Here is a 56,216-nt window from a genome sequence, read left to right on the forward strand (position 1 = left end):
TCACTCACCAGAAAGGTGCACCTGCTTCTGCAGCGGATATGGCGTCGACACCCAAATCCTTGCAGGTCAGGGGCACCTTTTCTCATGATCTAGAACGCAGCTACCGCCTCGGCTGAATACTTGAGGCCAGCAGCGCCGTTCATCACAACGTTCCGTGGAGCGGTGGCCGGGACTGCACAATACTATGCATCACAAATCGACTATGCAACCAAAAAAGCTACGGGGTAGGCATCGACTAACACTGCTGGAATAACCCGTGGAGCCACGGATGCGAGTTCACGCGGACCAAATAGAAAAAGATAATGGCAGCATAGGGAGGACTCACAGGGAATGAAATACGCATCCTTCACCCTCGGCGGCTTTGCAAACCATCGTCATCGCCATTTCGCTCATCGTGAAGACAAGCGATAATCCGGAAGTAAGCTTATTGGGCGGCATCTTCACTTCCGTAGGAATCGCGATAGGCACGGTAGCGATCGTGCTCTATCAGATTAACCGCCTCATCGAGCGGGATCGGGACCGCCGCGGCGCTGGACCTCGATCATGATCCGTGCAGCGGCCACCGGCTCCGCTACCAGACCTGCGGGAAGTCCTTCTAGGAGCCATCCATCGGAGGGGAACGATGCCTCGGCGTCATCCTCATCGACAGCTACGACGCCTCCGCGCTCAACATCAACGATCAGCATCGCGGCCCCAAGTCATCGTGCCTGCGCCACTAGGGACCGAATTCTCCATATTTATCGATAATGTCGCGATCATAGCTTTTAATGGGCGCGTGCGTCTTAGCGCCTCTTCATGTGCGTCCTCATAAGAGTTGCCGGTCATCGAGATCAACCGGAGGCCGACCTAGTCAGGCTGTGCGCCACGGCCCAGCCGGTGCCGCACGAATTCTCTGAACTAGAAACCACGCGGTCTGCAGAGGGCAAACACGAGAACAGTTCTCAACAAAGCGGCCCACACCGGAGAGGCGCAGACCGCTCGGCTTGACCGTGTAGGATCCGCTGAAATCAGCGACGACTCGAATTCTGGTTCTCCCGAATGACCAGAACAAGGGTGGCCACCGAGGTCGGTAACAGAATGAGCAGCCCTCCATTGAGCAGTAACTGGCCCGGGGCAGTGGAATTGGTGCCAGTGGATATCCAGACGGCGATGGAAGCGACCGTCATGGCCAAGCCGACGATATTGAGTGCTAAGAGCGCAAATTTTAGCTTCCGGTTTTGTCGCACATAAGACTCTCTGCTGATGGACGATGTAGCCGAATGGTATCTCGTTCGCGTAAGCGAAGACGTCAGCGTCCGTTCGGGCATGGTTATGACAGGGCGCCTGGCTGAGCGCCGGGAAGGGAAGCGGCGCGGTCGGCGATGCCGGAGAAGGCGAGCATGCCGAGGTTGATGGTGGTAGCGCGGCGAGCTCGTTTGTCGAGCTGAGCGAGCTTGTCTTCGGCGCCAGCCAGGCTGACGCGAAGTCCTTCGATCTCGCCGAGCCAGCCTTCGCGTTCAGCCTCGGCGATGCGGGCTTCGAGGTTGTCGCGGATCTCGGCGATGCGGTCGCGTTGCTCGGGTGGGCCAGTGGAGTGGGCAGCGTAGGCAACTGTGCTCATGTATGCATGGGGTCCCGAAGGCGCGTCCGCAGGTGCCGGTGGCAACCTTCCTCATCTCGGGCGGATCACGTCCTCCTGGCGCGGCGTGAGGTAGATCTGCGTAGTCATGAGCTGTGCGTGACCGAGGACGAACTGGACATCGGTCAGTGGCAGCATCGGGTCTTCGGCCATCTGGTAGGCCGCGGTGTGACGGAGCGCGTGCAAGGTCGCCGACGTGCCGGCTCGCTCGTTGACGCGCTCGAACATGCGGTGCGCCGCGTGGTAGGTCAGTGGCCGCAGCGGCTGGCGCAGCGTCCACCACAGCGGCTGCCGCCGCCCCTTCGGGATCAGCTCCTGCATCTCCACCTGGTAAAGCCGCAGCCAGACGAACGCGTCGGTCGAGGTGGGCAGTTCCTGAACCAGACGGGTGCCCTTACGGACGACGGAGATCAGCTGCCGTCCGGGATCGGCGCCGCCCTGGGCGGTCGAAAGCAGCTCAGAGGCGCGGGCGCCAGTCGAGACGTAGAAGGCGACCAGCGCCCGGTCCCGATGCGAAGGGAGCCTGGCGAAGACCTCGTCGAACTCCTTGTCAGAGATGCTGCGCGGGATCCGGGTCGGCACTCGCGGCCGATACAACCCCGTCCGCTCGTTCCGGAAAGGCTCCATCGGGTTGTGGTGGGCGTTCGCCCGGTTGCCCCGCCTCGACCAATCCAACGGGAACGGGTTGACGATCGGCCCGCTCCCAGTATCACGATGCAGGTCATAGAACCGGCGCAGCACCGTCTCGCTGTGAGCGCGCACGGACTCCGCGTACGGCTTCCCGCTCGAAGCGGGCGCAGCTGCGCCCGATGATCATCCCGGAGACCGAGGCCCCGCCGGAGGCTGGTCTTGCACCACAGGGTTGTTCCCGCCACAATTCCGAAATGCTGTCGAGAGTGCCCGCATCGTACAAGGTTGTTCTAGGCGTATGTGGGCTGCTGGGAGTGCTATATCTCGCGAGGTGGCTGAGCGGCGCTGACGCGTATGTACGTGGACCGTTCTTCTGGCTCCTTCTAGGGGTCAAGGTGATTGCGATTGTCCTGGCGGTGAGAGCAGCGCTGGAGGGGATTCGACGATCACGGCGGGGCGAGTATCCAGCGCCTATCCCAGGGGAGCCTGTTGATGGTCCTCGGCAACGTCAGCGTCAGGGCGCGGTGGGGGTGGGCTTCGTGACGATTCCGCTTCTCTCCTCCATCGTCTACGAGTTCGCGGCGACCGAGGGCGATGATCCTTATACCGCCGGTCCGCTTGACCTGGCTGCTTACGCCACCACCGGAGTCATGTTCGTGCTGATGATCACGATGGTCATCTGGTCGGCGATCGTGAGTATGCGCGCCATGCGGGTCCCTCCCTGCGGCCCGAGTGGCGGGCGCGGGCGAGAACGGCCCACCGCCTTGATCTCTACAAGACTCCACCAGCGAGCCAAGCATCCGACAACAGTGGCGCAGCGCGTTCGGCGTCGGTGAACCCGAGAGCGTCCCGTCAGGTCGCGACCAGTTGAGAAGCACCGCGGACTCCCCGTTGTACGCGGCCCTCCTTGGTGTGCATGTCAGTGCCGCCCCTCGCAGCCGTTGATCGGGCTGGCGCGGACCTCCACCAGTCCCACTGTCGCGGCCGACATCACAGGCGGGCGCCAGCAGGAACCGCACCTATATATGGAGCGCGCCACATACGCCCGGGCGACAGACACAGCTCGTCTCCGTTCCGGACTCAGCCGAGGCGCTCCCAACACAGCCAAGAACAGGGCATATGACATGAATACGGATATTTCCGGGCGATACCTGAAGATCACCTGTGAAGACCTGGCCATGTTAGACGGAGCAGGACTGAATCTGGTTCCTGTGATCTAAGACACAATCAAGCGACTACTCTATGTAACATCGCTCTAACGGAACTTTCGTCCCATCCGCCACATCCCCTGCATACCCTGCGAAAACATCTCTTTCAGATAACAACACGGAAAGGCCTCTGACAGGTAACGGCACGGTCACACGGGAAACGGCGCCTACCAGATGCCCCAAACCGGGTTCCACCTGCGGAGATCACCACGCTATGTTCCTTGCTATCCCTTTACTGACGCATGGGACGCATGTTGCGACCCACGACAGAGCAAGGAGCAGTTCCCTTGAAGCGCATCCTCATCCCCGCCGGTGGCGCCCTTATGGCCACCGGCCTTCTGGCCGCCGGCCTCGCCGGTACGGCGCAGGCCGACACTGACATCGCCAAGGACCCGATGGCGACGAGTGCGGCCAACGCCAAGGCGATCGTCGACTACTGGGCGGAGAGCAACGGTGCTGCCCTCAAGGCCGCTACCGAGTCCAACGTCTGGGACAAGGCTGACGTCGCCAAGCTGCAGAGCAAGGGCGGTTACAGCTCGGACACCAAGCCGGGTTCGACCGCTCCGATCGGCGAAGAGAAGAAGACCACCGCCAAGGTTCAGAACGTGAACCTGCCGAAGACCATCGGCAAGGTGTTCTTCGTCAACAGCAAGGGCGAGAAGAAGTGGTGCTCCGCCACTTCGATCCAGTCCAAGTACCGCAACCTGGTCGCCACTGCCGGCCACTGCGTGTACGACACCGCCACGAACTCGGACGTCATGTCCAAGTGGGTCTTCGTCCCCGGCTACTACCAGGGCAGGGCTCCTTGGGGCATCTACGTGGGTAAGCAGGCCTTCACCCACTACGACTTCGACGTCTACGAGGACTACGACCGCGACTACGCGTTCGTGACCGTTTACAACGGTGTCTCCATCTCCGCGAGCCGTGTGAACAGCAAGCAGGTCCTCAAGTCGGAGTACGACGCCTACGAGGGCAAGAAGGAAGTCAAGAGCACCGAGCTCAAGGACATCCCTGGCGGCAAGACCGCCGAGCAGCAGTACCTGGAGGGGCTGGACAAGTACGGCCCCAACGGTGGCTTCCGCGCCGAGAACGTGACCACGAAGGAAGCGGCCGGCGGCAACTTCAAGGACTCGGTTGCGACCACGGACGAGGTCGAGGTCACCGAGCTGCAGTGGACCAACGCTCCCAAGCCGAGCGAGGACCCCAAGCAGTGGAAGAACGGTGACCAGGGCGCGACCAAGCTGACCCCGCTCACCGAGGCCGAGTACAAGAAGCTGCTCGACGAGAAGGCCGCTGGCAAGGTCAAGGGCAAGGTCTTCAAGGACGACCGAGGCGACTACTGGCTCAAGCAGTTCTACCTGATCCAGTGGTACAAGGTCACCAAGTCGACCAAGTACTTCCACGACTCCTTCTTCATCTTCACGGGTGGGGACATCACGGTTAAGGACGCTGGCCGCCTGGGCGACAACGTCGGCGGGCAGGGCTTCGCCTGGAACCAGCCCACCGGCAAGTACGTCCGCGTGTTCGGCTACCCGGCCGCGCCGCACCCTGACGGCAACAAGGCCTACACCGGCGTCACGCCGAAGTGGTGCTACGGCAAGACTTCGGGCAAGCTGGTCGGCTCCGCTGCCAAGAAGATCGAGGAGCACGTCGCCCTCAAGTGCGCCATGACCGAGGGCGCCGACGGTGGCCCGTGGCTGTACAAGTACAGCAACGCCAAGCGTCTCGGCTACGTGAACGGTGTCATCAGCACCTTCAACGACCAGGACGGCAACGGCCGCGTGGACTACATCTCCTCGCCGTACTTCGACGGTGAGACCAACATCGTCTACAAGGCCGCCGCGACCGTGTGGTCCGGCAAGGTTGTGTGAAGTTGACGCAGAGCGAACGGCGATGAACCGTTCGTAAACCGTCGCAAGCGAAGGGCTCGGCATCCGCCGAGCCCTTCCGCGTTCAGACCCCGAAAGTGAAGGCGTTTGGACGCATGGCGCGCCCATACGGTGCCATCAATCTAATGTGATCTGCATCACATCACCGAGCGGAGGAGGATCAACGCGACACCTTCGCCCCGCTGGCCACACTGACAACTTCCTTATGTTGATCAGGGCAAACGGCCACACGGAGAGCTTCTCTCAACTCCTGCGCATCAGCCACTTAAACATCACAGAACGATCACGCCCGGCTTGTCGCATCTTTTCCTCTCAAAGCGACTACCCGAGTTCAAGATCGGCACTGTATGTTCCTGGCTATCCCTTTACTGACGCATGGGACGCAAGAGGCGTTCCACGACAGCGCAAGGAGTTACCTTGAAGCGCATCCTCCTCCCCGCCGGTGGCGCCATTCTGGCCACCGGTCTGCTGGCTGCTGGTCTGGCCGGCACGGCTTCCGCGTCCGGCGAGATCATCGACACTCCGCTGACGCCGAACGACAAGGTCTCCCAGACCGTCGACTTCTGGTTCAAGGCGAACGGCGCTGCCCTGCGGGCCGCGTCGTACTACCGCTTCGACTACAAGGAAGTCGACAAGCTCAAGACCGCGGGTGGCTATACCGCGGACACCAAGCCGGGCTCCACCGCCCCCATTGGTGAAGAGAAGAAGACCACCGCCAAGGTTCAGAACGTGAACCTGCCGAAGACCATCGGCAAGGTGTTCTTCGAGGGCGTCGACGGCAAGCTGTACTGGTGCTCCGCCACCTCCATCCAGGCGAAGTACCGCAACCTGGTTGCCACCGCCGGTCACTGCGTCTTCCAGACGAAGCAGAACGGCGCGGTCCTCGACAAGTGGGTCTTCGTCCCCGGTTACTACCAGGGCAGGGCTCCTTGGGGCATCTACGTGGGCAAGCAGGCCTTCGCCCACTACGACTTCGCCAACTACGAGGACTACGACCGCGACTACGCGTTCGTCACGGTCTACAACGGCATCAACCTCAACTTCAGCAAGGTTGAGGGCAAGCAGGTCCTCAAGTCGGAGTACGACGCCTACGAGGGCAAGAAGGAAGTCAAGAGCACCGAGCTCAAGGACATCCCCGGTGGCAAGACCGCCGAGCAGCAGTACAAGGAGGGGCTGGACAAGTACGGCCCCAACGGCGGCTTCCGCGCCGAGGACGTGACCTCGAAGGAGCCGGCTGGCGGCAACTTCGAGGACTCCGTTCCCACCGTGGACGAGGTCGAGGTCACCGAGCTGCAGTGGACCAACGCTCCTGCGGTGGTCGACCCCAAGGACGCCACGACGTGGAAGAACGGTGACAAGGGTGCCACCAACGACACCCCGCTCACCGAGGCCGAGTACAAGAAGCTGCTCGACGAGAAGGCCGCCGGCAAGGTCAAGGGCAAGGTCTTCAAGGACGACATGGGCGACTACTGGCTCCGCCAGTACTACGTGATCCAGTGGTACAAGGTCTCCAAGTCGACCAAGTACTTCCACGACTCGTTCTTCATCTACACGGGTGGGGACCTGACCGTCAAGGACGCTGGTCGCCTCGGCGACAACGTCGGCGGCCAGGGCTTCGCGTGGAACCAGCCGACCGGCAAGTACGTCCGTACCTTCGGGTACCCGGGTGGCGAGCACCCCGACGGCAGCAAGCCCTTCACGGGTGTCACGCCGAAGTGGTGCTACGGCAAGACGTCGTCCAAGGTCAACGTCTACGCGCCTCTCAAGGCTGAGGAGCTCGTTGCCCTGAAGTGCGCCGTCACCCCGGGCTACAACGGCTCGCCGTGGCTGCTCAAGTACAGCAACGCCAAGCGTCTTGGCTACGTCAACGGTGTCACCACCGCTGTGTTCGGCGACAGCGACAAGAACAACCGCAACGACACCATCTACTCGTCGTACTTCGACGGCGAGACGGCCATGGTGTACAACGCTGCCGCCAACCTGTGGTCCGGCAAGATGTCCTAATTCTGGGACATCCCTGGAGCTGGGGGTCCAAACCTCAGACCAACCGCTTTACCCGAAGGGCTCGGCTTCTGCCGGGCCCTTCGGCCTGTTTGGTGAGAAATCTGAGAAGAACCCTTACCAGAGTGACTAATGGGTCGATAGGGTCTTTACATCTTTCTTGACAACTGCCCGTGGAGCCTCCCTTGAAGCGCCTGCTCATCCCCCTCGCCGTCGCCGGCTTGAGCGCCGCCATCCTTGTCCAACCCGCCAGCGCCGACCCCAACTGGGCCTCTGACAGCCTCATGCCCAAGCCCGCAGACGCATATGGCGTCGCCAATTTCTGGCTCGACGCCAACGGCGCGGCTCTGCGTAAGGCGACCCAATACCACTGGGACGCCAAAAACGTGTCCAAGCTGGTCGCCACCCAAAGCCAGGGAGCCCCTGACGGCAAGCCAGGCTTGACCACCCCGACAGGGTCCACCGCCAAGCCGATCGCCAGCAAGAACGTCAACCTCCCCAAGACCATCGGCAAGGTCTTCTTCATCGACCGGGCCGGCCGCTACCGCTGGTGCTCGGCCACGTCGATCCAGTCCCGCCACCGCAACCTGGTCGCCACCGCCGGCCACTGCGTGTACGAGAGCGGCAAGGACGTCTACAGCAAGTGGATCTTCGTGCCGGGTTACTACAAGGGCAGGGCTCCCTGGGGCGTCTACGTCGGCGCGTACGCCTTCACCGCCTACGACCTCGACACCTACGACGACTACGACGGCGACTTCGCCTTCGTTGCCGTCCACAACGGCTTCTCCCTCGTCGATAAGGTGGCCGAGAAGCAGGTCCTGAAGTCGGAGTTCGACAGCTTCGAGGGCAAGAAGGACGTCAAGTCCACAGAACTGAAGGACATCCCTGGCGGCAAGACCGCTGAGCAGCAGTACAAGGAGGGGCTGGACAAGTACGGCCCCAACGGCGGCTTCCGCGCCGAGGACGTGACCTCCAAGGAACCGGCCGGCGGCAACTTCGTGGACTCAGTTCCGACGACGGATGAGGTCGAGGTCACTGAGTTGCAGTGGAGCAACGCTCCCAAGGCGAACGAGGACCCGAAGCTGTGGAAGAACGGTGACCAGGGCGCGACCAAGCTGACCCCGCTCACCGAGGCCGAGTACAAGAAGCTGCTCGACGAGAAGGCCATCGGCAAGGTCAAGGGCAAGGTCCTCAAGGACGACCGAGGCGACTACTGGCTCAAGCAGTTCTACCTGATCCAGTGGTACAAGGTCACCAAGTCGACCAAGTACTTCCACGACTCCTTCTTCATCTACCCCGGCGCTGGCAAGGCCAAGGACATGGGCCGTCTTGGCGACAACGTCGGCGGGCAGGGACTGGCGTGGAACCAGCCGAGGGGCCAGCGAGTGATGGCCTTCGGCTACCCGGCCGACCCACACCCCGACGGCGACAAGCCGTACAGCGGTCTGACCCCCAAGTGGTGCGCGGGCAAGACCGCCCAGAAGTTGTACCAGGCCAACACGTTCAAGGTCGAAGAGCACCAGGTGCTCAAGTGCTCCATGACCGGCGGCGCCGACGGCGGCCCCTGGCTGCTGAAGTACGACAATAACAAGCGCACGGGCTACGTCAACGGCATCACGAGCATGTTCCACGACCAGGACGGCAACGACCGGGTGGACTTCATCAGCTCCACCTACTTCAACGGCGAAGTGGCCGATGTCTACAACAAGGCCAACTACGCGGAGACAAAGGGGATCGTCGGTCCTAAGGGCGAGCTGCTTCAGTAGTCAGCTCACAAATCCTCGGGACGCAGCACGTTGAGCCTGCTGACCTCTTGAAGCCGGGCGAGGCCCCGGTCGTTGGTCAGCAGGCTCGCGCCGTGTTCCAGCGCCGAAGCCGCAATGTGGGTCTACACGTGAGTTCTGGTGCCGGTTGCGCGTGAGTTTGGGTGCCATTGTGTAGCCGGATGGTGACGGTTCAGCGAGTTTTGGTGCCACTCGGGCGTGGCGGTGGGACGCTCGATGCGCTTGGCGTCGCAAGGGGGCGCTGATGGCGCGCATGACCAAGGTGGAGAAGTACGCGGCGATCAGGCGGGACTCCCGGATGGAGGGCTTGTCGCAGCGGGCCTTGGCGCGCAAGTACGCGGTTTCCCGCCGAACGGTGGCGGAGGCGTTGACATCCGCATGGCCGACACCGCGCAAGGCGATGACGCCGCGAAGGTCGCGGCTGGATCCGTTCAAGCCGGTGATCGACCAGATGCTGTGGCTGGACCTGAGCGCGCCCCGCAAGCAGCGGCACACGGTCCGGCGGATCTTCGACCGGTTGGTGGCCGAGCAGGATATGGAGGGGATCTCCTATTCGACGGTGTGCAACTACGTCGCGGTGCGTCGCCCGCAGATTCGGGCCGAGGCCGGGCACGGACCGCCGGAGGTACCCATCGATCAGATCCACAAGCCTGGCGAAGAGGCCGAGGTCGACTTCGGGGAGGTGTGGGTTGATCTGTCCGGGCGCAGGACCAAGTGCTACATGTTCGTGTTCCGGCTGTCGTACTCGGGCAAGGCCGTGCATCACGTGACCCTGTCGTGTGGCCAGGAAGCCTTCTTCGAGGGGCATGTGCACGCGTTCACGGTGCTGGGCGGGATCCCGACCGGCAAGGTCCGCTACGACAACCTGACCTCGGCGGTGGCCAGGTTCTCGGCTTCACCCGCGCCCGGGTGGAGAACGAGCGGTGGGTGGCCTTCAGGTCACACATGAGCCCGGAGACTTTCTATTGCCGCCCTGGCCTGGCGGGCGCCCATGAGAAGGGCGGGGTAGAGGGCGAGGTCGGACGGTTCCGCCGCAATCGCCTGGTCCCCGTCCCGCAGGTCGCTTCGATCGCGGAGCTGAACGCGTCCATCGACCGGTGGGACGAGCAGGACGACCTGCGCAGGATCGGCTCCCGCGCCCACACCGTCGGCGAGTACTTCGCCATCGAACGGCCGCTGCTGCAGCCGTTGCCGGCCGAGCCGTTCGAGACCGGCCGTGTCTTCCATCCCCGGGTGGACCGCAGGTCGCAGATCTGCGTGCGCACCAACCGCTACTCGGTGCCGGTCCGGCTGATCGGCCGCCAAGTTCGTGTGCTGCTGCACTCCAACGAGCTCATCGTGTTCACCGACAAGATCGAGGTGGCCCGCCACGAGCGGCTGATCGCCAAGAACGGCTCCCGGCTGGAGCTGGACCACTATCTGGAGGTGCTGGTCCGCAAGCCCGGCGCCTTACCCGGGGCGACCGCTCTGGAGTAGGCCCGTCAGGCTGGCCGGTTCACCCCGGTGCACGACGCCTGGTGGTCTGCGGTCCGCAAAGCGCATGGGGACGCCCACGGCACCCGGGCGCTGATCGAGGTGCTGATGCTGCACCGCAGCATGGCCCACGAACACGTGGTCGCCGGGATCGCCGCCGCGCTCCAGGTCGGCGCGTTGACCAGCGATGTGGTGGCGGTCGAGGCGCGCAAGGCCGCCCAAGCAGCCCCGCAACCCACCGCGGCTACCCGGACTGACGCGCTGCCCGTCGGCCATCCAGCCGCGCTGCCCGCCGACATCGTGTCGCTGACCGAGCACCGCCTGGCCTCGCTCCCGGTTGATAGGCGCCCACCGCCGTCGTTGGCTGCCTATGACCAACTGCTGCCTCGCCGCCGCTGCGCCAACCAGGGAGATGGAGATACCTCATGAGTACGCAACAGCAGCTCACTCATCAGCGGGGTCTGACCGAGCCGGCCGCCGAGGCCGCCGTCGACCAGGCGTGCCGGATGCTGCGGCTGCCCACTATCCGCGGCCAGTTCGTCGCCACCGCCGACGCCGCCGAACGCGAGCAGCTCACCTATCGCGGGTTCCTGGCCGAGCTGCTGATGGCCGAGTGCGAGGATCGGCAGCGCCGACGCTCGGAGCGGCGCATCAAGGCGGCTGCCTTCCCCTGCGCGAAATGGCTGTCCGACTTCGATTTCTCCGCCAATCCCAACGTCCCTTCTGCCCTGATCCACACCTTGGCCAAGTGCGAGTGGGTCCGCAACGGCCAGCCGCTCTGCCTGATCGGCGACTCCGGGACCGGCAAGTCACACCTGCTCATCGCGCTCGGCACCGAAGCCGCGATGGCCGAATACCGGGTCAAATACGTGCTGGCCGCCAAGCTCGTCAACGAGCTGGTCGAAGCGGCCGACGAGCTGATCCTCAACAAGACCATCGCCCGCTATGGCCGTTTCGATCTTTTGTGCATCGACCTATGCCGAGACCGCGACTATGCCGAGGCGGCCCTGCGGAAGCCTGTTGAGCAGGACGTCCACCGCCTGAGACTCGGCATAGCCGCCTATTGAGCGGAGGCTCGTTCGTGGGAGCAATTTGGCTCTCCCGAAGGAGGCGAGTGCGATGGCGGGCACGAGGAGGAAGCCCGGCCTGCTAGGGCCGCAGGTCGAGGGCTACCGAGTATGGCTGGAGCAGCGTGGTTACACGGCGGAGACAATCCGGAACATGCTCACGGACCTGGGCCGGGTCGGGCGTTGGCTGGAAGATACGGGCCTGACGGTCGGCCAGCTCGACGAGGAGTGGATGGCGCAGTTCCGTTCCGCACGACATGAGGCCGGCCAGCGGAGAATCCCGGGACCGCGAGCGATGGCGCCGCTGCTGACCTATCTACGCGAAATCGGGATCACCACGGCGGAGCAGCCACCGGCCACGCCGCTGGAGACGCTGCTGCAGCAGTATCGCGCCTGGATGATCCGGGACCGAGGGCTGGCCGCGGCCACGGTGCTGCGCTACTCGAACACCGCCCGCCGCTTCCTGGGAGAACAGGCGACGATCGGAGACGCCTTCACCCCCGCGGCGCTGACGGGCACCGACGTCAACGCCTTCCTGTTACGGGAGTGCGATCGCGTCTCGGCAGGGTCGGCCAAGGGGCGCGTGGCGGAGCTGCGCTCCCTGCTGCGCTTCCTCTATCTGCAGGGCATCACCGCCTCGCGGCTGGGGAGCGCGGTGCCTGCGATCGGCGGGTGGCGCTTGGCGAGCGTGCCGCCCACCATGACGGCGGCTGACGTCCAGAGCATCCTGGACGGCTGTGACAGGAGCACTCCCGTCGGCATCCGCGACTACGCGATCATGATCCTGGTCGCCCGGCTCGGCCTGCGCTCCATCGAGGTGACCCGACTGGAGTTACACGATGTCGACTGGCGCGCCGGAGAACTCATCATCCGCGGGAAGGCCGGGCGCCAGGACCGGCTCCCGTTACCGGTGGAGGTGGGCGAGGCGCTGGTCGCCTACCTGTCGAGCGGACGCATCCCCCAAGGAGAGCGGCGGCTGTTCTTGACCTGCCGTGCTCCCCGTCGGCCGATCCGCGCGGATCTGGTAGGGGATGTGGTGGAGCGGGCCTGCCACAGAGTCAGCCTGCCAGCGGTGGGACCGCACCGGCTCCGCCACGCCGTGGCCGGTGAACTTCTGCGCCGAGGCGCCGGGTTGAGCGCGATCAGCCAGATTCTGCGCCATCAGGACCTGGCCACCACCGCCCTCTACGCCAAGGTCGACCTCGCCTCGCTGCGCCAGGTCGCCCAGCCATGGCCGGCGGGCATCCGATGACCGCGCTGCAGCAGGCCCTCGCCGACTACCTGCGCCTGCGTCGTTCGCTCGGGCACGAGATGGCCGAAGCAGCCTGGCTGCTACCCGGGTTCGTCGCCTACCTCGACAGCCAGAACGCCCAGACCGTCACGATCCGCGCAGCGCTGGCCTGGGCGCAGCAGGCCGGCGACGGCGGCCGGATGACCACGATCGGGCCACGACGAATGACCGCCGCCCGGGGCTTTGCCCGCTACCTGGCCGGCATCGACCCCGCCACGGAGGTGCCACCGCTGGGCCTGCTGCCGCACCGGCAGCGCTGGCGCCCCCCGTTCGTCTACTCACCCGGCGACATCGCGAAGGTGATGGGTCAGGCCCGCGACTCGCTCCGGCCTGCGCTGCGGGCGGCGACCTACGAGACCTTGCTCGGGCTGCTGGCCGCCAGCGGGCTTCGGATCGGCGAGGCCATCAAGCTCGACCGCGCCGACATCGACTGGCACGAGGGCATCCTGCTCATCCGCGAGTCCAAGTTCGGCAAGTCCCGCCTGGTTCCCCTGCATCCCAGCACCATGCAGGCTCTCGGCCGCTACTCCCAGGTACGCGACGACCTCCAGCCCCGGCCCATCGATCCGAGCTTCTTCATCTCCGGCACCCGCAAGCGCTTGATCTATGCCGTGGCTTCCGAGACCTTCCGGCACCTCATCACCGAGGCCAGGGTCGGCGCCGACGCTCCCTGGCCTCCCCGACTGCACGACCTGCGCCACACTTTCGCGGTCCGCACCCTGCTCGGCTGGTATCGCACGCAAGAGGACGTCCAAGCCAAGATCCCAGCCCTGTCGACCTATCTGGGACACCGCGAACCGCGCTCCACCTACTGGTATCTGTCGGCCGCCCCCGAACTGCTCGCCCTCGCGGCCGCCCGTCAAGAAGCAGCTCACCGGGAGGCTCGGCCATGACACTGACCGCCGCAACCCTGCAAGCATTCTTCACCGACAGGCTTGTCAAGCAGAGGCAGGCCAGCCCGCGCACCGTCGCCGCCTACCGCGACGCCCTGCGCCTGCTGATGGTCTTCGCCCAGGAGCAGACCGGCAAGACGCCCTCCCAACTCGACTGGGACGACCTCGACGCCACCATGATCTCCGCGTTCCTGAACCACCTCGAAGCCGAGCGGCACAACAGCATCCGGACCCGGAACGTCCGGCTGACCGCGATCCGCTCGCTGTTCTCCTTCGCAGCCCTGCACCACCCCGAGCATGCCCTGCTCATTCAACGTGTCCTGGCCATCCCGCCCAAACGGTTCGACAAGCGACTCGTGACCTTCCTGACCCCACCGGAGACCGACGCGCTCCTGGCGGCGCCGGATCCGTCCCGTTGGGAAGGACGGCGCGACCGCGTCCTGATGCTCCTGGCCATCCAGACCGGCCTGCGCGTCTCCGAACTCACCGGCCTCAACTGCGGCGACGTCACCCTCGGCACCGGCGCGAACGTCCGCTGCGAAGGCAAAGGACGCAAACACCGCGCCGTCCCACTCACCGGCCCCGTCCGGGACCTCCTACGGACCTGGCTCACCGAACGAGACGGACGCCCCAGCGATCCGCTCTTCCCCACTCGCGCGGGACGACGACTCAGCCGAGATGCCATCGCACTGCGCATCAGCACCCACGCCGCAACGGCCGCATCACACTGCCCGTCGCTGCAGCGCAAACGGCTCCATCCGCATGTCCTGCGCCACACCTGCGCCATGTCGTTGCTCCAAGCGGGCGTCGACACCTCCGTGATCGCCCTCTGGCTCGGCCACGCCGGCGTCCGCTCCACCGACGCCTACCTGCACGCCGACATGAGCATCAAGGAAAAGGCCCTCGCGCTCACCACACCCCAGGAGGCGCCGCCAGGCCGTTACCACCCCACCGACCAGGTCCTCACGTTCCTCGAAAGCCTGTGACTATGCCGAGTCCCAGACGGCAGACGCCCTGCTCAACAGGCTTCCGCAGGGCCGTCCTCGGCATAGTCGCGGTCTCGGCATAGATCGATCTATGCGGATATCCGCATAGATCGACGAACTGGGCTACCTCGAGCTCGACAAACGCGGCGCCGACCTGCTCTTCCAGGTCCTGACCGACAGGGAGGAGACCGCGAGCGTCGCGATCGCCTCCAACGAGCCCCAGATGGGTGGACCAAAACGTTCACCGATCCGCGCCTGTGCGCCGCCATCGTCGACCGGCTCACCTACAACGCCACCATCATCGAAACCGGCACCGACTCCTACCGGCTGGCGCACTCTCGCGCTCAACAAGGCATCCCAGCCTGAGCTGGTTCATCACCCGCACTCCGAAGACCTGCGCTCGGTCATGCCGAAGTAGGTTCAGGCCTGCGTCTACGGTTAGTGATCGTGCAACAGGCGCTCAACTTCCGTGATCAGGTTTTCATCAACTTCCGTCACTATCCGTTCAACGACCAGAGCGCTCACGGCTACCGGTGGATCGATCTCAAGCGATTCGAGCTGCTCTCGCCCTCTTGTGACGACACGTTGCTCCTGGACGCCTTGATCAAGCATGACCAGTTTCGAGATGACTACGCCGGTGGCGGCGTCGACCCGTTGGGCACTCGACACGGTCCCTACTGGCTGAGCAATATCACCACCGACGCCTACGAACCGGTGGACGAAACGACCGCGATCGATGTCCTGAGAAGCTGGGCCAGCCAGTATGGAGGTCTGCCCAAACAGTTGGAAGAGGTCTTGAACCACGAGGTCTATGCGCTCATCCGGGCGGCCACGAGCCGATATCGCCTCAAAGGGCTTGGCCGGTCTGAGTTCCACGACTGGGGTGGCGTCCACACCGAATTCCATGAACTCATCGTCGTGGACCGGGCTAGCAGAAACCTGACTCTGATCATCGCAGCTGACGACTGACAGCACCACAGTCGAGAACCCACTGACGCAAGCGCCACCTGCCGGCAGCGGGAATGGTACCAAAACTCGTTCGCCGACAGCCCCCCGAAGATCGTCAACTGGCACCGAAACTCATGCGAACTTGGCGCTCGAACTCATTCGCCAAACCACCGCAATGAGCATGTCCGTACGCTGCCTCTCCTTGCCCTTGGCCCGTGCGGACGCGTTGAGCATGGAGTAGGCGACGGCCGTGCGTGGCGTGAACCCGAGGACGAAGAGCCGGCTGATCAGGGCCGCGAGGTTATCGGCCCGGCGCTTGCGCTGGACACGGTCCTGTGCCTTGGCCACCCCGGTTGTGAGCTCCCGAGGGTGATGACCGAAATCCCGGGCGTGTAGCCCAAAAGCCTGCGCGGGTCGAAGGTGCCGCGCTCGATGTCCGCCACGACGCGGGTGTCGAGCACGATGGCTCGATTGCCTGTCACCGCTCTTGGACGACTTCGTCGATGTCGGCGGCGAACTCTTCGTCCGGCCCGAACTCCTCGAGCCATTGCAGGAGGAGGTGTCCGGTCGGCGCATCCGGAATCACCGGTCTCGGGACAGGCGTCAGCACGGCAACGGGACGCCCACCGCGCGTGATGGTGATCTGCTCGCCCGTTTCCACACGGTCGATCAACCGAGACAGACTTTTGCCGGCTTCCGCGATTTCCACCGTCGCGGAGGGAACCGGCTCTGCTGGAAGTGGGCTCATGACCTCAGCATGCGCCGAGGCTCCGGATACTTTCCGGAGGTCACCGAAAGTATCCGGAGTTCCAACAGGGTTCGCCTATGCCGACGTCAGCTCCCGGGTGCGCTCGTGCAGCACCTTCACCACCCGCTCGTTCTTGTAAGGCTGCAGCCGCCTGCGCAGATCCTCCGCATACGACCGCGACCGCACCGACTGCAACTCCCCCGCCATCGCCATAGCCTTGCCGGCGGTGGAGCACGCCTCCTCAAGCTCCCCACACTGCACCAGCCCCGCCGCCAGCAGGGACAGGTTGAACATCCGCCCCCGCACGTAGCGGGAGTCCATGTCGAGCGAGCGACGCGCGTACCGCACCGCCCGCTCCCCCTCCCCCAGGTCGCGGAAGCAGTGCGCGAACTTGGCGGACAGGTACGCCTCGTCGAAGTAGCTCAGCCACCGGGGTTCTTCGGTGGGCTTGCGGGCGTCGAAGGCGCGTTCGGCCGCGTGGAGCGAGGCGCCGCAGGAGCGGGCGTCGCCGCGGCCGGCGTGGGCGTGGGCCTCCAGGACGTAGGCGGAGGCCAGCAGGGTGTTCACGCCCGCGCCACGGGCCGCGAGCTGGGCCGCCCGGGCCAGGTCCAAGGCGTGCGCCGGTTGGCCCACGTAGATGGCCTGGTGGGCCATGCCGGCCAGGATCTCGCCGCCGAGGGTGTGGTCGTCGGCGCCTCTGGCCAAGCGCAGGGCCTGGATGAGGTAACGCTGGGCCAGGCCGTGCTGCTCCATGTCGTACGCCATCCAGCCGGCCAGCCGGGTCAGCTCAGCGGCCGCGGCGGCCAGCTGGCGGCCGGTCGCGTCGCTGTACGAGCCCTCCTTAAGTAGGGGGGAGACGGCGCCGTCGAGGTATTTGACCACGGACGCGCGGACGTGGCCGCTACCGAAACGGTTGTCGAGCTCACCGAAAGATCGGGTGACCTCGTGGATGGCGGCGATCTCGGCGCGGCCCACGCGCCGCGTACCCGTCCCGCCCAGGCGTCCCTCTAACGGGGACGTCAGCCAGCGCATGGCTCCAATGGAGCCTGCTCCTAAAGCGAACGTCGAGTCGATCAGAAACCTCCGTCTCTCAACATCGGCCCGCCACAGCGCGGTCACAGTCGAGACCCCCTCCTGCCACGTGTGCATGAACTCTTGCCCGAGATCGAGGGGTGTAATGATGGCCGGCATTCCGAGGTCCTCCGAGGTGACCTGCCTGCCGAGCCGGAGCGCGAACAGCTCCGTAAGCAGGCAGGGCACCGGATCTCTCGGGCGCTGGCCACCGATCCAGCGCAATACCGAGCTGTGGTCATACTTCAGACCGGGGGTTCCGCGTGCGGCGCCCAGATCGTTGAGGCGCCTGGCCAGTCCCTTGTGAGAAAAGCCCGCCTCCGCGATGAGCTGCTGCAGCAGTCGATTCGGCTCGCGTACCATCGCTCTCCTTGTCGCAGGAGCCGCCGCCCACATCATTACAGCGAGCTACAGTTATAGCACCTTGCGTAAAGGATTTATGGCAGTTCCCAATGGATGTCCCCGCTCGTTTCGCTTGCGCCGCCGGCTCCGCGTGTGCTGCGGGTCGCCGGCGGCGCCTCGGTCTCGGCGAGGACCTCACTTACCCAAGGGAACGGCAAGCAATCGTCAAGCGGTCTTGAGCTGCTTAGATGCGGGCGACGCCGTCGGCGCGGGCCTGGGCGGCGACCGCGGCGGTGACGGCGGGGGCGACGCGCTCGTCGAAGGGGCTCGGGATGACGTACGCGGGCGTGACGTCGTCGCCGACGACGCCGGCCAGGGCGCCGGCCGCGGCCACCTTCATGTTCTCGGTGATGGTGGAGGCCCGCACGTCCAGCGCGCCCCTGAACACGCCGGGGAAGGCCAGCACGTTGTTGATCTGGTTGGGAAAGTCGGAGCGGCCGGTGGCGACGACCGCGGCGTGCTTGGCGGCCGCCTCGGGGTGGACCTCCGGGGTCGGGTTGGACAGCGCGAACACGATCGCGTCCTTGGCCATCGACGCGATGGCCGCCTCGGACACGGTGGATCCGGACAGGCCCACGAACACGTCCGCGCCCGCCAGGGCCTCCTCCGTAGAGCCGGTGTGGCCGGACCTGTTGGTGTCGCGGGCCAGCGCCTCCTTGAACGGGTTGAGGCCCTCTCTGCCCTCGTAGATCATGCCCTTGGAGTCGGAGACCGCGATGTCGCCGATGCCGGCCTCCAGGAGGATGCGGGTGACCGCGACGCCGGAGGCGCCGGCGCCGGCCACGACCGCGCGCAGGTCGCCGAGGGGGCGGCCGGTCAGGCGGGCGGCGTTCTGGAGGGCGGCGAGCACCACGATGGCGGTGCCGTGCTGGTCGTCGTGGAAGACGGGGATGTCGAGCAGGTCGCGCAGGCGGGCCTCGATCTCGAAGCAGCGGGGTGCGCTGATGTCCTCGAGGTTGATGCCGCCGAACGACGGCGCCAGCCGAACGACGGTCTCCACGAGGGCGTCCACGTCGGTGCAGTCGAGGCAGAGGGGGACGGCGTCGACGTTCGCGAACTCCTTGAACAGCAGCGCCTTGCCCTCCATGACCGGCATGGCGGCCGAAGGACCTATGTCGCCCAGGCCGAGCACGGCGGTGCCGTCGGAGACGACGGCGACCACCCTGGAGACCCAGGTGTAGTCGTGGACCAGCGAGGGCGTCTCGGCGATGGCGGTGCACACCCGGGCGACGCCGGGCGTGTAGGCGAGCGCCAGGTCGTCCGCGTCGCGGACGGGAACAGTGGAGCGAACCTCGATCTTGCCGCCGCGATGCAGTGCGAAAGCCGGATCGAGATCGAGTGTTTCGACGGATGCGGAAGCGGGCGTGGCAGCCACAGCGACCCCTGTAATCGTTGGTAGCGGAAGAAACCTTCGGCGGACGAGCGCGAGCGGTCTGGCTTCGGTAGCTGCCAGGATCCCCTCGGCGATCATCGTCGTGAGGGGGTTCGGGGGTCACCCGTGACCCCATAGTGCCACATGGTGAGATGGGGTTCGGTGTCGGCGCTGTCGCCGTTCCGTTGACGCATTGTTAAACCCCTGATGACGGAGCGGTGCAAAAACCCACTTAAACTGCACAAAACCCCAGATTCACTTCTAGGAGGCCGTACATGGCCCTGAGCCTTAAGGGCCGCCGTGGCTACGCCGCCGGCGTGCTCGCGCTAACCGCCGTTTTCGCCCTGTCCGCATGCGGGAGCGAGTCACCGAGCACACAGTCCGGCGCGACGTCGACCGCAGGCGCCACGGCCGCGGGCGGCGTCCAGCTGGTCTCCCCCGGCAAGCTGACCACGTGCACGAACCTGCCGTACCCGCCGTTCCAGTCGAAGGACGCCAGCGGCAAGATCGTGGGCTTCGACGTCGACATGATCGACTTGGTGGCCAAGAAGCTCGGTGTGACCCAGGAGATCGTCGACATCGACTTCGACTCCATCAAGGGTGGCGCCGCTCTGAACGCCGGCAAGTGCGACGTCGCCGCCGCCGGCATGACCATCACCGACGAGCGCAAGCAGAACCTCGACTTCTCTTCGCCGTACTTCGACGAGGTGCTCGGCCTCGTCACCAAGAAGGCCGCGGGCATCCCCACGCTCGAGGACGCCAAGGCCAAGGGCGTGAGCGTCGGCGTGCAGGCCGGCACGACGGCCCTCGACCTGGCCAAGACCAAGGGCATCGAGCCCAAGGAGTTCAAGGACTCCGGCAAGCTCCTGCTCGCGCTCCAGTCCGGCCAGGTCGACCTGGTGGTGCAGGACCTGCCGGTCGTCGTCGAGTGGATGAAGAAGCCGAACGTCTCCTCGGCCTACGAGCTGTCCGGCCAGGTCCCGACCCAGGCCCAGTACGGCTTCGCGGTCAAGAAGGGCAACGCCGAGCTGCTCAAGGCCGTCGACGAGTCCCTGGCCACGGCGATCAAGGACGGCACCTGGACCAAGCTCTATGAGCAGTGGATGGGCGCCGCTCCGGCCACGACCCCGTCGCCCGCTTCCTGATCATGACGGGCACGCCCATCACGACTGAGCCCGCGCGCAGCGGGCTCAGTCCCAGGAAACGACGACAGATCAGCCTGGGTGTCCAGTACGCCGTCTTCGTCGCCGTCCTGGCGGCGGTGGCGATGCTGGCCGACTGGCCGAAGATCGCGGAGAACTTCCTCAACGGCTCCGTCGCCGCCGGGATGTTCCCCACGCTCTTCACGGTGGCGCTGAAGAACACGCTGATCTTCACCATCGCCGGCTATGTGATCGGTTTCGTGCTCGGCCTGGTGCTGGCGCTCATGCGGCTGTCGTCCGTGGTGCCGTACCGGGTGGTGGCGCTGGTCTACATCGAGATCTTCCGCGGCCTGCCCGCGCTGATCATCTTCCTGCTGCTCGGGTTCGGTCTGCCGATCGCGTTCCCCGGCTTCAGACTGCCCGGCGACATCTACGGGACGGTGGCCCTGGCCCTCGGCCTGGTCGCCGCGGCCTACATGGCCGAGTCGTTCCGCGCCGGCATCCAGGCGGTGCCCAAGGGACAGATGGAGGCGGCCAGGTCGCTCGGCATGAAGCCGGGCCGGGCCATGCTGTCGATCATCCTGCCGCAGGCCATCAGGATCGTGATCCCGCCGCTGACCAACGAGCTGATCCTGCTGTTCAAGGACTCCTCGCTGGTCTTCACGCTGGGCGTCACGGCGGCGACCACCGAGCTGACCAAGTTCGGCTCCGACACGACGATCGAGCAGGCCAACAGCACGCCGCTGATCGTGGCGGGCGCTACCTACCTGCTCATCACGATTCCGCTCGGCATCGTGGTCCGCCGCCTCGAAGCGCGTCAGGGGAGGAAGCGGTGACGCACGCCGTAGAGATCAGGGATCTGCACAAGTACTTCGGCGACAACGAGGTGCTCAAGGGCATCGACTTCACGGTCGATCCCGGACAGGTCGTCTGCGTCATCGGACCCTCGGGCTCGGGCAAGTCCACGCTGCTGCGGTGCGTGAACCTGCTGGAGACCCCCACCAAGGGCCAGGTCTTCGTGAACGGAGCCGAGCTGACCGATCCCGACGCCGACATCGACGCCGCGCGGCGCCACGTCGGCATGGTGTTCCAGCAGTTCAACCTGTTCCCCCACCTGACCGTGCTGCAGAACGTGATGGTCGCGCAGCGGCGGGTGCTGGGAAGGGGCAAGAAAGAGGCCGAGATCGTCGCCAGGGAGAACCTGAACAAGGTCGGGGTCTCCGAAAAGAGCGACGCCTACCCCGGCCAGCTCTCCGGCGGGCAGCAGCAGCGGGTGGCCATCGCCAGGGCGCTGGCCATGAACCCGGACCTGATGTTGTTCGACGAGCCGACCTCGGCGCTCGACCCGGAGCTGGTCGGCGACGTGCTCACAGTCATGCGCAAGCTGGCGGAGGAGGGCATGACCATGCTCGTGGTCACCCACGAGATGGGGTTCGCGCGGGAGGTGGCCGACCGCGTGGTGTTCATGGACGGCGGCGTGATCGTCGAGGAGGGTGAGCCGGCCAAGGTGATCGGCAACCCCAGCCACGAGCGCACCCGCGCGTTCCTGCGGCGCGTCCTGCACCCAGAGGGGTGACCGGCCCCGCGGGCTGACCACCCCGCGGGCTGACCGCCCGGCGGGGTGACACCGAGCAGGCGGGGTGCTCCGGCATCCCGTCGCTCGTGTAATACTCCGGCATGGACCTGACCTCTTACGCCGAGTGGGCGGTCCGCCTGGCCAACGACCCCGCGCCGCCTCCCGACCTGATCCGGCTGCGCGATGAGCTGGCCGCGGTCTTCGACGCGGCCGGTGACGAGCGGGCCGTGGCGGAGCTGCTCAACGCCCTGCTCGTGCGTTATCCCGTACGTCCGCAGCTGTCGGACCACGACGGCCACGACTGGCACCTGCACCTGGCCGAGGACCCCGCCGCCACCGCCGTGATGGGACTGGCCTCGGTCGTGGCGGAGCTGGGCGTGGATCGGCTGGGCCGCTGCCGTGAGCCCCACTGCGGGCAGGCCTTCCTCGACACCTCGTCCAACCGCTCCCGCCGCTACTGCTCGGCCCGCTGCGCCAGTCGCGCCAACGTCGCCGCCTTCCGCGCCCGCCGCAAGAACGGCTCCTGAGCGACCCCAACGGCCCCAGGCCCCTACGAGCGGCCCCCATCGGCCCTATGAGCGGCTCCTGAGTGCCCCAGGCCGCAAGAACGACTCCTGGGCCGCAACCGAGGCCCCTAGCCGCGACGGGTGCAGCTCGTTCTGAGGGAGTCTCAAGAGTCGGCGAGGAGGCTCAGGACCCGGGTCCAGGCGTCGTCTCGGGCCTTCTGGTCGAAGGCCGGCGTTCCGGGCCAGAAGAATGCGTGAGCGACGTCGGGGTAGATGACCATTTCGTGCTTGACGTCGGCTTGCTCCAGTGCGGCGCGGATCTGGCCGCGCTGGCCCGTGTCGATCAGTGTGTCGTGCTCGCCGACCAGATAGAGCAATCGGCCGCTGATCCCAGGGGTCAGGTCCAGCGTGGGGGTGGGCTGGCTCATCGGGATATCGGTGGTGGGCAGCCAGCCGCCGTACAGCACGGCGGTGTGGCTGATCGGCAGTTGGCAGGCTGCCAGGTAGGCCAGGTGGCCGCCGGAGCTGAAGCCGATCATCGCGGTCTGCTGAATGTCTGGCTGCGCGCCCAGCCAGCTCAGGCAGGTGTCCACGTCGGTCAGGGCCTCGTTGCGGCGCAACTGGTGCAGGAGGGCGAATCCTTCTCGGCGCCCGGCGTCGGTGCGTTCGAGCCAGCGTCCGGGTTCGGCGTGCCGGTGATAGAACTCCGGCACCAGGGCCAAGTACCCGGCCTGCGCCAAGGCATCGGCCACGCCCCGGATGTCGGGGTTCACTGCGAATAGCTCGTGCGCCACGAGCACCGCGACCGGGGCGGCGCGGCCGACCGGGCGGGCCAGGTAGGCGGGCAAGGTGGTGCCATCGGCCACGGGGATGGTGATGGTTTCCCGGATGATCGTCATGGGCCGAGCATGGGCGCGACTGAAACTGGTAACCAGAGCAGCTTGTTACTGGTATTGGCATGACTAGGCTGCGCTGTATGGCAACAACCGGTGATCTGCAGGCCCTGGGACAGTTGCTCCGGTCCCGGCGCGAGCGCCTGCGCCCCGGCGATGTCGGCCTGCCCGCCGGAAGCCGCCGGCGCACGGCGGGACTGCGCCGCGAGGAGGTCGCGCTGCTGGCCAACATGTCCGTTACGTACTACACGTTCCTCGAGCAGGGCCGGCCCGTGCGACCCTCGGCCCAGGTACTGGACGCCCTGGCCGACGCGCTGCGGATGTCCGGCGCAGAACGGCAGTACCTGTGGGTGCTGGCCCGCGGCGGCGAGGACGGGCCCGGCCCTGGCACCGCCGCGGCACCGGCGGAGTGGATCGATCCCGAAGTCGTCGCCCTGGTACAGCGGCTCGAGCCGTTCCCGACGATCGTCAAGGGACGCCGCTGGGACGTACTGGCCTCCAACCCCGCCGCGCGTGAGTTGTTCGCCGACTGGGACGCGCTGCCCGACGGCCAGCGCAACCTCGTACGCTGGATGTTCACCGCGGCGCACGCCCGAACGGTGTATCTCGAATGGGAACCGGAGGCCCGGGCCATGCTCGGCCGATTCCGGCTCGCCGCGGCCGGCCATCCGGACGATCCCGGCTTCGAGGCCCTGATCGAGGAGCTGAAGGGGGACAGCGAGGAGGTCCGGCAGTGGTGGCCGCGGCATGACGTCATGGCGGTGGGCAACGGATCGAAGAAGCTTCGCCATCCGAAGCTCGGGCCGCTCAACTACAGCCACGTCGTACTACAACTCGCAGACAACCCCGACCAGACCCTGGTCACCTACTCGGCGGCAGGCGCGGTCGGCTGAGGGGAAATGGCGTGGCATATGGTCGTCCCGGGCAGCGCTGCCCATTTGCCATGGCCCGAACCATGAATCCCCAGCTCAGCCACTCCCTCAGAACGAGCTACACCCAGCCGCGACCGCGGCCCCTAGCGTCGCCACCTCCTCATCAGCGGCCAGTAGCGCAGCACGACACGCCCCACGATGTCGTGCACCGGCCCGAAGTCCCAGCTGTCGCGCCGCCCGCTGGCCCGCTGGTTGTCGCTCTCCAGCCACCACCCGTCCGCCCCGTGCCACTGAGCCCGTTTCACGATCAGCTGATCGGGATCGCCGGGAAGCCTGGCCACCACGAGATCCCCCGGGTGGACGGTGGCGTTCCTGCGGACAAGGAGCCAGTCACCCGGAACCAGCCCTGGGCGCATGGAATCCCCCTCGACACGCACTCGCATACGCGCTGACCCCCCACTCCGCAGGCATTGCGACCCGAGTAAGGTCGGTTGTGGACCAAGCTGATTCAGCATCCAGGAAGGACTTTCTGATGCTCGCACGACTGCTACGACCCAAGCATGTCGCTTCCGCACACTGCGACCTGCCCTGTGGGGTCTACGACCCTGCTCAGGCCCGTATCGAGGCCGAGTCGGTCAAGGCGATCATGGAAAAGTACGCGGCCAACGAGGACGCGGTCTTCCGTGCCCGCGCGCTGACCATCAAGGAGGAGCGCGCCGAGCTCGTCAAGCACCACCTGTGGGTGCTGTGGACCGACTACTTCAAGCCTCCGCACCTCGAGCAGTACCCCCAGCTTCACCAGCTTTTCTGGGACGCCACGAAGCTCGCGGGCGCCGCCGGCGCCAAGGGCACGGTCGACGTCTCCAAGGCCGAGGACCTGCTGGGCAAGATCGACGAAATCTCCAAGATCTTCTGGGAGACCAAGGCCGCCTAAATCGGCACATAAGGCTCTGTGCGGTCACAGGCCGCGCAGAGCCTTTTCCGTCGATGGCGAGTCTGAATCGTCCAAGCACCTCTCAGGGGCGGTAAGTTGCAGTTGGCGTCGGATTCGCGAGGAGGAACGTGACCGAGGAAACCGAGACGCGCGCGGAAGGCGTGGCCGGCATCCGTGACGTGGTGAGCATCAGGCTCCCCGCCGCGAGCGCCTACCTGTCTGTGTTGCGTACGGCCACCGCCGGACTGGCGGCGCGGCTGGACTTCACGCTGGACGAGATCGAGGATTTGCGGATCGCGGTCGACGAGGCGTGCGCCATGCTGCTGAGCGAGGCGGTGCCCGGCACCGACCTGACCGCCGAATTCGAGCTGACCGGGCACGAGATGCACGTCAGCGTCGAGGTGGCGACGGTCGGGAGCTCCGCGCCCAAGCGCGACGACTTCGCCTGGATGGTCCTGACCGCCCTGGCCGACGATGTCGACGCGGTGACCGACTCCCCCGATCGCATGGCGATCGTCCTGCGTAAGCGCCGAGGCGCGGCGAGGTCGGCGTGACGGAAGGGACTGGAGCCATGGCCACCAGCGAACACGCCGTGCCCGACAGGGTGCGCGCCCGCCAGCTGTTCGCCGAGCTGGCCGAGCTGGGGCCCGAGGAGCCGCGCCGCCAACGCATCAGGGACGAGCTGGTCGAGCTTCACCTTCCCCTGGTCGAATACCTCGCGCGCCGCTTCCGCAACAGGGGTGAGTGGCTCGACGACCTCACCCAGGTCGCCACGATCGGCCTGATCAAGTCCATCGACCGCTTCGACCTCAACCGCGGCGTGGAGTTCTCCACCTACGCGACGCCGACCATCGTCGGCGAGATCAAGCGGCACTTCCGCGACAAGGGCTGGGCGGTCCGCGTGCCGCGCCGCCTGCAGGAGCTCAAGCTCTCGCTGACCAAGGCCATCAGCGATCTGTCGCAGCGAGAGGGCCGCGCCCCGACGGTGGCCGAGCTGGCCTCCTACCTGAAGATGACCGAGGAGGAGGTGCTCGAGGGCCTGGAGTCGGCCAACGCCTACTCCACCGTCTCGCTCGACGCGCCGGACTCCGGCGACGACGACGCCCCCGCGGTGTCCGACTCGCTCGGCATCGTGGATGAGTCGCTCGAGGGCGTCGAATACCGCGAGTCGCTCAAACCCCTGCTCGAGCGGCTGCCGCCGCGGGAGAAGCGCATCCTGCTACTGCGCTTCTTCGGCAACATGACACAGTCGCAGATCGCCACCGAGCTGGGCATCTCGCAGATGCACGTCTCGCGCCTGCTGGCCCGCACGCTGGCGCAGCTGCGCGAGGGACTGACGGCCGAAGACTAACCGTCGCCGTAACCGAGCGCGCGGGTGGTGGGGGGTAGCAGCAGCGTCACCAGCCCGGCCAGGGCGACCACGATCAGCGGGATCCCGAGCTGCGGCTGGTCCGACTGGATGAGCGTGACGGCGACGGGCGCGATGAAGATCTGGGCCAGCACGCCGGGCGCGCGTCCCCACCGCTCCATCTTGAACAGCCCGCCCCAGGCCACCCAGAGCAACCCGGCCCCGACCAGCGCGGCGAACGCCGCCACGGCCAGGGCCGAGGTCATGTCGCCGGGCTTCCCGATCAGCGCCTCCACCGCGGCGAAGACGCCTAGCCCGAGAGCGACGAGGCCCTCCAGGGCGACGACGGCGGCGGCGGTGATGAGGGTCCACGGACGCTTCGACACACGCAAACCTTATCCATCCCCTCCTCAGGTCCCCCGCGCGGCTTTCACGGAATGTCCTCCGTACGGCTCGCTCCGCAGAACAAGCTGTTCCACGTGACAAGGAACAGGCCGAAAAGTGAAACGGATCATGGCCGCGGAAGCCGTGGGTGTCCTGGCGGATCCTCTGACCATCGCAGGGTCTGTCGCCGTTCTGGTGGATGACCTCTTGCAGACTTTCGATCAATCGACGAACTAACCCATCGAGAATCGGACATTCGGTCGATCAGATAAACCAGGATCGGTGGATACGCTGGCATCATGCGCGCGATGTTGCTGGTGAATCCCAAGGCCACGACGACCAACGCCCGCACGCGGGACGTGCTGATCCGCGCGCTCGGCGCGGCCGTGGAGCTCACCGTCGAGGAGACCCGCTACCGGGGGCACGCGGCGGCGCTGGCCGCCACCGCCCGGGCCAAGGGATACGACGTGGTGGCGGTGCTGGGCGGCGACGGGACGATCAATGAGACCGTCAACGGCCTGCTCAACCCCATCAACGGCGACGACGCCCCGCTCCCGGAGGATCCCAGCGCCACCCGGCCGGCGCTGATCGTCATCCCCGGCGGCAGCGCGAACGTGTTCGCCCGCGCGCTCGGCCTGCCCAACGACCCGGTGGAGTCCACGGGCGCGGTGCTGGAGGCGCTCAGGGAGGGCCGGCGCAGGACGGTGGGCCTGGGGCAGGCCCTCTGGGAGGGGCAGAGCAGATACTTCACGTTCTGCTCGGGGATGGGGTACGACGCCGAGGTTGTACGGGCCGTAGAAGGCCTGAGAGGGACGGGCCGGAAAGCTACCCCGGCCCGGTATGTGAACACGGCTCTACGGCACTACCTGGCCACGGACAAGCGGCATCCGGCGATGACGCTGACCGGTCCGGGGATCCCGACCGCCAAGGGCTTGTTCATGGCGATCGTTTCCAACACCTCACCGTGGACATATGTCGGTGCCAGGCCGGTCCGGCCGACCCCGTGGGCGAGTTTCGAGACGGGGCTCGACCTGCTGGGACTTCGCCGCCTGGGGTTGATGACGCTCACACCGGTGATCCGGCACATCCTCACGGAGAGTGACGCGCTTCCGTCCGGCCGGCACCTCGTTCAGCTGCATGACGAGGCCGAGTTCACGCTCACCGCGGAGCGCCCCGTGGCCTTTCAGCTGGACGGGGACTACCTGGGAGAACGCGAAATCGTGACATTTCGGTCTACACCGAACGCGTTACAAGTTCTGGTCTAGACGGTTACATTCGGTCATTGTGTGACGCATCCGACATCCATAACGGCCAAAACTTCGCCCCAACCCCCTTGCGTGCACTCTCCGTGGCTGAAAAGCTCACTACTGACGTCGGAACGTAGGACCTTTAACAACCCCAGAGGTCCTACCGAGGCGTCAGCGGGCAACCCCCGGTCCCGAGCGGGATTTGGGGTACTTGTTCGCGCGAGTTAGTGAAACTCTTCACAAAGTAGTGGCCGCACGGAGCCCACCGAAGGCTCCATCTACTAAGGAGTGGACGCATGGACTGGCGCCACCGAGCTGCCTGCCGTGACGTGGACCCCGAGCTGTTCTTCCCGATCGGGAACACCGGCCCTGCGCTCATGCAGATCGAAGAGGCCAAGCAGGTCTGCCGGTCATGCTCGGCCGTCGACGCGTGCCTGAAGTGGGCGCTGGAGTCCGGGCAGGACGCCGGCGTCTGGGGCGGTCTGAGCGAGGACGAGCGTCGCGCGCTCAAGCGCCGCAGCGCCCGGGCCCGCGCCCGCGCCTCCGCCTGACTGGATTCAGGGGCTCACGCCCGTCGGGAGCGGGATCGACAGCACGGCCTCCGTGCCGCCTTCGAGACGCGGCTGGATGCAGATCCTGCCGGACAGCTCCCCTTCGACGAGCGTACGGACGATCTGCAGACCCAGGCTGGTGGAGCTGTCGAGGTCGAAGGCCTCGGGCAGGCCTCTCCCGTCGTCCCACACGGTGACGTTGAGCCGGTCGAGCGCCGGCTCCACCACCACCTCCAGCCGCTTGGGCCGCCCATGCTGCAATGCGTTCTGCAGCAGCTCGGTCAGCGCCATGGCGAGCGGCGTGGCGATCAACGACGGCAGCACGCCGAACCCGCCGACGCGTCGCGGCATGACCGCCACCTCCGGCGAGGACACCTCCCCGGCCATCGCGATCACCCGGTCGGCGATCTCGTCGAAGTTCACGAACTCCTCCGGCGCGTGCGACAGCGTCTCGTGCACGATGGCGATCGACCCGACCCGGCGTACGGCCTCCTCCAGCGCCTCGCGGCCCTCCGGCACCTGCAGGCGCCGCGCCTGCAGGCGGAGCAGCGCGGCCACGGTCTGCAGGTTGTTCTTCACCCGGTGGTGGATCTCGCGGATGGTGGCGTCCTTGGTCATCAGCTCGCGCTCGCGGCGCCGCAGCTCGGTGACGTCCCTGATGAGCACCAGCGCGCCGATGCGGCCCCCGCCGACGATCAGCGGGATGGCTCTGAGCTGCACGATCGTGCCGCCGGACTCGACCTCGGTCTCCTTGGCCGCGCGACCGCTGGCCACGATCATGAGGTCTTCGTTGATCGGCTCGTCGGAGTAGCACAAGGTAGCGGTGACCCGGCCCAGCTCGGCGCCGACCAGGTCGGCGTGCAGGCCGAGGCGGCGGTAGGCGGACAGGGCGTTCGGAGAGGCGTACGTGACGCGCCCGGCCCGGTCGAGCCTGAGCAGGCCGTCGCCGACGCGCGGCGAACGCACCAGGATCGGCTCCTCGCCGGAGAACGGGAAGCGGCCCTCGGCCACCATCTGCGCCAGATCGGAAGCGCTCTGCAGGTAGGTCAGCTCCAGGCGGGAAGGCGTGCGCGCCGAGGACAGGTTCGTGGAGCGCTGGATCACCGCCAGGAAGCGGCCCTCACCGCCCTCGACCGCGCGCCGGACCGGGATGGTCTCCTCCCTGACCGGGACGCCCGTGGACCAGTCGGGGTCGCCCTCACGGCAGATGCGGCGCTCGTTCCAGGCCGTGTCGATGAGGTGGCGCTCGCCCTTGGCCACCACGCTGCCGACGATGTCGTCGTGGTAGACGGTGGGCCCCGTCGTGGGGCGCATCTGCGCGATCGCGATCCAGCCGTTCTCCCCCAGCAGGGGCGCCCACAGGATGAGGTCGGCGAACGACAGGTCGGCCAGCAACTGCCAGTCGGAGACCAGCGAGTGCAGCCAATCGAGGTCCGCCGCGTCGAGAGTGGTGTGGCGGGCGACGAGGTCGCTGAGAGTCGGCACGATTGCATCATGCGTGCTCTCTCCCCCCAGAGCCAAACTGGCCCAGTGGAGCCCCGGGGAGTCAGGATGCCGATGAGCGGGCATTACTCCCTAGTAGGCCGCCGCACGCCCGCCTACTCGCGCAGTGAACACGGATACGGCATCGTTCACGCGACTGGCCATGTTGTGAAATCTCATATTGTGAGAACAGTCACACTGCCGAAGTCGCTCGGATCCCGGGACGGGGTTGTGCGGGGGAAGCCGGAGGTGATCTCCACGGGCAGGTGGTACGGCTTCGCACATGCGGAGACCTGCGTCGGGCCGCTGGGCGCGGCGCTCATCACGGCCTCGGTTGCGGGCGTGCGCGCCGCTGAGGATATCCTTCACCATCGGCCTGAGCAGCCCGGATTCGCGCGTGCCAGGCACCGTCCGCGCCCGGTGCCGGTCGGCCGCTGTCGCCCGCGGTTGACCGTTCGGGCCAATGTGAGTTCCGATGATCTCGCGGTGATCAGACACGCCTCACCGCCGTGGCAGAAGTGAAGGTGAGCGCGTGACAGACGACAGCCCCCGCGTACCGAAGTACTACGACGTCAAACGCAGCCTGCTCGAGCTCACCAAGAGCCTGCCGCCGGGCACGGCGCTGCCGCCCGAGCGGACGCTGGCCGTGCGGTTCGAGACCTCGCGCACCACGGTCCGCCAGGCGCTCACCGAGCTCGTGGTGGAGGGGCGGCTGCTGCGCATCCAGGGCAAGGGCACGTTCGTGGCGCAGCCGAAGGTCGCGCAGGTGCTCCAGCTGACCTCCTACATCGGCGACCTGCGCACCGCCGGCCTGGAGCCGGACACCAAGATCCTCGAGATGGGATACATCACCGCGGACGAGGCCCTGGCGCGGCGCCTGGCCATCAACCCGGGCGGGCGCGTGCTGCGCATCCACCGGCTCCGGTTGGCCAACGGTGAGCCCGTGTCCATCGACACCACCCACCTGTCGGCGCGGCGCTTCCCGCGGCTGCGGCGGGAGCTGGAGGTGCACTCGTCGCTGTACGAGACGCTGCACAACGCCTACAACGTGCGGCTCACGGACGCCGAGGAGATCATCGAGACCGTGCTGGCGACGCCGTACGACGCCAAGGCGCTCGGCGTGGACGTCGGCCTGCCCATGCTCCTCCTCACGCGCCACGCCTTCGACGCCGACGGCAACCCCGTTGAATGGGCTCAATCGTTGTATCGCGGTGACCGGTACAAGTTCGTCACGCGTCTTCGCCGTCCCTAAGGCCTCTCGTCTTCGCCGTCCTCAAGACCCCTGTCTTCGCCGTCCTCAAGACCCCTGTCTTCGCCGTCCTCAAGACCCCTGTCTTCGCCGTCCCTAAAACCCTTTTTCCTTTACGGCGGTGCCGGCTTGACCGCCTCGCCGACGTTGGCGCGCGACATTCAAGCGCCGGTCGTGAACGCTCACGTGGTTCTCGCCGTTACGAGCGTCTAGTGGGCCGGCCAAGTGGTTTCATCTGGGCCGCGGGGCTGTGCCTACGCTGGGGTTGTGAGCATCCTTGTGGTCGCGGGGACCGGCGCCGGGGTGGGCAAGACCGTCGTGGCGGCGGCCGTGGCCGCGCTGGCCAGGGGGCGTGGCGCTTCCGTGGCCGTGGTCAAGCCTGCTCAGACGGGCGTGGCGCCTGGTGAAGGCGGGGATCTGGATGCGGTCATCCGGCTGGCCGGGGTGACCACGACGTTTGAGTTGTGCCGGTTCGCCGAGTCGCTCTCCCCTGCCGCGGCGGCCCGGGTCGCCGGGGTGCCGCCCGTGTCGATGGTCGATGCCGTGCGGCTGGTGCGGGAGCTGCGTGAGAGCAACCGGCTGGTGCTCGTGGAGGGCACCGGAGGACTGCTGGAGCGGTATGACGAGGACGGCACGACGATCGCCGACCTGGCACGGTCGTTGGGGGCGCAAGTGCTCGTGGTCGTCAGGGCCGGGGGCGGGAGCGTCAATCAGGCGGCGCTCACGCTGGAGGCCCTCGCGCATCGAGGGCTCGATCTCGCCGGGCTCGTCATCGGGCGGTGGCCGGACGAGCCCGGGGTCGTGGAGCGGAGCAACGTGGCGGATCTGGAGATGCTGGCCGCGCGGCCCTTGGCGGGCGCGTTGCCGGAGGGTGCGGGCGGCCTCGAGAGGGAGGCCTTCGCGGAGGTGGCACGCAGCGGGCTGGGCCCCATGCTGGGTGGCGTCTTCGACCCCGTGGCCTTCCGGCAGCGGGTGCTCTAGCAAGAGGTAGAGCTAGCCCCACCATCCATCCGCACACCAGACCTATTTCGCGTCGTCCCCACTGCTCAATACCGTTGAGGCATGAAAGTCCCCCGTCCGTGGTCGGCACGGGCCTGGCTCGACACGGCGCACGTGATGGTCGGCCTGCCGGTCGCCATCGTGCTCGGTGGGCTGACGCTCGTCCTGATCGTGGCGCCTCCCCTGCTGCGGCGTGGGCTGCCGTGGTTCACCCGGGTGCAGCGCTCCCGGTTCGAGGCGTTCCTCGGTGCGCGCATCCCGCCCGTGCGCACGCCGAGCCAGTGGCGCAGTCCGGCCACGTGGCGGCAGATCGGCTACCATCTGCTGTCCCCGATCGTGGGGATGGCAGCCGCGTTCTTGGTGGCGGTGGCGTGGGGCGGGGCGATCGTGGGGCTGTTGTCGTTCCTGCCACCGAAGCTGCAGCGCCCGCCGCTGGAGTTCGTGATCGACCTCAGGGACGACCGGGTGGTGATGATGTTCATGGTGGTCGGTCTTGTGCTGCTGCTGCTCGCGCCGGTCCTGGCGCGGGGCATGGCGGCGCTGGACCTGTCGGTGGCCCGTACGCTGCTCGGCCCCAGCCGGTCGGAGCTGGGGCAGCGGATCGAGACGCTGACCGAGAGCCGGGCGGGCGTGATCGACGCGGCCGACGCCGAGCGCCGCAGGATCGAGCGGGACCTGCACGACGGCGCCCAGCAGCGCCTGGTCTCCCTGGCCATGAACCTGGGCCTGGCCAGGGCCACCCTGACCGACCTGCCCGAGCCGGCCAAGGAGGCCATCGCGCAGGCGCACGAGGAGGCCAAGCAGGCACTCAAGGAGCTGCGCGACTTCGTCCGCGGCCTGCATCCGGCCGTGCTCAACGACCAGGGCCTCGACGCGGCGCTGTCCGGCGTCGCCGCCCGCGCCCCCTTCCCCGTGAAGCTGCACGTCGACATCGATCGGCGTGCCTCCCCGACCATCGAGGCGGTGGCCTTCTTCATCGTGTCCGAAGCACTGACCAACATCGCCAAGCACGCCGCGGCCACCAAGGCCCAGATCCGCGTGCGGCGTGAGCACGACCGGCTGCACATGCTCGTGTACGACGACGGCTGCGGCGGCGCCCGGCTGGACGGCGGCACCGGGCTGCGGGGCCTGGCGCAGCGCATCGACTCCGTCGACGGGACGCTCCGGCTGTCCAGCCCGCTCGGCGGCCCGACGACGATCGAGGTGGACCTGCCGTGCGAGTAGTACTCGCCGAGGATTCCGTGCTCCTGCGCGAAGGGCTGATCCGGCTGCTCGATGCCTCGGGCATGGAGGTCGTGGCGGCCGTGGACGAGGCCGAGGGGCTGCTGCGGGCGGCCGAGGAGCACCGTCCTGAGCTGGTCATCACCGACGTCCGGATGCCGCCCACGCACACCGACGAAGGGCTGCGGGCCGCGCTCGTGCTCCGCCGCCAGCAGCCCGGCCTGCCGGTGCTCGTGCTCTCGCAGTACGTCGAGGAGCGTTACGCCGCCCAGTTGCTCGCCTCGGCCGCGAACGGCGGCGTCGGCTACCTGCTGAAGGACCGGGTGGCGGACGTGACCGAGTTCATCGACGCGCTGCGCAGGGTGGCCTCCGGCGGCACCGCGCTCGACCCGGAGGTGGTGGCCCAGCTCCTGCTGCGCGGCAACAGCGACCCGCTGGAGCGTCTGACGCCGAGGGAGCACGAGGTGCTCCGGCTGATGGCGGAGGGCCGGTCCAACGCCGGCATCGGCCAGGCGCTTGTGCTCAGCGAGGGCGCGGTGGGCAAGCACATCGGCAACATCTTCGCCAAGCTCGACCTGTCCCCGGCCGAGGGCGACCACCGGCGGGTGCTCGCCGTGCTGCAGTTCCTGAAGATCAGGAGTCTGCCGTGAGAGCGGCCTGGCTCACCGCCGGCGCCGTGGTGACGGTGATCGCGCTGCTCATCTCCTCGGTGCTGATCTGGCGCGGCTTCGCCAGGGCCAGGACGCCGGTGGACACCGCGCTGCGGTCGATCCCGTTCACGAAGGACAAGGTGAGGATCGCGGCGGCCTCGGGGCAGGTGGACCTGTTCATCGTGCCCGGCCAGGCCGGCGAGCTGCTGATCCAGAGAACGCTGCGGTGGTCCAGGGACCGGCCGACCGTCACCGAGGACTGGAACGCCGCCGACTCGACTCTGCGGCTGGAGGCGGTCTGCCCGCGCGCCGACCAGCCGGACGGCCCCATCTGCCGGGCCGAGTATGTGATCACCGTGCCGCCGGAGACCGATCTCGTGGCCGGCACCACCAAGGGCGTGCTCGCCGTGAACGAGGCCTTCGGGAGCCTGCGCCTGACCTCCGTCTCCGGCGACATCCGCCTCCACGACGTCGCGGGCTCCCTGTGGGCCAGGACCGGCACCGGGAGCATCGAGGGGGAGCGGCTCGACGGGGACGCGGCCGACGTGGAGGCCGGCTCAGGCCGGGTGCACCTGTCGTTCACGAGCCCTCCGACGTCCGTCAGGGCTGTGGTCAGGACCAGAGGCGACATCACCGTGGGCGTGCCCGAAGGGGCCTACAACGTGAGCGTGGATGCCACCAACTCCAGCATCGGCATCAAGCGGGACAGGGAGTCGTCGCGGAAGATCGTCGCGACGACGACGGACGGCTCGGTGTCCTTGTTCCACCGTTGAAGGTCTGTTTACCCGTGTGACTGGTTGGTAAGTTCCCCGGCATGGAGTCTGCGAAGCACGCCGGTGACGCCGCCGTCGCCGTGTCCAAGGCCTATGGCGTCGAGACCATGTTCACCTTGTCCGGGGGGCACGTTTTCCCGCTCTACGACGGCGCCGTGCACGAGGACATGCGCATCCTCGACGTACGTCATGAGCAGAGCGCGGTGTTCGCCGCCGAGGCGACGGCCAGGCTGACCAGGAGGCCGGGACTGGCCGTGCTGACCGCCGGCCCCGGCATCACCAACGGCGTCAGCGGCATCGCGACCGCCCACTTCAACGGCTCGCCGGTGGTCGTCATGGGCGGGCGCGCGCCCCAGTCGCGCTGGGGCAGCGGCGCGCTGCAGGAAATGGACCACCCACCGCTGCTGGCCCCGATCACCAAGCTGTCGTTCACCGCGAGCGACGCCGAGTCGGTCGGCCAGGAGGTCGAGTCGGCCTTCCGCACGGCCGTCGCCCCCCATCGCGGGCCGGTCTTCGTCGACTTCTATATGGACCACCTGTTCTCCCCCTCGCCGGTGCACAAGGTGCGGACGCAGACGCCCTCGCCGCTGGAGCCCGACCCCGACGACCTGGCCGCGATCGCGCGGCTGCTGGCCGAGGCCGAGCGCCCGGTGCTGGTCTACGGCTCGGACGTGTGGATGGACCGGGCCGAGGAGGCCGCGCGTGACTTCGCCGAGACGTGGCGGCTGCCCGTCATCCCCAACGGCCAGGGCCGCGGCGTCCTGCCCTCGGGGCACGAGCTGCTGGTCACCCGGGCCCGCGGGCAGGCCTTCGCCCAGGCGGACCTGGTGATCGTGGTCGGCACGCCGCTCGACTTCCGCCTGGGCTACGGGTGGTTCGGCGGCAAGGACGGCGCGCCGCTGGCCCGCGTGGTGCACATCGTGGACGCGCCGTCGCAGCTGGCCACGCACATGCGGCCGGCCGCGTCCGCCGCCGGCGACCTGTCGGTGGTGTTCTGGAGTCTCGGCACGGCCTGCGGGGACGCGGGGGTCAAGCCGGACGCGTACGCCCCGTGGGTGTCCAAGCTGTCCGCCGCGGCCGCCGCGGCCATCGCGGGCGACGCCGAACTCCTGGCCTCGGACTCCGACCCGATCCACCCCATGCGCATCTACGGCGAGCTGGGCAAGGTGCTGGCCGAGGACGCCGTGGTGATCGGCGACGGCGGCGACTTCGTCTCCTACGCGGGCAAATACGTCGAGCCCAAGCAGCCGGGCAACTGGCTCGACCCGGGCCCGTACGGCTGCCTGGGCACCGGCCTCGGCTACTCCATCGCCGCCCGCCTGGCCCGGCCGTCCTCCCAGGTGGTGCTGCTGCTCGGCGACGGCGCGGCCGGCTTCTCGCTGATGGACGTCGACACCCTCGTCCGCCACAAGCTGCCGGTCGTCATGATCTGCGGCAACAACGGCATGTGGGGCCTGGAGAAGCACCCCATGCAGCTGCTGTACGGCTACGACGTGGCCGCCGACCTGCAGCCGCAGTGCCGCTACGACCAGGTCGTGACCGCGCTGGGCGGCGGGGGCGAGCTGGTCACCAAGCCGTCGGAGATCGGCCCGGCGCTGCGCCGGGCGTTCGACTCGGGCATCCCGTACATGGTGAACATCGCGACCGACCCCCAGGTCGCCTACCCCCGCAGCACCACCGGCGTATAGCCGCTACTTCGGCGTGGCGGTGGCGCCGGGAGTCGCCGACGGCGTCGAGCAGACGCCGTCGATGACGACCAGCGAGACCGGTTTGGTCACGTCGTAGGCTGTGCCGCCAGCCGGATTGGTCTTCTGGATCTTGCCGCAGCGCATGCCGTCGGTGGTGCTGGTGGAGTCGATCACTCGCGTGACGAAGCCGGCTGCCTCCACCATCTCCTGGCCCTTCAGGAACGGCATCCCGACGACCTTGGGCACGAGCACCTTCTTGACGGTCGGCGTGGGCGTGCCGGACGGCGTCTTCGACGGTGTCGAGGTAGGCGTCTTCGACGGCGTGGGAGTCGGGGTCTCTTCCTTCTCGGTCTTCGTGGGCCTGGGCCGGTTGGTCGTCGGCCTGGAATCCGGTGTCGGGGTGGTCTTGGGCTTGGGCTTCGTGGTGGACGGCTTGGGCGTGTTCTTGGGCGTGCTCTCCTTCGCGGCGGGAGCCGCGGTGTTCGTCGGCGTCGGGTCGCCGGTGGTCATGCCGGTCAGCGCGACTGCGGTGGCGCCCGCGCCGAGCACGACCACCGCGGCGATGCCGGCGATCAGGCCGGTCCTGCGCGGGGCCTTGGCGGCGCGGCGGCCGCGCCGCTCGGCCACCGTCGTCTCCTCCGGGCCGGCCATGCGCACGCCGGTCCGGTACGGGTCGGCGTCGGACTGACCGGTCTGGTGCGGGCCCGCAGCGTACTGTCCGGTCTGGTGCGGGCCCGCGGCGTACTGTCCGGTCTGGTGCGCCGGGTAGTCCGCCGGCGGCACCATGGTGGCCCCGGTGACCGGCGGCTGCACGGGTTCGGGGGCCTGGCCTCTGGCGATCGCGCGGGCCGCCTCGCTCATGGCCTTGGCCGTCGGATAACGCCTGGCCGGGTCCTTCGACAGAGCGATCTCGACCAGCGTGCGCACCGCCTGCGGGATGTCGGGCGGCAGCGGCGGCGGGGCCTCGCGGATGTGCTTGAGCGCGATCGTGACCGCGCTGTCACCGTCGAACGGCCGCTGCCCCACGAGGCACTCGTACGCGACCACGCCGAGCGCGTAAATGTCGACCGCAGGCGTGACGGGCGCGCCCTCGGCCTGCTCCGGGGCGCAGTAGGCGGCCGTGCCGAGCACCATGCCGGCGTCGGTGAGCCGGTTGGCCAGGTCGGAGCGGGCAATGCCGAAGTCGGTCAGCACCAGCGTGCCGTCACGCTGCACGAGCAGGTTGCCCGGCTTGACGTCGCGGTGCACGATGCCCTGGTCGTGCACCGCCTGCAGCGCCGACGCGGCCTGCGCGATCAGCTCCATGGCCGCCTGCGGCGGAATCCTGCCCAGCCTGGACAGCAGCCGGTCGAGCGGCTCGCCGTCCACGAACTTCATCACCAGGTAGACGGTGTCGCCGCTGACGCCGTAGTCGTAGACGTCGACGACGCCGGCGTGGTTGATCGTGGCCATCGCCCGCGCTTCCCCCTGAAAGCGAGCGACGAAGCCAGGATCTTCCATGCGGCCCGGAAGCAGCACCTTCACGGCGACGGTGCGGGCCAGGACGATGTCCTCGCCACGCCACACCTCGCCCATGCCACCGGCGCCGATGCGGGTATCAAGCCGATACCGCCCCGCCAGTGTTGTCCCTTGGGCCACCATGATCCCCCCGCTACCCCCTACCTCGGTAACCTCTTCAACCCCGCAGTTGTCCAACAAAGCGAACCTTTATCGCGGTGAGGTAACACAGCGGTCACGGAACTCAGAGAGTGTACGACTCACTAGTCTCACATGCCACTCATATGTCTTAAGCCGTACAAAGCCTATCCTGCGGCCTTACGACGGTACTTGTCCGCGTTTCCGGGAAGTCAGGGGCCCTCTTGGTTGGTGCGGCCTCCCGTAGGCTGATCCCATGACGCTTGCTCCGGGTCTCCGCTCCCAGCTGCTCATCATGGTCGAGATGGAGGACACCGCGAAGCGGGCCGGCAGCGGCGACGTGCCCGTGCTGGCCACGCCCCGGCTGCTCGCGCTGGCCGAGGCGGCCACCGTGCGCGCGATCGAGCAGCACCTCGCGCCCGGCGAGACGTCCGTCGGCACGCGGGTCGAGCTCGAGCACCTGGCCGCCAGCCCGCTGGGCAGGCACGTCCAGATCGGCGTCGAGTTGACCGAGGTCGACGGCCGGCGGCTGGTCTTCTCCTTCGAGGCCCACGACAAACGCACCGTCGTGGGCCGGGGCACGATCGAGCGCGTCGTGGTCGACCGCGCGAAGTTCCTGGCCCGCGCCACTCGATGACGGCGATCAGGTCGCTGCGCGTAGCTCAGCGGGCGCTCATGTCCCCCGTCCCGGGCGTGCCCTCGGCGAGCCCGTAGCGCAGGTACACGGTGCCCTTCGGACCGGCTACGGGCGGTTCGAGGAGTGTGACGTTCGTCGGCACCGCGCCACCGTCGAACACCTTCTTCCCGACGCCGAGCACGATCGGGTGCACCCAGAGGTCGAGACGGTCGAAGAGCTTCTCGCGCAGGAGGGTCTGCACCAGGTTCAGGCTCCCGACGACCTTCACGTGCTCGTGCCGGTCGCGGATCTCGCGCACCGCGCCGGCCAGGTCCGGGCCGAGCTGCGTGGACCCGGCCCACGAGAGGTCGGGCCTGCCGCGGGAGGCCACATACTTCGGGACGCTGTTGAAGAGCGTGGCGATCTCATTGTCCTGGCCGCCCTCCTGGTGCGGCCAGAAGGCCGCGAAGATGTCATACGTCCGCCGGCCGAGCAGGAGGGCGTCCGTGCCCTCGTACGCGGCACCGACCTGCGCCCCGGCGACCTCGTCCCACAGGGGCGCCTGCCAGCCGCCGAACGGGAACCCCTCCGGGTCCTCGTCGGGGCCGCCGGGCGCCTGCCCGACGAGGTCGAGGGTGGCGAACATTTCGATGTGGATGAGGCCCATGTCTACTCCCTATGAGGTGGTCGGCTCATCTCGGTCGGGAGGTAGACCTGTGGGCGCCGGCAGACTCATCGCCGCGACACCGGCGCGATCTACGGCTGTGGTCCTACAGACGACCTCGGTCGATCACGCGGGCCAGCGCCTCCAGCGCGTGCGGATCGTACGCACCGCCTGGGGCGAACCGGATCCGTTCCAGCGCGGCGCCCGCGCGGTCGCGGTCGGTCGAGGGCCCCACCAGGTCGTCGTAGGCGTTGGCGACCTTGATGATGCGGCTCGACAGCGGCGGGTCGGCGGCGATCGGGTCGCACTGGCGTCTGACCACCTCCGCCACCCGGTCCAGCACGCCCGTCTGCTTGATCACCTCAGCGCCCAGCTCGGCGATGCGGCGCGCCTGCTCCGGCTCGCTGAGCACGGTGGCGCCGCCGGGGATGGGGTCACGCAGCGACAGCTGGCCGATGTCGTGCATGAGCGCGGCGTACTCCAGCTCGAGCAGCTCGGGCTCGGCCATGCCCAGCTCCCTGCCGATCGCCACGGCCAGGCGGCTCACCCGGCGCGAGTGGCCGGGCTCGACATAGCCGCCGACCTCGGTAACCCGGGACAACGCCCGCACGGTCTGCAGGTAGGTGGCACGGATCCCGGCGTATTTGCGGAAGGCCACCTGCGTGACCAGCAGCGGCGCCGCGAACACCAGCAGCGCGACCAGGTCCATGCTGTGCGTGGCCAGCGCGAGCAACACCCCTGACGAGCCCACGGCGGCGCCGAGCGGCAGGGCCATGTTGATCTCGTCGCGCACCGCCACCCGGAACGCGGTGCGTACCTGCTCGGACCTGAGCCAGGCCGCGATCAGCACGTCCATCAGCAGGCTGGCGACGAAGAGTGTGACCATGACGGCGAGCGCCGGCCACCAGGTGCTGGTGGGCGGCTTGGCCAGGTCGTAGAGCGGGTCGGCCAGCGGGCGGAAGGCGAAGGCCAGCAACGCGCCGGTGAGCAGACGGCGGGCCATCGCGTCCAGGCGCGGCGGACGGCCCACCGCCAGGTGCGGCAGCGCGCCCGCCAGCATGCCGACCGCGATCACGGCCACGACCTGCAGGGCCGAGTGCTCCAGCTGATGCTGGCTCAGGTCGAGCAGTAACGTGTAGCCGAGCGCCGCCGCGGCGCCGATGGGCGCGACCTCCCTGTTGCCCGGCATGGTGAGCCTGGCCAGCTCGCCGACCGCGATCAGCGCGCCGAACCCGACGGCGATCTCCGGCCGGTCGAGCCCGACCGCGGCCGTGTGCGCGACACCCGCGACCGCGACCAGGCCGGCGGCGCAGATGAGCAGGAGCTGTCCCGAGTCGAGCCTGCGCAGGACAGTGGTTCGTTCGGTGCGCCCGGCGCGTTCCGTGGTGATCATGGCCCGGTCACGACCTGGATCGGCATGGTCGGATCGTCGTGGTCCTTGATCGGGGCCTCCGCCGGGTCGGGCGGCGGCTCGACGCGGCGCGGCGGCTGCCACGGCTCGCGCTCCAGCGCGCGGATGAAGGCCGCGACCATGACGGGGTCGAAGTGGGTGCCCGCGCTCTTGCGCAGCTCCTCGACGGCCTCGGGCACGGGCCTGGCGCCGCGGTAGGAACGGTCCGAGGTCATCGAGTCGAACGCGTCGGCGACCGCGATGACCTTGGCGAACTCGGGGATCTCGTCGCCGGCCAGCCCCATGGGGTAACCGGTGCCGTCGTGTTTCTCGTGGTGGTGCATGATCCCGGCGTAGGCCTCGTCGAGGAAGCCGATGCCGCGGACGATCTCCAGCCCGCGCATGGGATGCAGCTGGATCGCGGCGAACTCCTCCTCGGTGAGCGGACCCTCCTTCTGCAGCACCTTGGTGGGCACGCCGAGCTTGCCCACATCGTGCAGCATGCCGGCGTACCGGATGGCACGCACGCGCTCCAGCCCCATGCCGATCTCATGGGCGATCATGGACGAGGCGAGCGAGACGCGCGTGCAGTGGCCGCGCGTGTAATAGTCCTTGGTCTCCACGGCCTGGCAGAGCGCGGCGATCGTGGCGTCGTAGGAGCGCTGCTGCGCGTGGTATTGCCCGAACGCCCACCGCGCCACGAACAGCGGCACCAGCACCAGCACCGCGGAGATCGACTGCACCGTCGCCCAGAGCCCGGCCACGAGCAGCCCGAACGTGCCGTAACCCAGGTAGGACAGCACGAACTGGACCATGCCCCGCAGCGGCACCTCGGCGGGCCGCACCCTGGTGGCGAGCGCGACCATGGTGAGCGTCAGCGCGATGTTGAGCGGCACGAACACGGCGGTGGCCGCCGCGTAGGGGCCGATGAGGTCGTCGAACGCGTTGACCTCCGGCACGCCGACCTTTCCGTCGAGCGCCACGTAGACCTGCCCGGCCACATAGCCGCAGATGGCGAACTGCGCGCCGTTGAACAGCCGTTTGATGAGCGGCAGCCCGGGCCGCACGCTCACCACGGCAATGAGCCCCACCAGCGCCGCGCCCACCGGTCCGATCAGCACGACGGCGGCCAGCGAGGCGGAGAAGCTGACCGAGACCGCGAACTGCTCCACGTTGAGCAGCGTCGGCATCGACTCGCACACCAGGAAGAGCAGGGCGAGCACCAGCAGGACGTCGAGATCCTCCTGGGCCACCGGAGCACCGGAGGTGATCGCGCCGCGTACGACGAGAGCGGCCGCCGCGCCGAACACGGCGACCAGATAGACCCGCGCCGGCCATGGCAGGTCACGCATTGCGGCCCCCTACGGTCTGATCAGGTCCAGGACACTCCAGGAGGCAGCGCCCCGCCGATGGCCATCACCACCGGGGTGATCAGCACGATGGCGGTGAGCAGCCGGGCGACCATTTCCTTCAACATCGACATGCCTCCAGGTCGACTTTCTGGGGTTCACGCTACAGAAGACGACGTGGCCGCACCGGCAGAGCGGGAAATCGCAAGCAAAGCGTAATCAAGCCACTACGAGCGGCGATGTGATCTGGCCCACTCCACGGTGTTTTTGATCCCCGTGCCCAGGTCGGTGCGCGGCTGCCAGCCGAGCCCCTCGTGAGCCGGCACCGGGTCGACCGCCATGGCCGGCAGGTCGCCCAGACGCGGCGGCGCGAAACCCGGCTTGTCGGCCGCGCCCGCGGCGTCGGCGATCAGCGCATGCAGCCGCCGGTCGGTGGTCTGGATGCCGGTGCCCAGGTTGAACCTGCGCCCGTCGCCCGCCTGGCCGCAGGCCCGCACGAAGCCGTCGACCACGTCATCGACGTAGATGTAGTCGCGGGTCTGGCTGCCGTCGCCGTAGACGACGGTGGGCGTGCCGTTGAGCAGGGCGTCTGTGAAGATCGACACGACGCCGGCCTCGCCTTCCGGCGACTGGCGCGGGCCGTAGACGTTGGAGAGCACGAGCGTGGTGTATTCGAGGCCGTAGAGGGCGCGGAACATGGCGAGGTAGATCTCACCGCTCAGCTTCGAGGCGGCGTACGGCGAGCGCGGGTCGGTGGCCGCGTCGCCCGGCACCGGAATCGTGCTCGGCCGGCCGTAGACGGCCACGGACGAGGCGAACAGCACCTTGCGCGTCCGCCCCACATGGGCCGCGGCCAGCACGCGCGCGGTGCCTTCGACGTTGACGGAGGCGTCGTGCCCCGGATCGGCGACGCTCTTGCGGACGCTGATCTGCGCCGCCAGGTGGCAGATCACCTCGGGCTGCAGCTCGGCCGTCAGATCGGGCAGAGCCGGATCGCGCACGTCCAGCTCGTGCAGCCGGAACCGGTCATTGGTGACGGCCTGGGCCAGGTTGGCCATGCTCCCCGACGATAGATCGTCCACCGCCACCACCTCATGACCGTCCGTGAGCAGACGATCGACGAGATTCGAACCGATGAACCCGGCACCCCCGGTGACCAACACACGCATGGGGTAGATCCTAGTCGGCCAGCTCGGCCCTCACTTGAGCGATGCGGGCCAGCACCTTGGAACGCAGGTCAGCCGGGACGGGGTCGCAGCCGCAGTGCTTGTGCACGAGCTGCTTGATCGCCTTGTCCAGGTCGTATTCCTTCAGGCACGGGCTGCATTCGTCGAGGTGCACGCGGATCTCGACGACGTCACTGTCCGTCAGCTCGCCGTCGAGATAGGCGTAGACCTTGTCCAGCACCTCGCGACAGTCGGTGTCGTGCGGGTTGCCACAGCTCATTTCGATCCCTCCGCCGGGACCAGGCCACGCTCGCGAGCATAATCCTCAAGGAGGCCCCGCAGCTGCCTGCGTCCCCTGTGCAGCCTCGACATCACGGTGCCGATCGGCGTGCCCATGATGTCGGCGATCTCCTTGTAGGGGAAGCCTTCGACGTCGGCCAGATAGACCGCGATCCTGAACTCCTCGGGCAGCGCCGCCAGCGCCTGCTTGATGTCCCCGTCGGGCAGGTGCTCGAGCGCCTCGACCTCGGCCGACTTCAGGCCGCTCGAGGTGTGCGACTCCGCCCTGGCGAGCTGCCAGTCCTCGATCTCCTCCGTGCCGGACTGCTTCGGCTCACGCTGCTTCTTGCGATAGCTGTTGATGAACGTGTTCGTCAAGATCCGGTAGAGCCACGCCTTGAGGTTGGTGCCCTGCTGGAACTGATGGAACGAGGCGAACGCCTTGGCGAAGGTCTCTTGCAGGAGATCCTCCGCGTCCGACGGATTCCGGGTCATCCGGAGCGCGGCGGAGTAGAGCTGCTCGAGATAGGGCATGACGTCTCGCTCGAACCGCTCGCTTCGCTGCTCCAGCGTCTCCGCGTTTGTCGCGGGCACCGGACCCACCCCCCTAAGATCACCGGTGACCGGCTGTGGCAGGACACCGTACTCAGGGGAGGATACCCGTTGCTCCGGTACGGGCCGGGCATCAGGTAGGGGGTCGACCAATGTGAGCATGCTCGTCGCAACACCCCCGCGCCGCTGTCTGTTCCCGCAAGATAGAAGGTACGAAGGACCCGGTGCGGGGAACGTCATACGTACCGGCTGGTAGCCCTTTTTCCGGAACCCAGGAGTCGCGTGTGCTGCCCATTCCGGCCGAGGAACTCAACGGCTCAGGGACGCTCGGGCCGTACTGGACGTTCTACCGCGCCGTCGCCGCCGAACAACTCAACCGATGGCTTCCCGCCGACCCCTCCGTGATCCTCGATCTGTCCGGCGGCCGTGGGCGATGGTCCGGCCAGGCGGCCAGGGCGGGACATCGGGTGATCGAGTTGCTCGACTTCCGCCGCACCGTCGACGGGCAGTCCCGATTGCGGGACGCCGACCGCGTCCGCCACATACGCGCCGACGATCTGTCGTTCCTGCCGGACGCGAGCGTGGACGCGGTGCTCGCCGAGGAGCGGGTGATGTCGATCGAGCTCATGGCGGAGTCGGCGATGAACGACGTGGCCAGGGTGCTGCGGCCGGGCGGGCGGGCGCTGGTGTGCGTCGACTCGCTGGTGCTGGGCATGGCGATCCTGGCCGAGCAGGAGCAGTGGCAACATCTGCGGCAGACGGGCGAGGTCATGCTCGTGCCCTGGCCGGACGGCAGCATCACGCGCTGCTTCAGCAGCACGCAGCTGCGTGAGCTGCTGATCGGCGCCGGGCTGGAGGTGGAGTGGATGCGGCCGCGCACGGTGCTGTCGCCGTCCACGGTGGACCACGTGCTCGGCTCCGACGCGCGGTCCCTGACCTGGCTCGTGCGCACGGAGCTCGAAGCCCACCCGGACGACGACGACACGGTCGGCATTCACCTGGTGGCCAGCGCCCGCAAGAGCTGATCCGCCGTTCTTCGTGTCCGGCGGCCGGCTCCCGGCGTCGGCCTCTTAGTGGCGGCGCTCCTGCTTGGACTGGCACTGCACGCAGCGCGCCGCCTCGGGCCGCGCCTCCAGGCGGCCCTCGGGCACCGGCTTGCCGCAGTCGACGCAGCTGCCGTACACGCCTTCCTCGATGCGCTTGATCGCCTCGATCACGGCGCGTCGCTGCGCGGTGGCCACGGTCAGCATGGCCTGGGCACGGTCGGCGTCGGTCAGGTCCGAGCCTGCGTCGGCCGCCGAATACTCGCGTACCGCGACAGGATCTCCCTGGAGCACCCCGATCGAGCGATCCAGCTCGGCGAGCATCTCTTCCAGCCGCTCACGAGCGGTCGTGACGTCCACGAATCCGCACCTCCGGGTAAAAAGAGGGCAACCCGCAGCGAGGACTCCCCGGATGTCCCGCCCGGTGGCAATTAGGGGCTTTTGTGGCGGTGACACCGAGTAAACGGATGCATCGCTTTCCTCACCGAATGCCCACTTACCGCGCTTCTTACACCTTTAGAAAAGCGCCGTTTCCTCCCCATCAGGCAGCGGTTTGATGAGGTCGGGCCCGTTGTTTCTGACGTTGTTGACGTCCGTCGAGACCGCGTACGCCGTGAGCCGCCCCTGTTCGGCCGGAATCAGCAGCCGCGAGGCCTGCTCGGTGTCGGTGAGCTTGGGGTCGAGCCACTCCTGCCAGCGCTCCCGCTCGATCATCATGGGCATCCTGTCGTGGATGCGGCCCAAGTGGTCCTCGGCGTTGGTGGTGATGACGGTGCAGGTGACGAGCCACTTCAGCGGGTCGTCGTCATCCCGCGACGGATCCTTCCAGAATTCGTACAGGCCCGCCATGGCCAGCACGCCGCCGTCCTCCGGATGGATGAAGTACGGCTGCTTCTTCTTTTTCTCGCCTTCGACCGGCATCCATTCGAAGTAGCCGTCGGCCGGGAGCAGGCATCTGCGCTTGGCGAAGGCCTGACGAAACGACGGCTTCTCGGCCACCGTCTCGATCCTGGCGTTGATCAGCCGCGACCCGATCGACGGATCCTTCGCCCACGCGGGCACCAGCCCCCACTTGACGACCCTGAGCTGCCGCACCGCCCGCTCGGCGTCCTTAGGGACGCGGCTCAGGACGGCGTAGACATTCTTGGTAGGGGCGACGTTGTAGTCGGCGTTGAGCTCCTTGTCGGGCTCGGCGTCCTGCTCGACCTGGAATTCCTCGAGCAGCTCGTGCTTCTTGCGCGCCGACGCGTATCTACCGCACATGACCCCACAGTGCCACGTACGGCTTTCGCTCGCATGTTTGCCTCCGCCGCGTAGTCGTTATCCACAGGCTGTGACCTTGTCCTGCCGCGCCCAAGTACCCTTTGACCATGTCCACTTCGCACTGGCCCGCGCCGGCCGCGACCGCCCCTGTCACCGCCACCGTTTCGCTGCCCGGCTCCAAATCGGTGACCAACCGGGCGCTCGTCCTCGCCGCACTCGCCGAGGCCCCTGGCGTCGTGCGCAAGGCGCTGCGCGGCCGCGACGCGGACCTCATGGTGGCGGCGCTGCGCGCGCTGGGCGCCACGCTGACGGCCGGCGAGGAGACCACCGCGGGCGTGGACTGGCACGTGACGCCCGGTCCCATCCGCGGCGGCGCCGCCATCGACGCCGGTCTGGCGGGCACGGTCATGCGGTTCGTCCCGCCGATGGCGGCCCTCGCCGACGGCCCCGTCTCCTTCGACGGCGACCCGCACGCGCGCAAACGCCCGATGGGTCCCATCCTCGACGGCCTGCGCGCGCTAGGGGCGCGGGTGGACAACGACGCGCTGCCGTTCACGATCAGCGGGCCGCTGACGGGCGGCGAGGTGACGCTGGACGCGTCGGGATCGTCGCAGTTCGTCTCGGGTCTGCTGCTGACGGCGGCGCGGTTCGAGAAGGGCATCACGATCCGCCACGTGGGCCCGCCGGTGCCTTCGCAGCCGCACATCGAGATGACCGTGCAGATGCTCAGGGCGGCCGGCGTCACGGTCGACGACAGCGAGCACGACGTCTGGCGGGTCGAGCCCGGGCCGATCGCGGCCAGGGATCTGACGGTGGAGCCCGACCTGTCCAACGCGGCTCCGTTCCTGGCCGCGGCCCTCGTTACGGGCGGCACGGTCACCATCCCGGCCTGGCCCCTGCGGACAACGCAGCCGGGCGACGCGCTGCGCGGGCTGCTGACCGCCATGGGCGGCACGGTCACCAGGGCGGAGTCCCCCGGCGCGGGCGTCACCGACCTCGTCGTCTCGGGCACGGGTGAGATCTCCGGCATCGACGCCGACCTCCACGAGGTCGGCGAGCTGACCCCGACGATCGCCGCCCTGGCCGCGCTCGCGGCGACGCCGAGCCGCATCCGCGGCGTGGGCCACCTGCGCGGCCACGAGACCGACCGGCTCGCCGCGCTCGCCACCGAGATCAACCGCCTGGGCGGCGACGCGGAGGAGACCGAGGACGGCCTCGTCATCCGCCCACGCCCGCTCCACGGCGGGACCTTCCACAGCTACGACGACCACCGCATGGCCACGGCCGGCGCCGTGATCGGCCTCCGGGTGCCCGGCGTGGAGGTGGAGAACATCGCGACCACCGCCAAGACCCTCCCGGAGTTCGTCCAGATGTGGACGGCCATGCTGGCAGCACGATGACCGGGACCCCACGCCTGAAACCGGAGCCGGTCCCACGATGACCGGACCCGAGGCCCGGCTGGTTTCACGACCAATGCTGCGGGCACGTCGGACATGTGCGACACGTGCTAGCACGCTGCCCGCATACCGACGCGAGGATCCACCCCCACCACGCCACCCGGCCACGCTTGGGCGGCGCCCACAACCGAAAACCGGCGCGGGCCGCATCCCCTGCGGTCACCTCCGCGCCGGCCATCCATCGACCCATCCATGGAAGGGAAGCAAGCGTATGGGAGCAGACCGCTGAGAAAGCGGGAGTACGACGAGGACGACGTACGGGTCAGGCCGGGCAAAGGCTCACGGCCGCGGACTCGGATTCGTCCTGCGCATGAGGACGCCGTCGAAGGTTTCGTGGTCGCGGTCGACCGCGGCCGCTACACGACGCTGGTCGAGCTCGAACGCCCCAAGGGGTCGGCCCAGAAACGCAAGCAACAGCAACACCGGCTCGTGGTCGCCATGAAGGCCCGCGAGCTGGGCCGCAAGGGCATCGTCGTAGGCGACAGGGTCGCCCTGGTCGGGGACGTCTCCGGCCGCCCTGACAGCCTGGCCAGGGTCGTACGCGTGGAGCCGCGCACCTCGATGTTGCGCCGCTCGGCCGACGACACCGAGGATACCGACGGCATCGAACGCCCGATCGTGGCCAACGCCGACCAGCTCGTCATCGTGACCGCCCTGGCCGACCCGCCACCCCGGCCGCGCATGATCGACAGGATCCTGGTAGCGGCGTTCGACGCGGAGATCGACACCCTGCTCTGCCTCACCAAGTCCGACCTCGCCCCGCCGGACGAGCTGATAGCCCTCTACGAGCCGCTGGGCGTGCAGCACGTCGTCGTCCACAAGGGCGGCCCGCTGGAGGAGCTCCGCGAGCACCTGACCGGCCGCATCAGCGTCATGGTCGGCCACTCGGGCGTGGGCAAGTCCACCCTGGTCAACGTCCTGGTCCCGGACGCCAACCGGGCCGTCTCCCAGGTCAACGCGGTGACCGGCCGCGGCCGCCACACCTCCACCTCCGCCGTGGCCCTGGAGCTGCCGGACGGCGGCTGGATCATCGACACGCCCGGGGTCCGCAGCTTCGGCCTGGCTCATGTGTCGGTGGAAACGGTCCTGGCCGCGTTCCCTGACCTGGTGGAGGGCACGGTCACCTGTCCCAAGGGGTGCACGCACCTGGGCGACGGCTGCGCGCTGGACGCCTGGGCGGCTGCGGGCAACGCCGACCCCACCCGCCTGGAGTCCCTCCGCCGCCTCCTGTCCAGCCGTGAGGGCACCCTGGACGAGCCCCCAAGCACTTGACCTCGTCTCCACACGCCACCCCGACTGGCCGCATCCCCCGCCCACCGCACTTCGGCACAGACCCCTGCGGAGGAGGCCCAGGGCGAAATGCCGCACCACCCCTTCCACCTCAGCGCAAGCCCTCCGGAGTAGGCCCGGAAGGGGTGGAATGCCGCACCACCCCTTCCACCTCCGCGCAAGTCCCTCCCTGAAGTAGGCCCGGAAGGGGCGGAATGTTGCACCGCACCTACCACCTCGGCACAAGCCCTCCGGAGGAAGTTCGGGGCGAAATGCCGCACCGCACCTACCACCTCGGCACAAGCCCTCCGGAGGAAGTTCGGGGCGAAATGCCGCACCGCACCTACCACCTCGGCACAAGCCCTCCGGAGGAGGTTCGGGGCGAAATGCCGCACCGCCCCTTCCACCTCGGCGCAAGTCCCCGCCCGGAGGAGGCGGCGCATCACGGGCCGGCTGGCTCGCTGGGCGGTGCAACAGACGCGGGAAGCGTCGCATCGACGAATGACGGGACGAGATGCTCCCTGACGACGAACCGCCGAACCTGAGCTGCGCGGCCCCGGCTTGTGCCGTGACCGCGTGACCCGGATCGCCGAGAGCCGGGGGTTCAGGTGTTGGGGCGGAGGGTCCAGGTGACGGTGAGGGTGGACACCAAGGCGCCGTCGGCGTTCTTGATGTCGACGGCCACGTCGAACACCGGCCGCTCCCCCGCGTCCAGCCGGGCGACCACCTCATCCCTGGTCGCCAGCAGCCGGGCCTCGGCATAAACCTCGCCCTTGGCGAGCTTCCGGTACTCGATCGTCGCCGACGTGGCCAGCGGAACCGCCCGCTCCAGCTGATCACCCAGCACGGACAGCATCGCGGCTCCCGACGCGGACTCGGCCAGTGTGAACAGCGCTCCGGCATGCGGGCCCGCCACGTGATTGTGCAAATCCGGACGATCGGGCAGACGGGAAACGGCCTGGCCGTCCCCCACGGAGTCGAAGGTGATGCCCAGGGTGCGGGCAAAAGGGACGGTCTGGAGCAGCAAAGCGCCGACATCGTGCGACATGATGGACATGTTACTGGCAAGTAATAGAAAGAGGAGTTACCAGAAAAGCGCCGTCTGTGACTGATGTTCTCTATACCCGACAAGGTAGCGTGGGCGATCGTGCAGGGTTATTCCGATGATCTACGCCTCGCGCATGTCATGGCGGACGCCGCCGACGACATGACCATGCGGCGGTTCAAGGCTGTCGACCTCAAGGTCGACACCAAGCCAGATCTCACGCCGGTCAGCGACGCCGACCGCGCCGTGGAGGAGGCGATCCGCGGCACGCTGCGCCGGGCCAGGCCGCGTGACGCGGTCGTGGGCGAGGAGTTCGGCAAGACCGGGTGGGGCGCCCGGTCGTGGATCATCGACCCCATCGACGGCACCAAGAACTACGTACGCGGCGTGCCCGTGTGGGCGACGCTGATCGCGCTCATGGAGTACGGCAAGGTCGTGGTCGGCCTGGTCTCCGCTCCGGCGCTCGGGCGGCGCTGGTGGGCTGCGGCCGAGGGCGGGGCGTGGACCGGCAAGAGCCTGACGAAGGCGTCCAGGATGCGGGTCTCCTCGGTGTCCGACCTGGACGACGCGTCGTTCTCGTACTCGAGCTTCGGGGGATGGGAGAAGACCGGCAAGCTCGACAACTTCCTCGACCTCGGCCGCGCCTGCTGGCGGACCAGGGCGTACGGCGACTTCTGGTCGCACATGATGGTCGCCGAGGGCTCGGTGGACCTGTCCGCGGAGCCCGAGTTGTCGCCGTGGGACATGGCGGCGCTCACGGTGATCGTCGAGGAGGCCGGCGGGGTCTGGACGGACGTCGCCGGGGTGCGGGGTCTCGAGGGTGGCAGCCTGGTCTGCACCAACGGCGTCCTGCACGACGAGGTCATCCACCGCCTCAACCGCACCACGCGATGACAACACCTGCTCGGGGGCGGCGTTCAGGTGCCGTTCATCCTTGATCGTCAGAGAGCCAGCACCCGCCGTACTGCCTCCATCAGGCTGTCCCGGTAGGACCCGCCGAACAGCACCACGTGCACGAGCAGCGGATGCAACTGGTGCAGCGGCACCCGCTCCCTCCAGCCGTCCGCCGGAGGCCATTCCTCCTGGTACGCCCCCAGCACCCGATCCAGGTACGGCAGCCCGAACAACGCCATCATGGCCAGATCCGTCTCCCGATGCCCTCCATGCGCGGCGGGATCGACCAGCACAGCGGACCCGCCGGACCACAGCACGTTCCCGCTCCACAGATCCCCATGGATCCGCGAAGGCGGCTCGGGCGGCCCAGCAACCTCGGCGAAGCGCTCCACGGCCCGCTCGACGGCGGCCACGTCCGAGGCGGGTAAGTGCGCCTGACGTAGGAAGGGCAGGACCCGCCGCTCGGCATAGAACGCCGGCCAGTCGTCACACGGCGCGTTGTCCATCGGCAACTCGGCGATGAACCCGGGCCACGGCGCCCCGAAGCCCGAGGCCCCCGAGCGATGCAGCCGGGCCAGCTCCCGCCCGAACCGCTCGGCCGCCGCCATGGTCGGGCGTTCCTGCTCCACCCACGACAACACGAGCCGGTCGGGACCGACCTCGATCACCTCGGGAACCGCGATCGCCTCGCCGAGCCACCTCAGCCCGGCCGCCTCCGAAGTGAACATTTCGGAAACAACGCCGGTCTTCGCGAACACCTGCCGCCCGTCGTCGAGCACGCCCCGCTGCAGGCGCCAACCGTGGGATGAGCCCAGGTCCTCAGTCGATCTCATCGGCAATGTGCTCCGCCAGGCCCTCGGCGGCCGACTCGACCAGCGCGAGGACCTCCTCGAACCCCTCGCGCCCCCCGTAGTAGGGGTCGGGCACTTCGGCACCAGGCGGTGCCGCGGGGTCGAACGAGCGGAACAGACGCACCTCCACGCCGGCGGGCGCCATCCGCCGCAGATTGGCAAGATTGTCCAGATCCATGGCCAGGACCAGGTCATACCTGTCGTACCAGTCCTTGGTGAACTTCCTGGCCCGGTGCGTGGAGCCGTCGTAACCGTGGTCGGACAGGATGTGCAGCGCTCGCTCATCCATGGGGTCTCCCTCGTGCCAGCCGCCGGTCCCCGCGCTCTCCACGACGACGCGATCGGCCAGCCCCCGATCGGCGAGGGCCTTGCGCAGCACCACCTCCGCCATCGGTGACCTGCAGATATTCCCCATGCACACCACACATACGCGATAGCTCATCTCTCTAGGATCGCCCTTACGCGGTATTCATACGACCAGGAACACCTCTTTGTACCTCGGTCACGGGTCGTTCTACTGCTGTTCACTTTCACCCGGTGTTATCGGAGGTGTCGAAGTAAAGATCTCACTAGGGACGAGGAAATACCGTGACCCGTGGACAGCGCCGCCTCAGCGCGGTGGCGACGGCCGCCATCGTTGTGGGCCTTTCGGCCGCCTGTGGCGGCACCAACACCACTCCGCCCGCCGGGGAGGGCACAGCTTCCGCCCCTGCCAGCCAGGGCGCCCCCGCCGAGCTGGCCGGGCAGGTCAAGGTTGACGGCTCCAGCACGGTCGCCCCGCTGACCAGCGCCGCCGCTGAGTTCTTCAGCGAGGAGCAGGCCAAGGTCAACGTGACCGTGGGCACCTCCGGCACCGGTGGCGGTTTCGAGAAGTTCTGCAACGGCGAGACCGACATCTCCGACGCCTCCCGTCCGATCAAGGACGAGGAGAAGGCCGCCTGCGACGCCAAGAGCATCAAGTACACCGAGCTCACCGTGGCGACCGACGCGCTGACCATCGTGGTGAACAAGGAAAACACCTGGGCCACCTGCCTCACCGTCGACCAGCTCAAGAAGATGTGGGAGCCGGGCGCGGAGAAGAAGATCACCAGCTGGAACCAGGTCGACCCCAAGTTCCCGAACGAGCCGCTGAAGCTCTTCGGCCCGGGCACCGACTCCGGCACCTTCGACTACTTCACCGACGAGATCAACGGTGAAGAGGGCGCGAGCCGCAAGGACTACAGCCCCAGCGAGGACGACAACGTCACCGTCCAGGGCGTCGAGGGCAGCAAGGGCGGCCTCGGCTACTTCGGCTACACCTACTTCGAGGAGAACGCCGCCAAGCTGAAGGCCGTTGAGGTCGACGGCGGCGATGGCTGTGTCGCGCCGAGCGTCGAGACGGCGCAGAACGGCACCTACAAGCCGCTGGCCAGGCCGCTGTTCATCTACCCGTCCACCGCCGCTGTCAAGCGGCCGGAGGTCGCGGCCTTCCTCGACTACTACGTGGCCAACATCAACAAGATCGCGACGGACGCGAAGTTCATCCCGCTCAACACGGAGCAGGAGAGCAAGCTCAAGGCCGACCTGTCGACGCTGAAGAGCAGCTGATGGCGGTTCGCGACTCCGCGACCGTGCCGGGGACTCCCCAGTCCCTGGCGCGGTCGCGCCCGCGTTATGGCGAGATGGCCATCAAGGCGACCCTCCTGCTGGCCGCCCTGGTCTCCATCGCCACCACGGTCGGCATCGTGTTCTCCCTCCTGGAGCCCACGATCAGGTTCTTCGGGGAAATCAGCGTGGTGGAGTTCTTCACCTCCACCAACTGGGGACCGCTGTTCGAACCCCCGAGCTACGGCGTGCTGCCACTGGTCAGCGCGACCCTCATCACGACCGGCATCGCGATCGTCGTCGCCGTCCCACTCGGCCTGGCCGCCGCGATCTACCTGTCCGAATACGCCAAGCCACGCGTCAGGAAAATCTTCAAGCCGGTTCTCGAGGTGCTGGCGGGCATCCCGACCGTGGTCTTCGGGTTCTTCGCGCTGAGCTTCGTCACCCCGCTGCTGCGGAACATCCTGTGGTTCGAGATCGAGATCTTCAACGCCCTGAGCGCGGGTCTCGTGGTCGGCTTCATGATCATTCCGATCGTGGCGTCGCTGTCGGAGGACGCGATGACGTCGGTGCCGAACAGCCTGCGCGAGGGCTCCTTCGCCCTCGGCGCCTCCAGGATGGTCACCTCGCTCCGCGTGGTGCTGCCCGCGGCCTTCTCCGGCATCGTCGCGGCCGTCATCCTGGCGATCTCGCGGGGCGCGGGTGAGACGATGATCGTCTACATCGCCGGCGGCGGTCAGCCCAACTTCACCCTCGACCTGGGCGTCGCGATGCAGACCATGGCCGCGTTCATCGCCGCGGCAGGTTCGGGCGACGTGCCGGTGGGCACGGTCGACTACAACACCATTTTCGCGGTCGGCGCCCTGCTCTTCGTGATGACGTTCGTCATGAACTACGTCAGCGCCCGCTTGGTGCGGAAATATCGTGAGGTGTACGAGTAATGGCAGTTCTCTCGACGCCGCGCTCCGCCGTGCAACTGGCGAGCCAGGGGCGCCCGGTCAAGGAAATCTTGTTCCGGATGCTCCTGCTCGCCAGCCTGGCGCTGGCGCTTATCTTCCTGGTCGCCCTCCTCACCTTCGTCCTGGTGGAGGGCTGGCCGCGGATCGACGCCCGGCTCTGGGAGAACATGCCGTCGATCCGCAATCCGGAGATCGCCGGCGCCCAGTCCGCCATCACGGGCACGCTCTGGGTCATCTCGCTGACCGCGGTCATGACGATTCCGACGGGCATCGCCGCGGCGATCTACCTGGAGGAGTACGCGGACCGTACCCGCTGGTACAACCGCGTCATCGAGCTCAACATCCAGAACCTCGCCGCCATCCCGTCGATCGTCTACGGCATCCTCGGCCTGGGCATCATCGCCCGGACGATCGGCCTCGGCTTCAGCGTGATCACCGCGTCGATCACCCTCGGCCTGCTGGTGCTCCCCATCGTGATCATCGCCTCGCGTGAGGCGATCCGGGCGGTGCCGCCGTCCATCCGGGAGGGGTCGCTGGCACTGGGCGCCACGCAGTGGCAGACGATCTACCGACAGGTGTTGCCCGCGTCGATCCCCGGCATCGCGACCGGCTCGATCTTGGCCCTCTCCCGGGCCATCGGCGAGGCCGCTCCCCTGATCATGCTGGGTGCGGTGTCCTTCATCCGCTTCAACCCGGACGGCATCTTCGCCAGCTACACCGTCCTCCCGATCCAGATCTTCAACTGGATCTCCCAGTCGCGTGAGGGATTCCACATCCTGGCCGCCGCCGCGATCGTGATCCTGCTGCTGATCCTGCTGCTGATGAACTCGGTGGCGATCTGGCTCCGCAACCGCTATCAGAAGCGCTGGTGAAGGAAGATATGAGTGAGATAGGAACCCCCATGGCGAACGTCACCGTCCGTGGCCCCGAGGCCCCCCGAAACCTCGAGGCCCTGGATCCGGTCTTCACCGTCTCCGACCTCAGCGTTTTCTACGGCGACTACGAGGCCGTGCGCGAGGTCGACATGCTGATCGGCAATCGCGAGATCACCGCCATGATCGGCCCCTCCGGTTGCGGCAAGAGCACGGTGCTGCGGTGCTTCAACCGGATGAACGACCTCATCCCCGGCGCCCGCCCGGCCGGCAAGATCCTCTACCACGGTGAGGACCTCTACGGCGACCACGTGGACCCCATCGAGGTACGCCGCCGGATCGGCATGGTCTTCCAGAAGCCCAACCCCTTCCCCAAGTCGATTTACGACAACATCGCCTACGGCCCCCGCGTCAACGGCACGAAGGGCAAGA

Annotated in this window: 57 protein-coding genes and 3 pseudogenes (1 of these 60 running past the window's edge); 38 read left to right on the top strand and 22 right to left on the bottom strand. The window is 67.7% G+C overall.

The genetic code is table 11. The features are described 5' to 3' along the window. Positions 1-361: 361 nt before the first annotated feature. Complete coding sequence (locus tag Q9G87_RS56365) at positions 362-547, top strand: hypothetical protein (RefSeq protein WP_305924944.1); 186 nt, start codon at positions 362-364, stop codon at positions 545-547. A gap of 762 nt (positions 548-1,309) precedes the next feature. Here the strand turns inward: Q9G87_RS56365 and Q9G87_RS56370 are convergent. Then, positions 1,310-1,600 carry a hypothetical protein gene (locus tag Q9G87_RS56370; RefSeq protein WP_305924945.1) on the bottom strand — a complete coding sequence of 97 codons (291 nt, stop codon included), beginning with the start codon at positions 1,598-1,600 and terminating at the stop codon, positions 1,310-1,312. 51 nt (positions 1,601-1,651) lie between these two features. After that, the gene (locus Q9G87_RS56375; RefSeq protein ID WP_305924946.1) at positions 1,652-2,380 is read right to left on the bottom strand and encodes a tyrosine-type recombinase/integrase; all 729 of its coding nucleotides are present in this window, start codon (positions 2,378-2,380) and stop codon (positions 1,652-1,654) included. Positions 2,381-2,787: 407 nt separating this feature from the next. Between Q9G87_RS56375 and Q9G87_RS56380 the strand changes: the two genes are divergently transcribed. From Q9G87_RS56380 to Q9G87_RS56425, 12 genes and pseudogenes are all read left to right on the top strand, one after another. Next, positions 2,788-3,084, top strand: a complete 297-nt coding sequence (locus Q9G87_RS56380) for a hypothetical protein (protein WP_305924947.1) — start codon at positions 2,788-2,790, stop codon at positions 3,082-3,084. A gap of 659 nt (positions 3,085-3,743) precedes the next feature. Further along, a complete protein-coding gene (locus tag Q9G87_RS56385; protein ID WP_305924948.1) occupies positions 3,744-5,327 on the top strand; it encodes a trypsin-like serine peptidase in 1,584 nt (527 codons plus the stop codon). A gap of 435 nt (positions 5,328-5,762) precedes the next feature. Beyond that, the gene (locus Q9G87_RS56390; RefSeq protein WP_305924949.1) at positions 5,763-7,349 is read left to right on the top strand and encodes a trypsin-like serine peptidase; all 1,587 of its coding nucleotides are present in this window, start codon (positions 5,763-5,765) and stop codon (positions 7,347-7,349) included. A gap of 182 nt (positions 7,350-7,531) precedes the next feature. Then, a complete protein-coding gene (locus Q9G87_RS56395) occupies positions 7,532-9,112 on the top strand; it encodes a trypsin-like serine peptidase (protein ID WP_305924950.1) in 1,581 nt (526 codons plus the stop codon). Positions 9,113-9,383: 271 nt separating this feature from the next. Next, positions 9,384-11,032, top strand: a pseudogene (gene istA / locus Q9G87_RS56400) (IS21 family transposase). Further along, a complete protein-coding gene (locus Q9G87_RS56405) occupies positions 11,029-11,670 on the top strand; it encodes an ATP-binding protein (protein ID WP_305924951.1) in 642 nt (213 codons plus the stop codon). The pseudogene istA and the gene Q9G87_RS56405 overlap by 4 nt, the downstream one beginning before the upstream one ends. 52 nt (positions 11,671-11,722) lie before the next feature. Then, entirely contained in the window at positions 11,723-12,922 is a 1,200-nt protein-coding gene (locus Q9G87_RS56410) for a tyrosine-type recombinase/integrase (protein WP_305924952.1), read from the top strand. Beyond that, positions 12,901-13,854, top strand: a complete 954-nt coding sequence (locus Q9G87_RS56415; protein WP_305924953.1) for a tyrosine-type recombinase/integrase — start codon at positions 12,901-12,903, stop codon at positions 13,852-13,854. Before Q9G87_RS56410 ends, Q9G87_RS56415 begins: the two co-directional genes overlap by 22 nt. Then, positions 13,851-14,840 carry a tyrosine-type recombinase/integrase gene (locus Q9G87_RS56420; RefSeq protein WP_305924954.1) on the top strand — a complete coding sequence of 330 codons (990 nt, stop codon included), beginning with the start codon at positions 13,851-13,853 and terminating at the stop codon, positions 14,838-14,840. Before Q9G87_RS56415 ends, Q9G87_RS56420 begins: the two co-directional genes overlap by 4 nt. A gap of 118 nt (positions 14,841-14,958) precedes the next feature. Next, positions 14,959-15,048: pseudogene (locus Q9G87_RS61395) on the top strand (ATP-binding protein); the annotation flags it as partial. Between the two features lie 29 nt (positions 15,049-15,077). Beyond that, positions 15,078-15,206: pseudogene (locus tag Q9G87_RS61170) on the top strand (ATP-binding protein); the annotation flags it as partial. 81 nt (positions 15,207-15,287) lie between these two features. Continuing rightward, positions 15,288-15,809: a hypothetical protein gene (locus tag Q9G87_RS56425; RefSeq protein WP_305924955.1), complete on the top strand. Its 522-nt coding sequence runs from the start codon at positions 15,288-15,290 to the stop codon at positions 15,807-15,809. A 111-nt stretch (positions 15,810-15,920) separates the two neighbouring features. On the opposite strand, the gene Q9G87_RS56430 is transcribed toward Q9G87_RS56425, so the two are convergent. The 4 genes from Q9G87_RS56430 to Q9G87_RS56445 form a co-directional block, all read right to left on the bottom strand. Beyond that, positions 15,921-16,136 carry a PIN domain-containing protein gene (locus Q9G87_RS56430; RefSeq protein ID WP_305924956.1) on the bottom strand — a complete coding sequence of 72 codons (216 nt, stop codon included), beginning with the start codon at positions 16,134-16,136 and terminating at the stop codon, positions 15,921-15,923. A 130-nt stretch (positions 16,137-16,266) separates the two neighbouring features. Next, complete coding sequence (locus Q9G87_RS56435; protein ID WP_305924957.1) at positions 16,267-16,536, bottom strand: type II toxin-antitoxin system Phd/YefM family antitoxin; 270 nt, start codon at positions 16,534-16,536, stop codon at positions 16,267-16,269. 75 nt (positions 16,537-16,611) lie between these two features. After that, complete coding sequence (locus Q9G87_RS56440; RefSeq protein WP_305924958.1) at positions 16,612-17,970, bottom strand: hypothetical protein; 1,359 nt, start codon at positions 17,968-17,970, stop codon at positions 16,612-16,614. Positions 17,971-18,193: 223 nt separating this feature from the next. Then, positions 18,194-19,384, bottom strand: a complete 1,191-nt coding sequence (locus Q9G87_RS56445; protein WP_305924959.1) for an NAD(P)-dependent malic enzyme — start codon at positions 19,382-19,384, stop codon at positions 18,194-18,196. A gap of 272 nt (positions 19,385-19,656) precedes the next feature. On the opposite strand from Q9G87_RS56445, the gene Q9G87_RS56450 reads away from it, so the two are divergent. The 4 genes from Q9G87_RS56450 (at position 19,657) to Q9G87_RS56465 (ending at position 22,626) form a co-directional block, all read left to right on the top strand. After that, positions 19,657-20,526, top strand: a complete 870-nt coding sequence (locus Q9G87_RS56450; protein WP_305924960.1) for an ABC transporter substrate-binding protein — start codon at positions 19,657-19,659, stop codon at positions 20,524-20,526. After that, positions 20,481-21,359 carry an amino acid ABC transporter permease gene (locus Q9G87_RS56455; RefSeq protein WP_305924961.1) on the top strand — a complete coding sequence of 293 codons (879 nt, stop codon included), beginning with the start codon at positions 20,481-20,483 and terminating at the stop codon, positions 21,357-21,359. Before Q9G87_RS56450 ends, Q9G87_RS56455 begins: the two co-directional genes overlap by 46 nt. Then, entirely contained in the window at positions 21,356-22,099 is a 744-nt protein-coding gene (locus tag Q9G87_RS56460) for an amino acid ABC transporter ATP-binding protein (protein WP_305924962.1), read from the top strand. Before Q9G87_RS56455 ends, Q9G87_RS56460 begins: the two co-directional genes overlap by 4 nt. Before the next feature lie 101 nt (positions 22,100-22,200). Then, complete coding sequence (locus tag Q9G87_RS56465) at positions 22,201-22,626, top strand: CGNR zinc finger domain-containing protein (protein WP_305924963.1); 426 nt, start codon at positions 22,201-22,203, stop codon at positions 22,624-22,626. Positions 22,627-22,769: 143 nt separating this feature from the next. Here the strand turns inward: Q9G87_RS56465 and Q9G87_RS56470 are convergent, their stop codons facing one another. Next, on the bottom strand, positions 22,770-23,504 hold the full coding sequence (locus Q9G87_RS56470; protein WP_305924964.1) for a dienelactone hydrolase family protein: 735 nt from the start codon (positions 23,502-23,504) through the stop codon (positions 22,770-22,772). Between the two features lie 77 nt (positions 23,505-23,581). Between Q9G87_RS56470 and Q9G87_RS56475 the strand changes: the two genes are divergently transcribed. Further along, positions 23,582-24,391: a helix-turn-helix transcriptional regulator gene (locus Q9G87_RS56475; RefSeq protein ID WP_305924965.1), complete on the top strand. Its 810-nt coding sequence runs from the start codon at positions 23,582-23,584 to the stop codon at positions 24,389-24,391. Between the two features lie 122 nt (positions 24,392-24,513). Here the strand turns inward: Q9G87_RS56475 and Q9G87_RS56480 are convergent, their stop codons facing one another. Then, positions 24,514-24,885: a S24 family peptidase gene (locus Q9G87_RS56480; RefSeq protein ID WP_305924966.1), complete on the bottom strand. Its 372-nt coding sequence runs from the start codon at positions 24,883-24,885 to the stop codon at positions 24,514-24,516. 17 nt (positions 24,886-24,902) lie between these two features. Between Q9G87_RS56480 and sodN the strand changes: the two genes are divergently transcribed. The 3 genes from sodN to Q9G87_RS56495 all read left to right on the top strand — a co-directional run bounded on the left by sodN (position 24,903) and on the right by Q9G87_RS56495 (position 26,655). Then, complete coding sequence (gene sodN, locus Q9G87_RS56485) at positions 24,903-25,304, top strand: superoxide dismutase, Ni (RefSeq protein ID WP_221519206.1); 402 nt, start codon at positions 24,903-24,905, stop codon at positions 25,302-25,304. A gap of 128 nt (positions 25,305-25,432) precedes the next feature. After that, complete coding sequence (locus tag Q9G87_RS56490) at positions 25,433-25,858, top strand: ATP-binding protein (protein WP_305924967.1); 426 nt, start codon at positions 25,433-25,435, stop codon at positions 25,856-25,858. 17 nt (positions 25,859-25,875) lie between these two features. Further along, positions 25,876-26,655 carry an RNA polymerase sigma factor SigF gene (locus Q9G87_RS56495; protein WP_020544159.1) on the top strand — a complete coding sequence of 260 codons (780 nt, stop codon included), beginning with the start codon at positions 25,876-25,878 and terminating at the stop codon, positions 26,653-26,655. Here Q9G87_RS56495 and Q9G87_RS56500 read toward each other — a convergent pair. Beyond that, the gene (locus Q9G87_RS56500; protein WP_305924968.1) at positions 26,652-27,038 is read right to left on the bottom strand and encodes a hypothetical protein; all 387 of its coding nucleotides are present in this window, start codon (positions 27,036-27,038) and stop codon (positions 26,652-26,654) included. The genes Q9G87_RS56495 and Q9G87_RS56500 overlap by 4 nt on opposite strands. A gap of 297 nt (positions 27,039-27,335) precedes the next feature. On the opposite strand from Q9G87_RS56500, the gene Q9G87_RS56505 reads away from it, so the two are divergent. Next, positions 27,336-28,301: a diacylglycerol/lipid kinase family protein gene (locus tag Q9G87_RS56505; RefSeq protein WP_305924969.1), complete on the top strand. Its 966-nt coding sequence runs from the start codon at positions 27,336-27,338 to the stop codon at positions 28,299-28,301. Between the two features lie 278 nt (positions 28,302-28,579). Beyond that, positions 28,580-28,834, top strand: a complete 255-nt coding sequence (locus Q9G87_RS56510; RefSeq protein ID WP_305924970.1) for a WhiB family transcriptional regulator — start codon at positions 28,580-28,582, stop codon at positions 28,832-28,834. A 6-nt stretch (positions 28,835-28,840) separates the two neighbouring features. On the opposite strand, the gene Q9G87_RS56515 is transcribed toward Q9G87_RS56510, so the two are convergent. After that, on the bottom strand, positions 28,841-30,319 hold the full coding sequence (locus Q9G87_RS56515; RefSeq protein WP_305924971.1) for a PAS domain-containing sensor histidine kinase: 1,479 nt from the start codon (positions 30,317-30,319) through the stop codon (positions 28,841-28,843). Positions 30,320-30,848: 529 nt separating this feature from the next. On the opposite strand from Q9G87_RS56515, the gene Q9G87_RS56520 reads away from it, so the two are divergent. The 6 genes from Q9G87_RS56520 to Q9G87_RS56545 all read left to right on the top strand — a co-directional run bounded on the left by Q9G87_RS56520 (position 30,849) and on the right by Q9G87_RS56545 (position 36,896). After that, positions 30,849-31,568: a GntR family transcriptional regulator gene (locus Q9G87_RS56520; RefSeq protein ID WP_127936225.1), complete on the top strand. Its 720-nt coding sequence runs from the start codon at positions 30,849-30,851 to the stop codon at positions 31,566-31,568. A 264-nt stretch (positions 31,569-31,832) separates the two neighbouring features. Next, positions 31,833-32,546: a dethiobiotin synthase gene (gene bioD / locus Q9G87_RS56525; RefSeq protein WP_305924972.1), complete on the top strand. Its 714-nt coding sequence runs from the start codon at positions 31,833-31,835 to the stop codon at positions 32,544-32,546. Between the two features lie 81 nt (positions 32,547-32,627). Continuing rightward, on the top strand, positions 32,628-33,788 hold the full coding sequence (locus tag Q9G87_RS56530) for a sensor histidine kinase (protein WP_305924973.1): 1,161 nt from the start codon (positions 32,628-32,630) through the stop codon (positions 33,786-33,788). Continuing rightward, entirely contained in the window at positions 33,779-34,435 is a 657-nt protein-coding gene (locus Q9G87_RS56535; RefSeq protein ID WP_305924974.1) for a response regulator transcription factor, read from the top strand. The genes Q9G87_RS56530 and Q9G87_RS56535 overlap by 10 nt, the downstream gene beginning before the upstream one ends. After that, positions 34,432-35,208 (top strand): DUF4097 family beta strand repeat-containing protein, encoded by a 777-nt coding sequence (locus Q9G87_RS56540; protein ID WP_305924975.1) that lies wholly within the window; start codon positions 34,432-34,434, stop codon positions 35,206-35,208. Before Q9G87_RS56535 ends, Q9G87_RS56540 begins: the two co-directional genes overlap by 4 nt. A gap of 41 nt (positions 35,209-35,249) precedes the next feature. Next, positions 35,250-36,896 carry an acetolactate synthase gene (locus Q9G87_RS56545; protein WP_305924976.1) on the top strand — a complete coding sequence of 549 codons (1,647 nt, stop codon included), beginning with the start codon at positions 35,250-35,252 and terminating at the stop codon, positions 36,894-36,896. A 3-nt stretch (positions 36,897-36,899) separates the two neighbouring features. Here Q9G87_RS56545 and Q9G87_RS56550 read toward each other — a convergent pair whose 3' ends face one another. After that, positions 36,900-38,537 carry a serine/threonine-protein kinase gene (locus tag Q9G87_RS56550; protein WP_305924977.1) on the bottom strand — a complete coding sequence of 546 codons (1,638 nt, stop codon included), beginning with the start codon at positions 38,535-38,537 and terminating at the stop codon, positions 36,900-36,902. A gap of 250 nt (positions 38,538-38,787) precedes the next feature. On the opposite strand from Q9G87_RS56550, the gene Q9G87_RS56555 reads away from it, so the two are divergent. Continuing rightward, a complete protein-coding gene (locus Q9G87_RS56555; protein WP_305924978.1) occupies positions 38,788-39,168 on the top strand; it encodes a thioesterase family protein in 381 nt (126 codons plus the stop codon). A gap of 25 nt (positions 39,169-39,193) precedes the next feature. Here Q9G87_RS56555 and Q9G87_RS56560 read toward each other — a convergent pair whose 3' ends face one another. The 6 genes from Q9G87_RS56560 to Q9G87_RS56585 all read right to left on the bottom strand — a co-directional run bounded on the left by Q9G87_RS56560 (position 39,194) and on the right by Q9G87_RS56585 (position 44,598). Continuing rightward, on the bottom strand, positions 39,194-39,814 hold the full coding sequence (locus tag Q9G87_RS56560) for a dihydrofolate reductase family protein (protein ID WP_305924979.1): 621 nt from the start codon (positions 39,812-39,814) through the stop codon (positions 39,194-39,196). 103 nt (positions 39,815-39,917) lie between these two features. Then, positions 39,918-41,204: an HD-GYP domain-containing protein gene (locus tag Q9G87_RS56565; protein ID WP_305924980.1), complete on the bottom strand. Its 1,287-nt coding sequence runs from the start codon at positions 41,202-41,204 to the stop codon at positions 39,918-39,920. Next, positions 41,201-42,553: an HD-GYP domain-containing protein gene (locus Q9G87_RS56570; RefSeq protein ID WP_305924981.1), complete on the bottom strand. Its 1,353-nt coding sequence runs from the start codon at positions 42,551-42,553 to the stop codon at positions 41,201-41,203. Before Q9G87_RS56570 ends, Q9G87_RS56565 begins: the two co-directional genes overlap by 4 nt. A gap of 224 nt (positions 42,554-42,777) precedes the next feature. Next, a complete protein-coding gene (locus Q9G87_RS56575; RefSeq protein ID WP_305924982.1) occupies positions 42,778-43,719 on the bottom strand; it encodes an NAD-dependent epimerase/dehydratase family protein in 942 nt (313 codons plus the stop codon). 10 nt (positions 43,720-43,729) lie between these two features. Next, positions 43,730-43,996 (bottom strand): mycothiol system anti-sigma-R factor, encoded by a 267-nt coding sequence (gene rsrA / locus Q9G87_RS56580; RefSeq protein WP_305924983.1) that lies wholly within the window; start codon positions 43,994-43,996, stop codon positions 43,730-43,732. Then, the gene (locus tag Q9G87_RS56585) at positions 43,993-44,598 is read right to left on the bottom strand and encodes a sigma-70 family RNA polymerase sigma factor (RefSeq protein ID WP_305924984.1); all 606 of its coding nucleotides are present in this window, start codon (positions 44,596-44,598) and stop codon (positions 43,993-43,995) included. The genes rsrA and Q9G87_RS56585 overlap by 4 nt, the downstream gene beginning before the upstream one ends. A 233-nt stretch (positions 44,599-44,831) precedes the next feature. Between Q9G87_RS56585 and Q9G87_RS56590 the strand changes: the two genes are divergently transcribed. Then, positions 44,832-45,572 (top strand): class I SAM-dependent methyltransferase, encoded by a 741-nt coding sequence (locus tag Q9G87_RS56590; protein WP_305924985.1) that lies wholly within the window; start codon positions 44,832-44,834, stop codon positions 45,570-45,572. 45 nt (positions 45,573-45,617) lie between these two features. On the opposite strand, the gene Q9G87_RS56595 is transcribed toward Q9G87_RS56590, so the two are convergent. Both Q9G87_RS56595 and Q9G87_RS56600 read right to left on the bottom strand, forming a co-directional pair. After that, entirely contained in the window at positions 45,618-45,950 is a 333-nt protein-coding gene (locus Q9G87_RS56595) for a TraR/DksA family transcriptional regulator (RefSeq protein ID WP_305924986.1), read from the bottom strand. Positions 45,951-46,106: 156 nt separating this feature from the next. After that, positions 46,107-46,853: an SOS response-associated peptidase gene (locus tag Q9G87_RS56600; RefSeq protein WP_305924987.1), complete on the bottom strand. Its 747-nt coding sequence runs from the start codon at positions 46,851-46,853 to the stop codon at positions 46,107-46,109. A gap of 107 nt (positions 46,854-46,960) precedes the next feature. On the opposite strand from Q9G87_RS56600, the gene aroA reads away from it, so the two are divergent. Together aroA and rsgA are read left to right on the top strand one after the other, a co-directional pair. Further along, positions 46,961-48,253, top strand: a complete 1,293-nt coding sequence (gene aroA, locus Q9G87_RS56605) for a 3-phosphoshikimate 1-carboxyvinyltransferase (protein ID WP_305924988.1) — start codon at positions 46,961-46,963, stop codon at positions 48,251-48,253. Between the two features lie 249 nt (positions 48,254-48,502). Then, positions 48,503-49,582 carry a ribosome small subunit-dependent GTPase A gene (gene rsgA / locus Q9G87_RS56610; protein WP_305924989.1) on the top strand — a complete coding sequence of 360 codons (1,080 nt, stop codon included), beginning with the start codon at positions 48,503-48,505 and terminating at the stop codon, positions 49,580-49,582. Between the two features lie 601 nt (positions 49,583-50,183). Here rsgA and Q9G87_RS56615 read toward each other — a convergent pair. After that, positions 50,184-50,636, bottom strand: coding sequence for a DUF4442 domain-containing protein (locus Q9G87_RS56615; protein WP_305924990.1), 453 nt, complete (start codon positions 50,634-50,636; stop codon positions 50,184-50,186). Positions 50,637-50,726: 90 nt separating this feature from the next. Here Q9G87_RS56615 and hisN point away from each other — a divergent pair, with 90 nt between their 5' ends. After that, complete coding sequence (hisN, locus tag Q9G87_RS56620; protein WP_305924991.1) at positions 50,727-51,518, top strand: histidinol-phosphatase; 792 nt, start codon at positions 50,727-50,729, stop codon at positions 51,516-51,518. A gap of 47 nt (positions 51,519-51,565) precedes the next feature. Here the strand turns inward: hisN and Q9G87_RS56625 are convergent, their stop codons facing one another. After that, complete coding sequence (locus Q9G87_RS56625) at positions 51,566-52,351, bottom strand: fructosamine kinase family protein (protein ID WP_305924992.1); 786 nt, start codon at positions 52,349-52,351, stop codon at positions 51,566-51,568. Beyond that, positions 52,338-52,811, bottom strand: coding sequence for a low molecular weight protein-tyrosine-phosphatase (locus tag Q9G87_RS56630; protein ID WP_305924993.1), 474 nt, complete (start codon positions 52,809-52,811; stop codon positions 52,338-52,340). The genes Q9G87_RS56625 and Q9G87_RS56630 overlap by 14 nt, the downstream gene beginning before the upstream one ends. Before the next feature lie 146 nt (positions 52,812-52,957). On the opposite strand from Q9G87_RS56630, the gene Q9G87_RS56635 reads away from it, so the two are divergent. The 4 genes in view from Q9G87_RS56635 to pstB are tightly spaced (at most 29 nt apart) and all read left to right on the top strand, a layout consistent with a single transcriptional unit that may run on beyond the window. Further along, positions 52,958-53,956 carry a phosphate ABC transporter substrate-binding protein PstS family protein gene (locus Q9G87_RS56635; protein ID WP_305924994.1) on the top strand — a complete coding sequence of 333 codons (999 nt, stop codon included), beginning with the start codon at positions 52,958-52,960 and terminating at the stop codon, positions 53,954-53,956. Next, complete coding sequence (gene pstC, locus Q9G87_RS56640) at positions 53,956-54,894, top strand: phosphate ABC transporter permease subunit PstC (RefSeq protein WP_305924995.1); 939 nt, start codon at positions 53,956-53,958, stop codon at positions 54,892-54,894. The genes Q9G87_RS56635 and pstC overlap by 1 nt, the downstream gene beginning before the upstream one ends. Continuing rightward, positions 54,894-55,784 (top strand): phosphate ABC transporter permease PstA, encoded by an 891-nt coding sequence (gene pstA / locus Q9G87_RS56645; RefSeq protein WP_305924996.1) that lies wholly within the window; start codon positions 54,894-54,896, stop codon positions 55,782-55,784. Before pstC ends, pstA begins: the two co-directional genes overlap by 1 nt. A 29-nt stretch (positions 55,785-55,813) precedes the next feature. Beyond that, a protein-coding gene (gene pstB / locus Q9G87_RS56650; protein WP_305925003.1) for a phosphate ABC transporter ATP-binding protein PstB crosses the window boundary here: on the top strand, positions 55,814-56,216 show its start. The gene runs 425 nt beyond the window's last position; only the first 403 of its 828 coding nucleotides appear in the window; it begins with the start codon at positions 55,814-55,816; its stop codon lies off the right edge, out of view.

The organism is Nonomuraea turcica (assembly GCF_030718205.1).
Lineage (GTDB): Bacteria > Actinomycetota > Actinomycetes > Streptosporangiales > Streptosporangiaceae > Nonomuraea.

Excerpts from the sequence above, each read along its gene's own strand:
- Q9G87_RS56370 (WP_305924945.1), bottom strand. The coding sequence starts at position 1,600 with ATGAGCACAGTTGCCTACGCTGCCCACTCCACTGGCCCACCCGAGCAA.
- Q9G87_RS56405 (WP_305924951.1), top strand. The coding sequence starts at position 11,029 with ATGAGTACGCAACAGCAGCTCACTCATCAGCGGGGTCTGACCGAGCCG.
- Q9G87_RS56410 (WP_305924952.1), top strand. The coding sequence starts at position 11,723 with ATGGCGGGCACGAGGAGGAAGCCCGGCCTGCTAGGGCCGCAGGTCGAG.
- Q9G87_RS56415 (WP_305924953.1), top strand. The coding sequence starts at position 12,901 with ATGGCCGGCGGGCATCCGATGACCGCGCTGCAGCAGGCCCTCGCCGAC.
- Q9G87_RS56420 (WP_305924954.1), top strand. The coding sequence starts at position 13,851 with ATGACACTGACCGCCGCAACCCTGCAAGCATTCTTCACCGACAGGCTT.
- Q9G87_RS56435 (WP_305924957.1), bottom strand. The coding sequence starts at position 16,536 with ATGAGCCCACTTCCAGCAGAGCCGGTTCCCTCCGCGACGGTGGAAATC.
- Q9G87_RS56440 (WP_305924958.1), bottom strand. The coding sequence starts at position 17,970 with ATGGTACGCGAGCCGAATCGACTGCTGCAGCAGCTCATCGCGGAGGCG.
- Q9G87_RS56450 (WP_305924960.1), top strand. The coding sequence starts at position 19,657 with ATGGCCCTGAGCCTTAAGGGCCGCCGTGGCTACGCCGCCGGCGTGCTC.
- Q9G87_RS56465 (WP_305924963.1), top strand. The coding sequence starts at position 22,201 with ATGGACCTGACCTCTTACGCCGAGTGGGCGGTCCGCCTGGCCAACGAC.
- Q9G87_RS56470 (WP_305924964.1), bottom strand. The coding sequence starts at position 23,504 with ATGACGATCATCCGGGAAACCATCACCATCCCCGTGGCCGATGGCACC.
- Q9G87_RS56475 (WP_305924965.1), top strand. The coding sequence starts at position 23,582 with ATGGCAACAACCGGTGATCTGCAGGCCCTGGGACAGTTGCTCCGGTCC.
- Q9G87_RS56480 (WP_305924966.1), bottom strand. The coding sequence starts at position 24,885 with ATGCTGAATCAGCTTGGTCCACAACCGACCTTACTCGGGTCGCAATGC.
- sodN (WP_221519206.1), top strand. The coding sequence starts at position 24,903 with ATGCTCGCACGACTGCTACGACCCAAGCATGTCGCTTCCGCACACTGC.
- Q9G87_RS56495 (WP_020544159.1), top strand. The coding sequence starts at position 25,876 with ATGGCCACCAGCGAACACGCCGTGCCCGACAGGGTGCGCGCCCGCCAG.
- Q9G87_RS56505 (WP_305924969.1), top strand. The coding sequence starts at position 27,336 with ATGCGCGCGATGTTGCTGGTGAATCCCAAGGCCACGACGACCAACGCC.
- Q9G87_RS56510 (WP_305924970.1), top strand. The coding sequence starts at position 28,580 with ATGGACTGGCGCCACCGAGCTGCCTGCCGTGACGTGGACCCCGAGCTG.
- Q9G87_RS56530 (WP_305924973.1), top strand. The coding sequence starts at position 32,628 with ATGAAAGTCCCCCGTCCGTGGTCGGCACGGGCCTGGCTCGACACGGCG.
- Q9G87_RS56545 (WP_305924976.1), top strand. The coding sequence starts at position 35,250 with ATGGAGTCTGCGAAGCACGCCGGTGACGCCGCCGTCGCCGTGTCCAAG.
- Q9G87_RS56550 (WP_305924977.1), bottom strand. The coding sequence starts at position 38,537 with ATGGTGGCCCAAGGGACAACACTGGCGGGGCGGTATCGGCTTGATACC.
- Q9G87_RS56555 (WP_305924978.1), top strand. The coding sequence starts at position 38,788 with ATGACGCTTGCTCCGGGTCTCCGCTCCCAGCTGCTCATCATGGTCGAG.
- Q9G87_RS56560 (WP_305924979.1), bottom strand. The coding sequence starts at position 39,814 with ATGGGCCTCATCCACATCGAAATGTTCGCCACCCTCGACCTCGTCGGG.
- Q9G87_RS56565 (WP_305924980.1), bottom strand. The coding sequence starts at position 41,204 with ATGATCACCACGGAACGCGCCGGGCGCACCGAACGAACCACTGTCCTG.
- Q9G87_RS56570 (WP_305924981.1), bottom strand. The coding sequence starts at position 42,553 with ATGCGTGACCTGCCATGGCCGGCGCGGGTCTATCTGGTCGCCGTGTTC.
- Q9G87_RS56575 (WP_305924982.1), bottom strand. The coding sequence starts at position 43,719 with ATGCGTGTGTTGGTCACCGGGGGTGCCGGGTTCATCGGTTCGAATCTC.
- rsrA (WP_305924983.1), bottom strand. The coding sequence starts at position 43,996 with ATGAGCTGTGGCAACCCGCACGACACCGACTGTCGCGAGGTGCTGGAC.
- Q9G87_RS56600 (WP_305924987.1), bottom strand. The coding sequence starts at position 46,853 with ATGTGCGGTAGATACGCGTCGGCGCGCAAGAAGCACGAGCTGCTCGAG.
- aroA (WP_305924988.1), top strand. The coding sequence starts at position 46,961 with ATGTCCACTTCGCACTGGCCCGCGCCGGCCGCGACCGCCCCTGTCACC.
- rsgA (WP_305924989.1), top strand. The coding sequence starts at position 48,503 with ATGGAAGGGAAGCAAGCGTATGGGAGCAGACCGCTGAGAAAGCGGGAG.
- Q9G87_RS56615 (WP_305924990.1), bottom strand. The coding sequence starts at position 50,636 with ATGTCCATCATGTCGCACGATGTCGGCGCTTTGCTGCTCCAGACCGTC.
- Q9G87_RS56625 (WP_305924992.1), bottom strand. The coding sequence starts at position 52,351 with ATGAGATCGACTGAGGACCTGGGCTCATCCCACGGTTGGCGCCTGCAG.
- Q9G87_RS56630 (WP_305924993.1), bottom strand. The coding sequence starts at position 52,811 with ATGAGCTATCGCGTATGTGTGGTGTGCATGGGGAATATCTGCAGGTCA.
- pstC (WP_305924995.1), top strand. The coding sequence starts at position 53,956 with ATGGCGGTTCGCGACTCCGCGACCGTGCCGGGGACTCCCCAGTCCCTG.
- pstA (WP_305924996.1), top strand. The coding sequence starts at position 54,894 with ATGGCAGTTCTCTCGACGCCGCGCTCCGCCGTGCAACTGGCGAGCCAG.